This is a genomic window from Methylobacterium sp. J-001 (assembly GCF_022829565.1).
Lineage (GTDB): Bacteria > Pseudomonadota > Alphaproteobacteria > Rhizobiales > Beijerinckiaceae > Methylobacterium.
Window position 1 is genome coordinate 57,672 of the sequence record NZ_JAKSYN010000042.1, and the last position, 55,818, is coordinate 113,489.

The following is a 55,818-nucleotide window of genomic DNA, read 5'->3' on the forward strand; positions in this document are numbered from 1 at the left end:
CACCTTGCCGATCATCACCCTGTCGCCAGCCTGGGAGCAGGCCTTCATGGAATCGATCGTCGGCGAGCGCGAGGAGCGCTACCTGGCGATGCAACCCTCCAAGCTCAGTGAATTCGTTACCGCGGTCCGCGATCGCTTCGAGGCTGCGGCCCGGCAGGGCGAGATGCCGGTGCTGGTGACCTCGGCGCAATCGCGGCCGTTCGTGCGCTCGATCATCGAGCGCTTCCGCCGGGAAACCCCGGTGATGAGCCAGGCCGAGATCCACCCGCGGGCGCGGCTGCGCACGGTGGGATCGATCTGAGGGGGGCGACTGGGCCCCACGCGCTACAACGCGACGGGCAAGGCGCGTAGCCGAAGACAGCGGGCGTTGAGTGGCAGGCGAAGCACTCGGCCGATCATTCCGGGGCGGGTCGGCGAACGCGAGTCCGACCTCCCCGGCTTGGCCAAGACCCATGCCGCGTGCGTTTCTAGATTTCGGGCTCTGCGCGCGGCGCCGGAAGACCACGTTGGCTTGTCCGGCAGCGGTCCCATGGTCGACGAAAGACGCAGACGCGATCCGCCACGCCATGCGGGGCGAGTCGGCCTCCCCGGCTCAGATCGCCTTGTGCTTCAGCTCACGCTCCAACTCGTGCGCATCGAGCCCGGGCACGACCACCGGCGGTTCCGGCACGGTCGGAGACGCCGTGGCGGGCGTCGCGATGGCCGCGGCGAGCCGGGAGCGCTCGAAGAGTACCACGACGATCACCGAAATCAGGGCCGGGATCCAAAAGTAGAAAATTCGAAAGATAATGACCGCCGCGATGATCGCGTCTTTCTGGGCATCGTCCGTGATGTGCATCGCGGTGATGAACACGATCTCGAACACGCCGAGGCCGCCTGGAGCGTGCGAGGCGAGCGCCACTGAGAACGAGGCGAGGAAGATCGCCAGAACCGGGATGAAGCCGGGGTTCATCGCGTCCGGCAGGGCGAAGTAGATGATGCCGGCGGCACCCAGAAGCTCCAACGGCGCCGCCAGCAGCTGGCGAGCCATGATCCCTGGCCGGGGATATTCGAGCTTGAACGAGCGAATGTGAAGCGGGCGCAGGTGCAGGATCGAGCCGAGCACATAGAGCGCCACGAAGCCGAGCATGCCGCAGCCGACGATCAGTGCCGTCTTGGGATCGGTGAGGAAGCCGGGGAGCCTGCCTTCGAGGCGGGTCAGCAGATTCGGGTCCACCACCAGGGTGAAACCGCCGAGCAGGACCGTGCCGAGGAAGAACGTGAAGGAGCATAGGGCCACCAGAACCGCGACCTGGGCGGCCGAGAGGCCCTTGGCCGTGTAGGCCCTGTAGCGGACCAAGGCGCCCGAGAAGACCGAGGCGCCAATGTTGTGCGACAGTGCGTAGGTGGTGAAGGAGCAGAGCGAGACGAACAACAGCGAGATGTGATGCACGCCCAGGTGCAGCAGCGCGATCCGATCGTACCAAGCCAGGGCCGCGTAGGCCACGAGGGTCGAGAGGGCCGCCAGCAGGATGCGGTGGGGCGGGATCGCCAGGATCGCGGACCAGATCGCCGAAAGCGAGGTGGTCTTCAACTCTTGATAGAGAAAGTAGCCCGATACGACGACCGCTGCGAGACCGATCAACGGCCAGATGAACTCGCTGAGCTTCTTCATGTAAACCGACGCCCCGGGGAGTGCCCCTGATGCGCCGCCATGCAACGCGCCGCAAGCGGATCGAGGCCATCGCGATCCCCCTTGTCAGGTGATCGTGACGGTTTCGTGCCGCGTTGCCGGCACATCACACACGGATTGGGCGAAATGGCCCTCCGAGAAGGTGCAACGCGTAGGTGCGTGAGCCCCTATCGAGGCCGTCAGCCGCGGGCGCGATTGAGACCGATGCCATCCATGGCGGCTTGGTCCCGGATCGCGTCGGCGGCACGCTCGGCGGTGCGTTCGCGATCGTTCAGGATCTCGACCTTCTTGAGTTCCTCGAACGCCTCGCCGAGCTCAGCCTTGGCCTCTGCCAGCTGGCCTTCCAGCGCTTGGGCGGACTGGCGCATGTTGTCCCGGCGGCCGGCGGCGGCGCGTGCGTAGGTCGGGTAGGCGAAATGTCCGACATCGGTGATGCCCGCGCGGGCTTCCTCGACGGCGACCTCCCGGTCGAGTTCCACCGCCATGCGCTGGAAGTCGGCCATCATCATTTCGATCTGGGTCACACGCCGCCGCTTCTCATCAACCTGGAAGCGACGCAGCCGGATCAGCGTGTCACGCGATTTCATTGGGACGCTCACTCCACGCAACGCTTGGGGCCGCGTCGAGGACCATGCCCGACCCGTGCCCTAAGCAGGTTCGCAACGGCGAACCTGCCCAGACCCTCGTTTCGCATCACTCAATGCACCCAAGCGGTTACCGCTTCGCTGCACGATGCCTAGGCCCCGCCGACGATCTGGCTGAGCCGTGCGTAACCATCGCCGATGGACGTTGCTTCTTCCTTACCCTGCCCCAGAAAAGCCTCAAGATCCGGCATGAGCGCCACGGCCTCGTCGACCTCCTGGGACGAGCCTGCCCGGTAGGCGCCGAGCCGGATCAACTCCTCCATGTCGGCATAGGTGGAGAGCACCCGGCGGGCCCGGCGGACCACCGGGAGGTAGGCCGGGTCGCAGGAGCGCGGCATGGTCCGGGAGACCGAGCGCAGGACGTTGATCGCCGGATAGCGCCCGCGCTCGGCGATCGCCCGCTCCATGACGATGTGACCGTCGAGGATACCGCGGACCGCATCGGCCACCGGCTCATTGTGATCGTCACCCTCAACCAGCACGGTGAAGAGGGCCGAGATCGTACCGAGGCCGACGCCGGGGCCAGCCCGCTCCAGCAGGCGCGGCAATTCGGAGAAGACGGTCGGCGTATAGCCCTTGGCGGTGGGCGGTTCGCCGGCGGCCAATCCGATATCGCGCTGGGCCATGGCGAAGCGGGTGATCGAATCGATCATGCACAGGACCTTCGCGCCCTGATCGCGGAAATGCTCGGCGACCGAAAGGGTCACGTAGGCGGCGTTGCGGCGCATGAGCGCCGGCTCGTCCGAGGTCGCCACCACCACCACAGAGCGGGCGAGGCCGGCGGCACCGAGATCGTCCTGCAGGAACTCCTGGACCTCGCGGCCGCGCTCGCCGACGAGGCCGATCACCGCCACGTCGGCCGCGGTGTAGCGGGCGAGCATCGACAGCAACACCGACTTGCCGACGCCGGAACCGGCGAAGATCCCCATTCGCTGCCCGGCACACATGGTCAGGAAGGTGTTGATGCACCGGACCCCGAGATCCAGCGGTCCGCCGACGCGGGCGCGGGCATGGGCGGGGGGCGGGTCCGCGCGGAGCGAATAGATGTCCGGGCCCAGCGGCAGCGGCCCGAGCCCGTCGACCGGCCGGCCGAGCGCATCGATCACCCGGCCGAGCCAGGCGTTCGTCGGACGGATCGCCCCCGCCGATTCGTCGCGCACATAGGCCGGGCAGCCCCGGCGGACGCCCTCCAGGGAGCCGAACGGCATGGCCAGCGCCCGGTCGCCCTGGAAGCCGATGATCTCGCACGGCACCAGCCCGAGGCCGTTGGCGCCCTCCACGTCGATCCGGCCACCGAGCCGCATGGCGGCCACGGGACCGGCGACCTCGACCAGCAGGCCGCGGATCGCCACCACACGGCCGAACGTCTCCAGCACTTCGATGCGATCGAGAGCGGCCTGGGCCGCTGCGAGGTTGGTAACGGACCTTGCCGGATCCTGTGTCATCCGCCTACCTCTCAACGCTTCGTTTACCGGCCTCCTTAACACTGCGGTCATCGGGCTCGTAGCGGCTCGGTCCGGGCTCCGGCGGCTTTAAACGCTTCACGAAGTCGTCGGGTTGTGGCCGGAGGGTCACAGCCCGGACCGGGTTGTTACGGGGGAGGCACTTACGCCCAAGCGCGTGGGCGGACCGGTCGTAAACGGAACGGAATCACGGCCCCGGGCGGGGGTGGAGGGACCCTGTTCCTCCCGTCAAGCTCGCCGGCCGGTGCACGAGACGCTTGCGGGTGGGAATCAGGTTTTGTTAACGATTAATCCATAGCGTTCCACGTCAAGAGCGACGGAGCGCCCGTCCACAGGCCGGTGGCGGGTGATCGGTGGGGACGTGTCTGCGCGCTGATGCGGCCGGCGGGGCTGGGGACGGACGATGCGTGTACTTCTGATCGAGGACGATAGCGCGACCGCGCAGAGCATCGAGTTGATGCTCAAGTCCGAGAACTTCAACACCTATACCACCGACCTGGGCGAAGAGGGGATCGACCTCGGCAAGCTCTACGATTACGACATCATCCTCTTGGATCTGAACCTGCCCGACATGTCGGGCTACGAGGTGCTCCGTAACCTGCGCGTGGCGAAGGTGAAGACCCCGATCCTGATCCTCTCCGGCATGGCCGGGATCGAGGACAAGGTGAAAGGCCTCGGCTTCGGCGCCGACGACTACCTCACCAAGCCGTTCCACAAGGACGAGCTGGTCGCCCGCATCCACGCCATCGTGCGCCGGTCGAAGGGCCACGCCCAGTCGGTGATCACCACCGGCGACCTGATCGTGAATCTCGATCAGAAGACCGTCGAGGTTGGCGGCGCTCGCGTCCACTTGACCGGCAAGGAGTACCAGATGCTGGAACTCCTCTCGCTCCGGAAGGGTACGACGCTCACCAAGGAGATGTTCCTGAACCATCTCTACGGCGGCATGGACGAGCCCGAGCTGAAGATCATCGACGTGTTCATCTGCAAGCTGCGCAAGAAGCTCGCCAACGCCAGCCAGGGCAAGAACTACATCGAGACCGTCTGGGGCCGCGGCTACGTGCTGCGCGAGCCGATGGACGCCGAAGAGCGGATGGCGGTCTGATCCGACCGGGTCATCGCCATCTTCGAAAAACCCCGTGCGGCTTCGCCGCGCGGGGTTTTCGCTTTTCAGGCCTCAGCGGACCCCGGTCGCGGAAAAGACCTGGGCCGCCGGCGCGACCACGACGTAGCCACCGCACGGGGCGGTTCGTGTGATCACCGCGCTGGCCACGCCCCAGACATAGGTCCCGCCGCGATCCTGCGCGACGACGGGACCGCCGGAATCCCCGAAGCAGATCCGGGCGCCGTTCGCCCGGGCGATGGTCAGGCCGGTGTTGCTCGCCGCCACTGGGGTCAGGCTCGCGGTGCGCAGGCGCCCGACGCCGCGCCCGGACAGACCGGCTCCGGCGACCCGAAGGCTCTTCGGGACCCGGCGGGGATCGGCCGCGAGCGGAACGGGGCGCCGGTCGCGCACCGGCTCGGTGAGACGCAGAACCGCGAGGTCGAGGGACAGGTCGGCCAGACTCACGTCGGGGGCCGCGTTCGGCAGCATTTCGCCGGGATCGGGACTGTAGCGGGCAGCCACCCGCGCGCCGTAGACAGGCCGCGCCGGCTCGGTGCCGCGGAAAAACACCACCAGCGCGCCGAGCGGATCGCCGTTCACGCAATGCGCCGCCGTGAGTACGAGATCCGGCGCGATCAGGATGCCGGTGCAGCGGGTGAGCTTCAGCGCCTCCTCGGGCTGGGTGATCGTCCCGATGGCGACGGTGGCTTGCGCCAGCGCATCCCGCCCCGCTGGCGCCCCGCCGTCGATGGCAGCGGCCGGCCCGGCCAGACCGAGCCCGATGATCGCTGAGCCTGCAGCGGCGAGCAGTTTCGTTTCGATGGTCCTGCCTGTTGTGGTCACGCGCGAACCTTACTACCCCGAGCCCCACAACCACAGATGCGGCACAGCGCCGACGACGCAAGCGGGCGAGAGGACGCGGTCCGCGGGAGGCTCCTTAGCGCGCCACCGTCCAGGTGCTGGTCCCGTCCTTGTTGTCCTTCACGGACACGCCCATCGCGGCGAGCGCGTCGCGGGCCCGGTCGGAGGCGGCCCAGTCCTTCGCGGCCCGGGCGGCCCTCCGCTCGGCGATCAGCGCCTCGACGGCGGCGACGTCGATCCCGGCTGCGGCGACCTGGTCCTGCTCGCGATCGCTGCGGGTGCGCGCGAGCAGGCCAAACAGGTTCGCGCCGGCCCGCAGGGCGGACGCCGCGTCGGCGAGACCGTGCAGCGCGTTGATCGCCGCCGGCGTATTGAGGTCATCGCAGAGCGCGTCGATCACTGAATCGGGCGCCGCCCCGTCGGCCGGCGCATCCCCGGCGGCGTTGTACCAGCGGTCAAGCACGCGGCTCGATTCCTCGAGCCCGCGCAGGGTCCAGTCGATCGGCTGCCGGTAGTGCGTCTTCAGCATGGTCAGGCGCACGACCTCGCCGGGCCAGTCCTTCAGCACGTCGCGGATGGTGATGAAGTTGCCGAGCGATTTCGACATCTTCTCCCCCTCCACCTGAAGGAAGCCGTTGTGCAGCCAGACATTGGCCATCACCGGCGTCCCGAAGCAGCAGCGCGATTGCGCCACCTCGTTCTCGTGGTGGGGGAAGATCAGGTCGATGCCGCCGGCATGGATGTCGAAGGTTTTTCCGAGGTGCTTGGCCGACATCGCGGAGCACTCGATATGCCAGCCCGGTCGCCCCGGCTCGGCGATGCCAGCGGGGGACGGCCAGGACGGCTCCCCGGGTTTGGAGGGCTTCCACAGCACGAAGTCGAGGGGCGAGCGCTTGTAGGGGGCGACCTCCACCCGGGCGCCGGCCTCCATCTCGTCGAGGGGACGCTTCGAGAGGCGGCCGTAATCGGGCATGGCCGGCACGTCGAACAGGACGTGCCCCTCGGCCACGTAGGCATGCCCGCCGGCGACCAGCGCGTCGATCATCGCACGCATTTCGGCGATGTGATCGGTGGCCCGGGGCTCGATAAAGCGGGGCGGCGCGCCTGGCACATCTACGTCTCCGGGGCTCAGGACGCCCAGATCGCGCAGGTCTCGGTGGAACTGCTCCAGCGTGCCGTCGGTGAGCTCGCGGATGGTGATGCCGCGCTCGGCCGCCCGGGCGTTGATCTTGTCATCGACGTCGGTGACGTTGCGAGCGTAGGTGACGTGCGCCGGTCCATAGAGGTGGCGCAGAAGCCGAAATAGCAGGTCGAAAACGATGATCGGGCGCGCGTTCCCGATATGCGCCGCGTCGTAGACGGTCGGGCCGCAGGCATACATCCGCACCTGGGCGGGATCGATCGGCGCGAACGCCTCCTTGGCGCCGCTGAGCGTGTTGTAGAGCCGCAACATCGGCGCCATGAAACCCATCCCCTTCCGGCACCGCAGCCGCCATTCGGCGCCGCGCCGTCGCCGGAAAACCGGCCCTGCCTTCAACGACCTGCGGGCTCTGCGAAGCGAAGAGCGGCCGAACCGTGGCGGCTCACGCCGTGCCGCGGCGGCCCGCTGTTGCACTGCGGCGACGGTGCCGCCCGCCCGATGGGGCTAACGCAAAAGCGTGAGGAATTCGAGATGGTCCTCGCACGTGCGGGGTAAGCCTTCCTTAACCGCGCCGTCGGACCGTCCGGCCCAAGCTCATCACACGCAAGATACTGTGCCCAAGGATAGTCCATGCGACGCAAGGCTGCCGGTTACTTCGTCATCGCCGCTTTCCTGACCACGGCCTGCCTGGCGCAGGTCGCGTTCGCCGGTAGCGACGGCGAGACGCCCGCGAAGGCCCCGAGCCATGTCGAGAAGACGTTCCTGATCCCGTCGAGCGACGGCTACGGCGTCGGCGATTGCCTGACGACCCCCGGCAGCGAGTGCGGCCAGGTGGTCGCCAATGCCTGGTGCGAGGCTCAGGGCTACGCCACCGCCAACACCTTCGGGATCGCAGCCGCCGACGAGTATACCGGCGCCATCGCGCAACCGATCGCGACCCCGACCGAGCGCCCGATCCGCATCACCTGCCGGGACTGACGCAGAGCGCGTCAGCCCTTGACGAAATCCGAGCATTTCGGTGCCGGCTCGGTGCCCCAGGGCGCCAGCGGCACCGCCGAGGTCGAGTTCTTCGGCGATCCTTGGATGACCTTGTCCGAGTAGACCATGTAAATCAGTGTATTGCGCTGGGCATCACAGCCACGCACGATCTGCATCGACTTGAAGATCAAAGAACGCCGCTCGCTGAAGACAACCTCGCCCTGGCCCAGCTTGCCCTTGAAGGCGATCGGGCCGGTCTGGCGGCAGGCGAGCGAGATATCGGAGACGTCTTCGGCCAAGCCGAGCGTCCCCTTGATGCCCCCCTTCTCAGGCTGTGTGTACCAGCAGGCGACCCCCGACACGGAAGGGTCGTCGATGCCGTAGACGACGAGCTTGTCGTTGGGGGTCAGCGGCCGCCAGACCGTCGATTTGGAAAAGATCCGGTCCGGCTCCTGGGCCGTTGCCGGGCCGGCTGCGGCCAGGCCAAGGGCTAACAGCCCGACACAAGTGAGACTCCGAAACCACATCACGGGTCAATTCCCTGCCCAAGCACGCGACCCCGATGTAGGAGGGCTGTCGCCGCCTTACGAGGGGGCGTACACTTAAGCTGCTTCGGTCCCACCGCACGGGCAGGACGCGCTCGACCAGCGGGATTAGAGTATTTCCGATCAACGCGATGCAGCAGATGCTTGACCGCCCGATCGTCCGTTCGCTCGGCCGCCTCTTCTTGAGTGCAGCGCTGGCGTGCGGTCTGTCCCTAAGCCTCGAAACTGCCTGGGCACAAGATGCTCCGGCCAGTCAGCCCGCTGCCGCCGAGGCGAGGCCCGGCGGCCCGCAGCTGCCGTCGGCCGCCTGCCGGCGCTATCGGGCCGAACTCGCATCTGTCCAGAACGGCGCCAGCACCACCCGGGCGCTCAACGACGAGATCGGACGGCTGGAGGCCTATTTCCGTGGGCTGAACTGCGAGGGCGGCAAGTTCCTGTTCTTCGACACCCGCCCGCCCCAGTGCGGCGCCGTCGAGCAGCGCATCCGGGCGCTGAAGGCCACCTATGGCGGTGCGGTGTTCGACGACAGCGGCGCCCGCAAGCGCGAACTGCAGGGGCTGGTCACGGCCAATTGCCCCACCCGGGAAACCTATGCGGCCACCGGCGAAAGCTACGCCAAGGGCGGCCCGCAGATGGTCTGTGTGCGGACCTGCGATGGCGGCTTCTTTCCGATGCGCAACCTGCCCGAGGGGCGCAGCGGCGCCGACGAGATGTGCCAGGCGCTCTGCCCCGGCACCGAGGCGCAGGCCTATGCGATGCCGTACGGCGACGAGGCGCTGAAGCACGCCGCCTCGGTCAAGGGCAGCCGCGCCTATGTGAGCCTCGCCAACGCCTTCAAGTTCCGCAAGGAATTCGTGCCGAACTGTTCCTGCAAGCCTCAGAACCAGACCTGGGCGCAGTCCCTGGTGAAGGCCGAGAGCATGCTGGTGCGGCACAAGGGCGATATCTTCGTCACGCCGATGCAGGCGGAGGCGCTGTCGCGTCCGAAAGTGCGCCTGACCCTGGTCGGCCGGGCCGACCGCACCGCGGCCGAGCTCGCCGCAGATGCCGCCGGACGTGCCGGGGTCGAGATGACGACGGGCACGGCAGACAAGGCCGGTGAGACCACCGCAGCCGGCGCCAAGCCCGACCATGTCGCAGTGCGGATCATCGCCCCGGACATGATCGCGGTGCCCCAGCGCCTGACACCCTGACGGAGTCTTGAGCGGCCGAGACGGAACCATAGGCCGCACACGGGGTTCGGGTCGGCTCGATCCGATACGAGGCCCCGATGCGGCTGCTGCGACTGATCCTTCTCACCGGCACGGTGCTCCCAGGCTTGGCCCTGGTGCAGCCCGCCGGCTCATCCTCGGACCGGATGGTCCTGGCTCAAGGCGGTCTCGACGAACGCGGTCCGCGCGGGGGCGGCGAGCCGCCCCATGGTGGCCTGCATCCGGAACGTCCGCCGCAGGAGCGCCCCGGACCGCCTCCGGGTCCGCCACCTGCCGCGCGCGAGCGACCGGAGCCACGGCCGGAGCGCGCTCCGCCATCCCGTGAACGTCCCGAGCCGCCGGCCCAGCGGCAACCCCAGGCCGAACCGTCCCAGCGGGAACGTCCCGCCGAGCGCCGGCCGGAGCCGCCAGCGCCGCGCCCGCCCGCTCAAGAGCGTCGCCAGGATCGTCAGCCGGAGAGTCAGGAACGCGCGGCCCCCGAGCGTCCCGCGCCGGAGCAGCGACGCGCCCCCGATCGCCCCGGGACCGAGCGGGGCAATCCCGATCGGCAGCCCGCGCAGCGCGATCCGTCCCCCACCCAGAGGGCGGCGCCTGACAATTCCGCGCAGCCGCAGCGCGGCCCCGATCCCGACCGCCGCGCACCGGATCAGGAGCGGTCGGCGCCCGACGCCTCCACCCAGCCGCCGCGCGGGCCGGATCGGAATCGCCGCGGCCCAGAGCAGGAACGCGCAGCGCCCGGCGGCCCACCGGCCTCACCGGGGCAACGCCGCGATGCCCTTCCCGACCGCGAGCCGGCGACCCCGCGTCCAGGCGGGCCGGGTGCATCGCCGCCGCCCAACGCCGCGCCTGGCGTGCCGGGCCGGCCAGTTCAACGACCGGAGGCGCAGCCGGGCGCGGAGCCCAGCCGCCCCGTTCCACCCAACATGGCACCCGGGGTTCCCGGCCGGCCGGTCCAACGCTTCGACGGTCAACCGGGCGCCCAGCCGCAGCCCGGCGCGGAACCGGTTCGTCCGGTGCCACCCAACATGGCGCCGGGGGTGCCGGGACGTCCCGTTCAGCCGCCGGGGCCGCCGCCCGGCGCCGACGCTCCGCCCCCGCCGCCCGGCGCGCAGCCGGGTCAATCGCCCGCCGGGGGACCGGGCGGGCGCGGCGCGTTCAACACGCCGGGGCAGCCCGGATACGTCCCGGGCGGCTTCCGCGCAGACGACGACGTGCGCGACTACGATCAGGTCCGCCGCGACCGGCGCGAGTTTAGCGAGGGCGGCCGGACCTATTATCGAGAGCCCGGCCGGATCATCGTCCGCGACCGCGACGGTTACCTGATCCGCCACGACGAGAACGAGCGGTTCCGGGACCTCGACCCGCGCGGCTTCCGCTCGGAGCGGCGCGGGGCGGATTACTACAGCTTCATCGACCGGCCGGGCGGCGAGCAGATCGTCACCGTGACGGACGATGACGGCCGGATGCTGCGCCGCTACCGCCGCTTCCGCGACGGCCGCGAGGTGGTGATCATCGACAATAGCTACGCAGGTCCGCCGCGCCCGATCTACGACGACGTGGTCGTCCTGCCGCCGCCCGACATCCGCATCCCCCGCGACCGCTACGTCGTAGAGTACGATCAGGCGGACGAGGGTGCGGTCTACGAAGCACTGACGGCCCCGCCGGTGGTGGCCTTGGACCGCCGCTACACCCTGGATCAGGTCCGCTACAGCCCGGACCTGCGCGCCCGGATGCGCTCGGTCGACATCGACACGATCACCTTCGACACGGGCTCGTTCACGGTGACGCCGGACCAGGCCGCCCGGCTGTCGGTGATCGCAGGCGCGATCAACCGGGCGATCCGCGCCAACTCGCAGGAGGTCTTTCTGATCGAGGGCTACACTGACGCGGTCGGGTCCGACATCGACAACCTGTCCCTGTCGGACCGCCGGGCGCAGTCGGTGGCGACGGTGCTCACCCAGCAGTTCCAGGTCCCGCCGGAGAACCTCACCACCCAGGGCTATGGCGAGCAGTACCTGAAGGTGAACACGCAGAACGCCGCCCGGGAGAACCGCCGCGTCACGGTCCGGCGGATCACGCCGCTGCTTCAGCAGGGGACGGCGCAGGGCGCGCCGCCGCCGCGCTGAACGGGTCCGTCACGCCGTCAGGTCCCGCGCCCGGCGCGGGGCTAGGCTGAGCAGGCCCAGCCCCGCGAGGCCCGCACCGATCCAGAGCGGGGCCGCCAAGCCGTAACCCCGGTCGATCGCGAGGCCGCCGAGCCAGGTGCCGAAGGCGAGACCGGCCGTAATCGCCGAGGCGTGCAGGCTGTTCACCAGCGGGCCGGGATGGGTGACCCGCATCACCCGGGCGACCATGGCCGGGTTGAGGGAGACGCCGGTCAGGCCGATCACCAGGAACGCGGCGATACTGATGGCCGCATCGGTCGGGACAGCTGCGAAGCTCGCCAGGGCCGCGGCGAGGACGACGAGACCGATGGCCAGGACGGGGATCGTGTGGCGGTCCGCCAGCCGGCCGACGATCAGATTGCCGATCACCGTCGCGACGCCGTAGGCGGCGAGCACGATCGGGATCAGCCGCGGCGCCAGCCCGGTCACCGCGGTGAAGATGGCCGTGACGTAGCTGAAGGCCGCGAAGGTCGCCCCGATGATCAGGCCGCTCGTCGCGTAGGCGGCCCAGAGGCGGGTGTTGCGCAGCTCGGCCAGGCCGGACGCCAGATCGACCTGCGTGCTGCGGTTGGGCCTCGGGATCGTCAATCCGACGACGGCGAGGCACAGGGCCGTCAGCCCGACCACGAGCCAGAAGCTGGTGCGCCAGCCAAACAGGTCGTTGATCAGCACCGCAGCGGGCACGCCGACGATCGGGGAGATCGTCAGCCCGGCTAGGACCAGGGAGGCGGCGCGGCCGCGAAGGTCGGCTCGGACCGATTCGGCGCAGAGTGTCAGTCCGATCCCGAAGCAGGCGGCGCTGGTGATGCCCTGGAGGGTGCGGGCGAGCGCCATCACCACGTAGCTCGGCGCCAGGGCGGCCAGGGTGCTTCCGATGAGGAACACGGCCAACAGCCACAGCAGCGCGTGCTTGTTGGGCACGCCGAGCCGCAGCAGCAGGGCGATCACCAGCGGACCGCCGAGGGTCATGCCGAGGGCGAACAGCGCGATCAGGTTGCCGATCTCGCCGACCGAGACCGCGAAGGCCGTGGCCAGCGACGGCATCAGCCCGGCGACCATGAACTCCGCCGTGGTGATCACGAAGATCGTCGCGCTCAGGAGATAGACCCAGGGCGGCACAGTGGCGGCGCCGGGCTCGACCGCGCCAGTCACGTCCCGTGATTCGACTGTTGTCTCCGCTGCCCGCATCGTCGGCCCCCATTTCTGTAAACTCGACTACAGAATGGGTAGGCAAGCTTGCCCCGGACGGTCAAGCCGTTCTATAAATTCCGCTACAGAAAGGTGTGCGATGGCTTCCGCACGAGGACGGCCGCGCGGCTTCGACCGCGACCAGGCCCTGGAGCGCCTGATGCAGGTGTTCTGGTTCAGGGGCTACGAGGGCGCGCAACTCAACGACCTGACGGCCGCGATCGGCGTGAAGCCGCCGAGTTTCTATGCGGCCTTCGGCTCGAAGGAGGACGCGTTCCGCGAGGCGATCGACCTGTACATCGCCACGATCGGCTCGGCGCCGATGCGCGCGCTCGAAGAAGCAGCGACAGTCAGGGACGGCCTTCGCGCGATGCTGGAAGGCAGCGTCGCGGTTGCACTGTCTGCGAAGCCCGGGGGCTGCCTGCTGATCCTCGGCGTCGTCAATTGCCTGCCGGCAAACGAGGCGGTGCGCGCACATCTATTGAACGCCCGACGCAAGACCGTCGAACTGGTCGCGGCCCGGCTCCGGCGCGGCGTCGTAGACGGCGAGTTACCCGTGGACACCGACATTCCCCGTCTGGCCGCCTTCTTTCATGGGATCATGCAGGCGATCTCGTTCCAGGCGCGGGACGGGGCGACTCGGGCCGATCTGTACGCGCTGATCGAGCCGGCGTTGCGCGCCATCGATCCATGCTGATCCGTCGGCAGGGCACAGACGTTCCGCCGACGATTGACGTTCGTTACCGCGCGCCTCACCACCGAACGAGGCCTTCGAGGGCGCTTCATCCCGAAAACCGGCAGCCACCTTTCGGGATGAAGCTTTTGCAACGCGGGACGGTGATGGAGAGCGAAGGCAATGAGCGGCTGATCCGGTCGGGTACGCCGGTCTTCCGTCGGACGGCTCTGGCGCTGGCCGCCGCGGGGTTCTCGACCTTCGCGGTGCTCTACGCCGTGCAGCCCCTGCTGCCGATCTTTTCGGATGAATTCGGTGTCTCGCCGGCCGAGAGCAGCCTTGCGCTGTCCCTGCCCTGCGGGCTGCTGGCCGTAGCCCTGCTGGTGGTGAGCCCGCTCTCGGAGATCTGGGGGCGCAAGCCGGTGATGCTGGCTTCCCTGTTCGCCTCGGCTTTGCTCACGATCGTGGCAGCCTTGATGCCGAGCTGGCACGGCTTCCTGGTGCTACGGGCGCTGTCCGGGTTGACCGCGAGCGGTCTGCCCGCGGTGGCGATGGCCTATCTCGCGGAAGAGATGGACGGGCGGGCGATCGGGTTGTCGATGGGGCTCCTGGTCGGCGGCAACGCGCTGGGGGGCATGTCGGGCCGGTTGATCAGCGGCGTGATGGCCGACCATGTGAATTGGCGGTTCGGTCTCGCCACGATCGGCGCGCTGGCGCTGGTTGCCGCCCTGGCGTTCTGGCGCGGGCTGCCACCCGCACGCAATTTCGTGCCTCGCCGGATGGCCTGGCGGGACGTGCCGGGCAGCTTCGGCCACCACTTCCACGATGCTGGACTGCCCTGGCTCTTCGCCGAAGCATTTCTGCTGATGGGCGGCTTCGTCTGCATCTACAATTATATCGGCTTCCGCCTGCTCGATCCGCCGTTCTCGCTGAGCCAGACGGTGATCGGCCTGATCTTCTCCGTCTACATCGCCGGCATGGTGAGCAGTCCTCTGGCCGGCGAGCTGGCGAGCCGCTTCGGACGGCGACGGATGCTGTGGCTCGCCACGGGGCTCGGGCTCGCCGGGATCCTGATGACGGCGGCCGACAACATCCTTCTGATCGTCGGCGGCGTCGTGGTGGTGACGATCGGCTTCTTCGGGGCGCATTCGGTGGCGAGCAGCTGGGTCGGCCGGCGGGCGCTGCGCGACCGGGCGCAGGCCTCGTCGATCTATCTGTGCCTGTACTATCTCGGCTCCTCCGTGCTCGGCACCGCGGGCGGCTGGTTCTTCGCGCATTCCGGCTGGACCGGCGTGGTGCTGTTCGTGGGCGCCCTCTACGGTCTGGCACTCGCCATCGCGATTCGGCTGTCGCGGCTGGCGCCGCTGACGACCTGAGCCGAGGAAAGACTTATGAGCGCGCGCGACCATTCCGGCCATGTCGTCGACCAGTTCGGCGCGCAGGCGGCAGCCTACGTGACGAGCGTGGTCCACGCCGCCGGTGCCGACCTCGACCGGATCGGGGCGCTGGTCCGCGGGATGCCGGACGCGCGCGTGCTCGATCTCGGCTGCGGCGGCGGGCACGTCGCCTTTGCCGCAGCGGCCGCCGGCGCCGCGGTCACGGCCTACGACCTTTCGGACGAGATGCTGGCGGCGGTGACCGTCGAGGCCGGACGGCGCGGCCTTGACCGGATCGACACACGCCAGGGCGCCGCCGAGGCCCTGCCCTTCCCGGATGCGGCTTTCGACGCGGTGTTGACCCGCTACAGCGCCCACCATTGGCGCGACGTCCCGGCCGCCCTCGCGGAGGCGCGGCGGGTTCTGAAGCCGGGGGGCCTGCTGGTGGTTTGCGATATCGTCGCCCCCGAAGAACCGCTGCTCGACACGCATCTGCAGGCGGTGGAGCTGCTGCGCGACCCCTCCCACGTGCGTGACTACCGCGTCTCGGAATGGCGCCGCATGCTGGAGACGGCCGGTTTCATCCCCGGCGACACTGCCGCGTACCGGCCGCGTATGGAGTTCGCGAGCTGGATCGCCCGGATGCGGACACCGGAGGTCAACACAGCGGCGATCCGCGCCCTCCAGGCCGCGGCGCCGGTCGAGGTGACCGCACATTTCATGATCGAGGCCGATGGCAGCTTTCTGCTCGATTCCGTGCTGATCGAGGCCCGCCCGCTGTGAAGCGCCGTGCCTGAAGCGTCGTCAGAGGTTTGGCCGTCGAATGGTCCAGGCCCGGGCCCCGAGCGGCGTTGCGCGTGATCAGCCAGGAGACCGAGAGCGCGAACGCCGTCACCGGAGACGAGAGGCCGAAGACCGGGGGGACGCGAGATCGCCGGCTGGCGCTTCGAGGTGGTGGATCTCGACGGCCGCCGCGTCGACCAGCTTCCGGCGACGCGGCTCGACGAGGCGGAGCCGTCGCTAGGCCGCCTCACCCGCGAGCCGCCGCGCCGCCCGGTCGCGGCCGATCAGCGGAAGCAGCCCGGCGAGGTCCGGCCCGTGCTCCAGACCGGTGAGCGCGAGGCGCATCGGCATGAACAGGCCCCTGCCCTTGGCGCCGGTGCGGGTGCGGATTTCCGTGGTCCAGGCCTTCCAGGTCTCGGGGCCGAACGGCTCCGGCGGCAGGCATTCTCGGGCCGCAGCGATCACGGACTCCTCGGTGATCACCGGTGTGATCGGACCGGCCACGACCTGCCACCAGTCCCGCGCCTCCGAGACCCGGCCGAGATTGGGCTGCACGGCACGCCAGAACGCTTCCGCATTTTCAGCGGGGATGCCGAGATCGGCCAGACGCGGGGCGACCTCCGGATACGGCATGGCATGGACGAGCCTTGCGTTGAGCCCGTCGAGCTCCGTGGGGTCGAACCGGGCCGGTGCGCGGGAGATCTCACCGAGATCCACAAGGCTCGCCAGGGTGTCGAGATCCCGCACCGCCCGCACCGATTCGGCAGAACCCGTGAGCACTGCCAGCGAGCGCACGGCCGCCGGCTCATAGCCGGCCTCGCGCAGGCCACGCAGCGACAGGTGGCCGAGCCGCTTCGACAGCCCCTCCCCGTCCGCGGTGGTGAGCAGGTTGTGATGGCCGAAGACCGGGACAGTGGCGCTCAGCGCCTCGAAGATCTGCACCTGCACGCCGGTATTGGTGACGTGGTCCTCACCGCGGATCACGTGGGTGATGCCCAGATCGGCATCGTCCACCACCGAGGGCAACGTGTAGAGGTAGCTGCCGTCGGCACGGATCAGCACCGGGTCCGACAGCGACGCGCAATCGACATGGGCTGGCCCGCGCACGAGGTCGTCCCAGCTCACCGTGCGCGCGTCCAGCAGGAAGCGCCAATGCGGCCGGCGGCCTTCGGCTTCGAGGGCGGCGCGCTCCTCGGCGGTGAGCTGCAACGCCGCCCGGTCGTAGATCGGTGGCTGGCCGCGGCCGAGCTGGCGCTTGCGCCGTCGCTCCAGCTCCTCCTGGGTCTCATAGCAGGGATAGAGCCGCCCGGCCGCGCGCAGGCGATCGGCCGCCGCGTCGTGCTGGGCCTTGCGGTCGCTCTGGCGGGCGAACAGGTCCGGCTCGATCCCGAGCCAGGCGAGATCCTCCCGGATCGCCTCGGCGAACGTCTCGGTCGAGCGCTCGGCGTCCGTATCATCCATGCGCAGCAGGAACTGGCCGCCGGTCCGGCGCGCGAACAGCGCGTTGAGCAAAGCCGGCCGGGCATTGCCGATATGCAGGTAGCCGGTGGGCGAGGGAGCGAAGCGGACGAGCGTCATGATCCGCTCTGTAACCGATCTGCGGCGGTTTTTGCGCGTCCCTTCGCGCATGGGTGGCGCGAACCACCGCAACCCATGCGCCAGCGCGCTACCCAGGGCCGGGAAAACCCGTCAGAAGGCCACGCTTGGCGTGGGTCGGCGTGGGTCGGGGTGAGCGGGATGGACGAGAAAGCCGATATCGTGGTGATAGGCGGCGGAATGGTCGGGCTGTCGTGCGCCATCGCGCTCAAGGATCGCGGCCTCGACGTGGTCCTGTGCGATCCCGGCGAGGCCCGTGCCCGGACCTCCTACGGCAATGCGGGTGTCGTCAGCCGCGGCTCGATCCTGCCGATGTCGAGCCCCGCCCTGTGGGGCAAGCTTCCGGCCTACCTGCGCAATGCCGACAGTGGCCTGCGCCTGCGCTACACGCATCTGCCGCGGATCATCCCCTATACGGCGCATTTCCTGGCGAGCGCCCGAGCCTCGCGCTGGCGCCGTGCCGCCGCCGCTCTGCTGCCCCTGACCAGCGCCGCCTACCCGGCCCATGAACGCCTCGCCACCCGGGCCGGCACCAGCGATCGGCTGCAGCGGACCGGCTGGCTCAAGGCCTACCGCACCGACGCCGCCTTCAAGGCCGCCGCCCTGGAGCGGGAGATTCTGTCCGGGCACGGCGTCGTGTTCGACCTTCTCGATACGGCGGGCATCCGCGATCTGGAGCCGGCGCTGGTGCGCCCCTACGCGCGGGCGATGCTGCTCACCGAGACCGGCTCGGTGCGCGAGCCCGGGCGCCTGGTCGAAGCCTGCGAAGCGCTGTTCGCGGGCCTGGGCGGGCGGCGTCTGCGCGGCAGCGTCGAACGGCTGGCGCCGGTGGCGGATAACTGGCACGTCGTCCACGAGACGGGTTCGGTCCAGGCTAGGCAGGTGGTCCTGGCGGCGGGCGCCGCCTCGGGGGCGATCGCCGAGACCCTTGGCTACCGCTTCGCGGTGGCGGCCGAGCGCGGCTATCACCGGCACTATGCCCTGCACCCGGACAGCCCACCCCTGACCCGGCCGGTGCTCGATACCGGCGCCGGCTCGATCCTTTCGCCGATGGGTGACCATCGGGTGCGGGTGCTCTCCGGCGTCGAGCTCAACGCCCGCCACGCCGAACCCGACCACACCCAGATCGAGGCGGCTTCCCGCGAGGCCGCCGAGACCCTGCGGCTGGGTGGGCCCCTCGACAACGAGCCCTGGCTCGGCTCGCGCCCATCCACCCCCGACGGTATGCCGGTGATCGGCTTGGCGCCCCGGCACAAGGGCCTGCTGTTCGCCTTCGGACACGGTCATATCGGCCTGTCGACGGGCCCCATCACCGGTGAGATCGTGGCCGACCTCGCCACCGGTCGAACCCCGGCGGTGCCGGTGGCGGCCTTCGCGCCCGAGCGCCTGCTGCGCTGGCCGCGGTTGATATGACGTTCAGCGCCAGTCGTAGGGGTTGAAGGGCTCCAACGCGACCTCGATCCGCCGCAGGATCGCCGGCTGATGCTGGAGATCGGCCTCGCGGGCGAGCGCCCTGAGAAAGGCCCGGGGGCCGTGTTCGAGGTCTCGGGCCAGGCCGTCGTAGCGTTCGGCTGGCTCGACATGGGGCGGATTGACGGTCACGAGGTAAGCGAGGCCGCAGGTCGGCCGATCGATACCCAGCCGATAGCAGATCTGCACCCGGGCGAAGGGCTCGCCGGGGCGGCGCACGACCCGGTAGCCGCCGCGCGTGAAGGCGCCATCGGTGACGCGCTCGGCATAGGCGAGCGTGCCATCCACCGTGGCGAGGCTGTCCGTATGTCGGCTGCGCACGAGCTCGATCGCGGCCCGCTCGGTGGGCAGGAAGGGCTGTGCGTGCACTCCCGACGTGACCACGGCGGCAACAAGCGCGGGGGCGAGACGTCTCACGGCTTCCTCATGCAGACGGCGACCGGTTTCGCATCCTTGGCGGCCTTGGCGGTCATATCGAGGCAGCCGACCGTGGAGACGCCGTCGGTGACGGTCACGGACGGCACAACCGCCATGCCCTGGCAATAGGCACCGATCAGTTCCTCGTCGCGGTGGCAGGCCACGTCGAGCCGAACCAACGTGTTCATCGCCGGCCCCGTCGGTCCGGCCACGCCCGCCGGACCCCGATCCCCGGCGGGGCCCCGCTCCCCGGTCGCACCGTTGAGGCCCGGCGCCCCCTGCGGACCGGCCGGGCCCTGATCGCCCTTCGGCCCCGGAGGCCCCGCGGGTCCCGGTTTCGGCGCCTCGCAGCCGGCGAGCGCGAGGGCCATGATCAGTCCACACGCAAACGCGGCGGTCCTCGAAATTCGCATACGATTCTCCGGCCGGGATGCCACCGACGAAGTGGCGCCGGGGGGCCGGCCGTCAATGACGCCGCCCCGCCGAAACAAACGAGCACCGCCCCACGCATGCAATCTAAAGTAGAATTAAGCGATCGAGTCCGATCTTGCGGATCCGTTTAAGCTTTTCGAAAACGATTAGCCGCAAATCAGCATCGATGCTTGTCTTCAGACGGCAATTCGAGTCATGGCGCGACCAGTACAAATATTTTTAACAGCGACGCCGACCTCAAGTTGCCTCCTGGCCCGTTTGCGGCGGGATGCGAGTGGGGCGGCCGCGGTGGAATTCGCCCTGGTGGCGCTGCCGTTCCTGGCGCTCGTCGGCGCGGTGTTCCAGATTGCGTTTCAGATCTGGGCCACCCAGAATTTCGATCGCGCCCTTCAGAATGCCGTTCGAACGATCTTCACCGGGCAGTTCCAGCTCGCCAATGCCGGGCAGACCGACGCTGCGACCCTGCTCGCTTCGCTGAAGACGACGATGTGCGGTAGCGGCAACGCCGTCGTTCCCACGATCTTCAATTGCCAAAGCGTCAAGATCGACGTCGCAACCGCCGGGACGTTCGCCGGGGCCAGCGCCTCGACGCCCGTGAATGCCACCACGGGGACTTGGAACACCGATTTCGGAACGAACTACGCCTGCGCCAAGCCGGGCACGATCGTGGTCGTGACTGCTGCGGTCCAGTTCCCGACCCTATTCAACCTGATGGGTCTGAACACGAAAAAATTCACCACAGGCGCCGGGGCCGGCTCCAGCCTGCTCACCTCGACGGCGGTCTTCCGCACCGAGCCCTACCAGAGCGCCGGGGGGAGTCCGTGCTGAGGCGCATCCTCCGCAAAGCGGCGCGTCTGCGGCGGGATCGACGCGCCAGCGCGATCGTCGAATTCGCCGTGATCCTGCCGGTGCTGCTGGCGATCTGGGCCGGCATGACCGAGATCGCCCACGCCATCGACGAGTGGCGCAAACTGACTCTGCTGGCCCGCACCGTGGCCGATCTCACCGCGCAGGGCGACGCCCAAAATCCGATCGACACGACGCTGATGAACGACATCGTCACCTCCGCCGCGAAGGTGATGCGCCCGTTCGACACGACGAACGTGCAGATCGTGGTCAGTGCGATGGGCGTCGACCTGAAGAAAGCGAATCTGTTTCCGCAGGTCTGCTCCAGCGTCGCCAACGCCAACGCCAAGCCCCGGGCCCTCGGCACCGCCACCGACCTTGTCGTCCCTGCGGGCTACCAGACCTCGGGCATGCGCTACGTTCTGGCCGAGGTCAGCATCAGCTACACCCCGATGATCGGCAGTGCGCTGGTGAAGCTGGTCAAGGGCGTCGGCAACCAGATCACCTTCTCCACGGCCGTTCCGTGGCCGACCCGAGGCGGCAGCACCTACGGTTCGAATACCTACACCGAGGTCATTCTGCCGGACACCACCCAGAAGGCATGCGATGCCCCGACGCTCTGATCGCGCCCGCCCGCCCGGGCGGTTCGGCTTTGCGCGGGGACGCGGCGGCAACGTCGCGGTCCTGTTCGCCTTCTTGAGCGTGCCGATGCTGATGCTGACAGGCGCAGCGGTCGATTACGGCTTCGCGACCCGGCTCGAGACCAAGCTGCAGGCCGCGACCGATGCCACGGCGCTGCTCCTGTGCCAAACCCCGCTGACCACCTCGAATGCCGACCTCAACCTGCTGGCGCAAACCGCGATGACCGGTGCCATGGGGGCGGGAAACCTCGTGGTCGACCCGTTGGTCATCACCAACAACCCGCGACAGATCACTCTGAGAGCCCGCAAGCTCTCGACAGCCTTCTTCGGCAAGTTCACGGGAACGACCCGCATCAATCCCGGGTCGGCCGCGCAATGCGCCACGCCCCTGCCCAAGACCTTCGAGATCGCGCTGGTGCTCGACAATACCGGGTCGATGGCGGCGTCGAGCGGCGGTCAGTCCAAGCTCCAGGCGGTGCAGACGGCCGCGACGAACTTCGTCAACTCCGTTTACACCGACGCGGCTTTCTCCAGCGCGACTCGTATCTCGATCGTGCCGTTCGCCGGCGCCGTGGCGGTCGATCCATCGACCTATCGGTATGCAAGCTGGATCGACCAGAATGCCGTGTCGAGCTACCACTGGACCAACGTGCTTCAGGCCGGCGGTTCCGGGTTCAAGAACCGGTTCGACATCTTCAGCAAGCTTCAGGGTGTCTATTCCGGCTGGGGCTGGGGCGGCTGCCTGGAAACGCTGCCTTACCCGCTCAACGTCCAAGACGGAGCACCGGCGCCATCCAACCGGGATTCTTACTTCTTACCGCTTCTCGCCCCAGACGAGCCCGGCGATGCCAGCACGAGCTATTCGGCCTATTCGATAAACCGGAACACGACGTATTACAGCTTCAATAGCTACATCGACGACGACAACGGCAATTGCCCGGCGCTCCCTTACGGGACACCGTTCAACACCGCCGAGGGCCAGGCGTGCAAATATGTCCGGCCGCAGAACGCTGCCCCGACTTCGCAGAATTCCTCAACCGGCATCCCCAACGGGCCGAATTTCGGGTGCACGACCCAGCCGCTTCTGAGGCTGACGAACAACACCAGCGCGCTCAAGACACTGATCGGCAAGATGGCGCCGCTGGGGGCGACCAACATCCATGAGGGCTTCATGTGGGGGTGGCGGACCCTCTCGCCGAAGAGCGTCTTCACCGATACGAACCCGCCCGCGGCCTATGCGTCGAGCGCCGACAGTTCGAACGCGACCACGATCAACAAGATCATCATCTTGATGACCGACGGCACGAACAGCTGGACGCCCAATCCGAACTCCCCGAATGGTTCGCTCTATTTCGCGGCCGGCTACTTCCAGAACGCCAACGGAAGCAACCCGAATCCCCGTCTGCCCAACACCAACCAGAACGTCTCGGACGCCGCCAGCGCCCGTAATGCGCTGGACGCGTTGACCGCGGCCGCCTGCAAGAACGCGAAAGACGTGAACATCTCGATCTACACGATCGGCTTCAGCGTCCCGTCCGACCCGATCGACTCGGCGGGGCAGACGCTGCTGAGGAACTGTGCCACGAATCCGGGACAGTTCTACTTGGCCAACAACTCGGACGACCTGATCAAGGCGTTCAGGCAGATCCAGGCGAGCATTGGCGCATTGCGGTTGACGCAGTAGACGACGCGGCGGGATGTTGCTCCGCCGGGGCACCCGCCACATCTTTCATGGCGAGCGCAGCGAACCAACCTGAGGCTCCGTCACGTTCGGAGATCGCACCTGTCACCGAGCCGCATCGCTCGTGATGACCTGCGCGACGAGTCGCGATCGAGCGAGCCGCTTTGACTGCACCGCGCGTCAATCGTCCCGGTAGACCTTCTCCCGCCGCTCGTGCCGCTCCTGGGCTTCCAGCGACAGGGTCGCGATCGGCCGGGCGTCGAGGCGGCGCAGCGAGATCGGCTCACCGGTCTCCTCGCAGAAGCCGTAGGAGCCGTCCTCGAGGCGGGCCAGGGCCGCATCGATCTTGCCGGTGAGCTTGCGCTGGCGGTCACGGGCACGCAGCTCGATCGCCCGGTCGGTCTCCGAGGAGGCGCGGTCGGCGAGATCGGGATGGTTCTCGTTCTCACTCTGCAACGCGACCAGCGTGTCCTGCGCCTCGCGCAGGATGTCGCTCTTCCAGCTCAGCAGCTTGCGCCGAAAATATTCGCGCTGCCGGTCATTCATGAAGGGCTCGTCGTCGGACGGGACGTAGCCGTCCTCCAGCGTCACCTTCGCCATGCGTCACCCTCGCTGGATCATACCGCCCACCAGGGGATGGCCGGTGCGCGGCGATAACGTGAGGTGCCGTATAGTCGAGGTGCTTAATCGCGACAACGCGCAGCGTTGCAGGGCTTGGATCTTGTTTCGAATGCGTCGGCACGTGCGACAAACAAGCCACGGTCCAGGTCTTATTCGGCAGCCGGCGTCCGTAACCGTACAATCGCGGCGGCGATCTCATCGGTCAACGACCGAGCGAGCGGCAGCCGATAATGGGTCTGGTCAAAAAACAGATCGGGATTGGCCGCCTCCGGGCGTCCGTTCCGTCCCTCGATGATCGTATTCCGCGGATGAACGCCGAGCGCTGCACGCACCTCGGCGCGGCAGGCTGCTTCGGCCACTGCCCGAGGACTGCCAGCCGGCGGCTCGGAACGGGCGTAGACCGGTGGAAACACCAGCACGATGGCGGTCTGGGCCGGGACCAGTGCAAGTTCGGCCCGCAAGCGCTCGCCTACCGGGAACGGGCCGCCGTGATGTGGCTCGGTCTCGGGGCCGACGGGCCGTTCGAGCGCCGCCTTCTTAGCCGGATCGCGGCCGAAACCCTGGCTGAGATAATTCGACTCGTAATCCCACCAGCCGTCGGAGGCAGCCTGCTTGCGGCGCGGGTTCAGGAGCCAGCCGACGCGGTTGATCGTCTCTTGCGCAGCCGTGAAGCGGAGCAGACCCTTGAGATAGGCGGGCCAGTCGCCGACCAGCCAGTACGGAAAGCCGTGTTCGCTGGGGAAGCTCGGGTCGTCCGAGCACCAGAACGCGTCGGCCGACAGCACGATCGCCTCGGGCCGGGCATGGTGCTTCAGATACCAGTCGAGGAGAGCGAATTGTTCGGACGGCCCGGTGGCCGGCACCGAGAGCTGCACGAACGGGATGCCGGTCAGCCGGGTCAGCGCCGCCGGCTCGATCAGCTGAATATGCGAATTGCCGATGACCGCGCCGGCATAGGCCGGGTCGCGGCCGCGCAGTGCCGAGGCGGTGCGCGGGCCCTGGGGGCGCACGGCACCGCGGGACAGCAGGGTCGACCGGCCGGTGTCGTAGGGATCGACCAGGACCGCCAGCGCGAGATAGGCCGCGAACAGCCCGGCCATCGCCAGCAGCACGGTGCGGACGAAAGCGCGCCAGGCCCGGTCCTGTGGGGGGTGAGCGAGCGCCATCCTCAGAACTGGAAGTAGATGAACTCGTAGTTCGCATCGTCCCCGATCTTGAGGAGGACAACGACGAACAGGAGCGCGAAGCCGAAAGCGAGGGCGCGCCGAGGCGGCAGGCGGTGGACCGCCACCCAGGCGGTCGGGCCCACCGTGGCGACCAGAGCCGCGACCGCGATGGTGCGCCACTTGAAGCCCGAACCGTGGGGCGCGAGGCCGAACAGGCCCTTGAAGATCAGCAGCGCCGCGTCGAAGCTGGCAGCCCGGAACAGCACCCAGGTCAGCAGCACGAACAGGCTGGTGAGCACCCAGCCGACGGGCGCCGGGATCGCGATCCGAGCGCGACGCGCCAGGACCCCGGCACCGAGGCCGAGCCCGTGAAGGGCGCCCCAGGCCAGGAAGGTCAGCCCCGCCCCGTGCCAGAGACCGCCGAGCGTCATGGTGGCGGCGAGCGCCCCGACTTGCCGGGGCAAGCCGCGCCGGTTCCCGCCCATGGGGATGTAGAGGTAGTCGCGCAGGAACCGCGACAGGGTCATGTGCCAGCGCCGCCAGAATTCGCGCAGCGACGTGGCGCGATACGGCGCGTCGAAATTCTGCGGCAGGACCAGCCCGAACAGCAGCGCGATGCCGAGCGCCATGTCGGTGTAGCCGGAGAAGTCGAAATAGATCTGGAAGGTGAAGCCGAGCGTCGCCTGCCACGCCTCCGCGACGGTGATGACCTTGCCGGTGGCGGCCGCCTGGAACACCGGGTTCACGTAAGCCGCGAGCGGATCGCCCAGGAACACCTTCTTGGCGAGACCCACCGTGAGCAGCATCAAACCGCGAGCGAAGCGCTCGGCGGCGTCGGGCCGCGCGTAGGGTTGCTCGTCGAACTGGTGCATGATCTCGCTCCAGCGCACGAGCGGGCCGGCGAGAACCTGCGGGAAGAAGGCGATGTAGAGGGCGTACTTGGTCAGCCCGAAGGCCGGCGCCCGGCCGGCCCGCAGGTCGGCGAGATACATGATGTGGTGGAAGGTGAAGAACGAGATGCCAAGCGGCAGGGCCAGCCCGAGCCGCGGCGCCTCCAGCCCCGGGATCAGGTTGGCGAGGTCGGCGAAGAAGTCGAAGTACTTGAACAGCCCGAGCAGGGCGAGGTTGGCGGCGATCGCCCCCGGGATCAGCCAGCGCCCGGGCTGGCGCCGGTAGAGGCGGGCCACGCACCAGTTCGCCAGGATCGAGCCGGCGAGCAGCGGCACGAACCGGACATCCCACCGGCCGTAGAACACGAAGGACAGGACGACGAGCAGCGGCAGCCGCCAGGCCGGGGCTGCGCGCGCCACCAGCGCGTGCAGGATCAGCGCGGCCGGCAGGAAGGCGAGGAGGAAGACGAAGGAGTTGAACAGCATCGGGCGGGGCGGCGCGGAGGGGAAGGATGGGCCGCCGGTCTCTCCGGGCGCGAGGCGCCCGCCTTGTCGGGGATCGCGGCGGGCCCGTCAATCGCGAGGTTTTGGGCCGTGGGCGTGGATTGCAGGTGGATGCCGCGGAGCTCCACTCATGAAGCGGGATCAAGGTGTGGGACCAGAGCCGCTGCGGCACGGTCCGGATTGCCCGTCGTTTCCCTGAGTTCTAACGTATCAACATTGCGGTCGCTCAGGAGGGCCGGCCATGACCGTCACCACCCTGTCCAGTCGCGCGTTCCAGCAGAACGCCAACCAGGCGCAGAAAGCCGCCGAGCACGGCCCCGTCTTCATCACGCGGCGCGGCGAGCCTGTGCAGGTGCTCTTGAGCATCGAGGAGTATCGGCGGCTCACGGGGCAGCGCGGCAGCCTCGTCGAGGCGCTGTCGAAGCCCGGGCTCTCGGAGATAGCGCTGGATATCCCCAAGGCCAGCGACCTGCCGCGGCCGGTGGATCTATCGTGACGTTCCTGCTGGACACGAACGTCGTGTCCGAACTGCGCAAGGTCGGTGACGGCCGGGCGGATCCCAACGTGGTGCGCTGGCTTTCGGCCGAGGATGCGGATCGCTTCTACCTGTCGGCGATCACCGTGATGGAGCTGGACCTCGGCATCCGCTTGGCCGAGCGGCGCGACCCGGCCCAAGGCGCGCATCTGCGCGCCTGGATGAACGAACAGGTCCTGCCGGAATTCTCCGGGCGGATCCTGCCCGTCGACACGGTTGTGGCCCTGCGCTGCGCAGGCCTCCACGTCCCGAAACCGCGCCCCGAACGGGATTCGCTCATCGCCGCCACGGCGCTGGTGCATGCGATGACGGTGGTCACCCGCAACGTCGCGGATTTTGTCCCGACAGGGGTGCGGATCCTCGATCCCTGGACCACCCGACCGCCGGTCTCGGGTGACTGACTGACGCTCACTCCGCCCGCCGCCCCGCCTCGATGGTCAGGCCCAGCCCCACCGACCCGAACGTGTCGCCTTCCACCACCCGGGCCGCGGGCAGGGCGGCGGTGAGCGCGGCGCGCAGGTGCGGCAGGCCGGTGGAGCCGCCGGTGAGGAACATGGCGTCGATCCGCTCCGGCCCGAGCTCGGCCTGGGCGAGGCAGCGGGCGATGCGGGCAGCGACCGACCGGGCGAGGTCGCCGGTCTGCGTCGAGAGGGTGTCGCGGCTCACTTCGGCCGCCAGCCCCGGCTCGATCAGGCCGAGGTCGAGAGCGGTCGCGCCGGCCTCGGAGGCGGCGATCTTGGCGCCCTCGACGGCCCCGGCCAAAGCGTGGCCGCGCTCGCCCTCCACCGCCGCGCGCAGGCGCGCGACGAGGTCGGGCTTAGCGCAATCGCGGATCACCTCGTCGATCTCACGCAGCGTCTTCGCATTGTAGAGGCGGTTGATCGCCGACCAGGTGGCGAGGTCGTGATAATAGGCGTTGGGCACCGCGAGGTCGCCGCGCCGCATCGGGCTGCCGAGGCCGAGCAGCGGCATCACCGTGCCAAGGCTGAGCTGCCGGTCGAAATCGGTGCCGCCGATCCGCACGCCGTCATTGGCCAGGATGTCGCCGGCCCGGTCCGGGCGGCCCCGCCGCTCGGGCGAGAGGCGCACGATGGAAAAGTCCGAGGTGCCGCCGCCGATATCGGCGATCAGCGCGATCTCCTCCGAGCGGACCTGACGCTCGTAATCGAGGGCTGCGGCGATCGGCTCGTACTGGAACGACACCTCCCGAAACCCGACGTCCCGGGCGATGTCCCGGAGCGTGTCCTCCGCCCGCCGGTCGGCCTCCGCGTCGCCATCGACGAAATGCACCGGCCGGCCATGGACCACGGTGTCGAGGGACTGTCCGCAGGCCGCCTCGGCCCGCGCCTTCACGGCCGACAGGTACCGAGCGATCACGTCGCGCAAGCGCAGGCGCTCCCGACCGACCGGTGTCGCCTCGTCCATGAGCGGCGTGCCGAGCACGGATTTGAGGCCGCGCATCAGCCGGCCGGCATGGCCGTCGACATAGGCCGCGGTGGCGGCCCGGCCGATCAGCGGCGCCTCGCCCGGCTCGAAGAAAATCGCGCTCGGGATGGTCCGGTGCGTGCCCTCCAGGGGCAGCAGGGCCGGTCCCGCCGCCGCGAGATGCCCCAGGGTGGTGTTCGACGTGCCGAAATCGAGGCCGCAGGCCGCCATCGTGGTGGGGATCCGGTTTGTTTTCAGGAAGGGGCGGCCCCTACAGGGCGGCGGCCTTCGGGTCCAGCGCGGCCGCGACATTGCAGCCGCGCGGCAGCCTTGCAGGAAGCGTGGACAGCGCATCCGGAGCACGCACGGATCCGGTTTCGGCGTGGTATGGAGCAACCATGCGCTCCGATATCGATCTCGGCCTGACCGGCGGGCAGCCGGCGCTGCTCGACCTCACCGAACTGCTGGCCACCCGGCTCCTGGTCCAGGGCAATTCGGGCTCGGGCAAGTCGCACCTGCTCCGGCGCCTGCTGGAGCAGAGCGCGGGGCTCGTGCAGCAGGCGGTGATCGATCCGGAGGGGGATTTTGCCAGCCTCGCCGACCGCTACGGCCACGTCGTGGTGGAGGCTGACGGTGACGACGTCGCGCTCCAGCGCATCGCAGCGCGGGTGCGCACGCATCGGGTTTCGGTGGTACTGTCGCTAGAGAATCTCGACGCCGAAGGGCAGATGCGCGCCGCCGCGGCGTTCCTCGGCGGCCTATTCGACGCCGACCGGGACCATTGGTACCCGATGCTGGTAGCGGTGGACGAGGCGCAGCTCTTCGCCCCCGCGGCAGCCGGAGAGGTCTCCGACGAGGCCCGTCGCCTGTCCCTCGGCGCCATGACCAACCTGATGTGCCGCGGCCGCAAGCGCGGGCTCGCCGGCGTGATCGCGACGCAGCGTCTCGCCAAGCTTGCCAAAAACGTCGCGGCCGAGGCCTCCAATTTTCTGATGGGCCGGACCTTCCTCGACATCGACATGGCCCGCGCCGCGGACCTGCTCGGTCTGGAACGTCGCCAGGCCGAGACGTTCCGCGACCTGCCGCGCGGACATTTCGTTGCGCTCGGGCCGGCCCTATCGCGGCGGCCCCTGACCATCGCGGTGGGTCCGACCCTGACGGTGAGCCGCAGCTCGTCGCCGGTGCTCGTCCCCCTCCCCGACCCGACCGAGGATGCAAGGGCGCTGATCCTCACGGCGAGCCCAACCGACAGCCTGGCGCCGCCCATGCCGCGCCCGAAGCCGCGGCCGGTGGCGGCCCCGGACGTCCTCGTCCAGCTCGCGAGCTACCGTCCGCCGGCCCCGCCGGAGGAGCCCGAGGAGGAGCCGATGGACCCGGAGGCGCGGGAGGCCGCGCTCGCCGAAGTCCTGGCCTCGGTGCTGGCCGATGCCGACGCCGCGGCCTGTACCCCCGCGACGCTCTATCAGGATTTCACCGTCCGCTGCCGGATCCGCCGCCTGCGCGGCGACACGATGGGATTGCCGGAGTTCAAGCGCCGGCTCGCCGTGGCCCGGGCCGAGGCGGGCGGCGCGGTCGCCGACAATTCCACGTGGGAGCGGGCCCAGGCGATCGCGGCCGGCCTGCCGGATGACCTTGCCGGCCTGTTCCTGGTTGTCGCCCGCGCGGCGATCGAGGCCGCTCCCTGCCCCACCGACACGATGCTGGCCGACGCCTACGGCACCAGCTCGGGCGGCCGCGCCCGGCGGATGCTGGCCTATCTCGAGGAGCGCGGGGCGATCGTGACCCGGAAGGACCTGCGCGGCGCACCGATCATCGCGGTGCCGGATCTCGGGGTCGAGACCGGTCCGGGCGAGCCGCAGATGCTGCCCTCCGGGCCGAAGCGGCGGGCGGGGTAGCGGTCGTAAAGCGATCCGTCATTGCGAGCGCAGCGAAGCAACCTAGGGACACGCTACGTCCTGAGTTCGCGCGCTGCACTGGGTTGCTTCGCTGCGCTCGCAATGACGGCGCTGAATCTATGCGCTGCGGCGGCCTTCCAGCTTGGCCAGTTCCACCGCGGCGCGCAGCTCGATCTCGGCCATGAGCGCGTCGAGCCGCGGATCCCCGGATGATGCCGAACGCTCGGCCAAGCGGCCCGCGATGGCACGCAGGTCCTGCGGGGCGACGCGGCCTCCGAGGAGTGCGGCCTTGAGCCGGTCGAGACCGTCGAGCAGGTCGTGGCCGCGCTGGGCCGTGCGGCGGCGGCGCTCCTGCGAGGTCTCGGCCTCGCCCTGAAGCAGCAGCACCGCGTCGAGCCCGGCCAGGGTCGCCGCAGCCGCCGGCGCGCCGGTGCCCGAGGTGGAAGCCGGAGCCGAATCCAGGCTGAAGCCGCGACCGCCCTCGACCCGGCCCTTGGCCGCGACGCCTCCGGCATTCTGGATCGGCTGGCGAGTCTCGACGCGCATGATCCTGTTCGTGTCGCTCCGGGCGCCCCTGCGCTCCCGGACATTCAAGCCGGCACGGTTAAGCGCGGGTAAACAGGCCGGCAGAACCTGCCGGGTCGGCAGGTTCGGTGCCGGTGGATCCTAATCGGCGACCGCACGCCCATCCGATAATGATATTTTTCTCAACGACTTAATCCAAATGTCAGACTGGCACGGGGCTGGCAGGAGGGGAACAGGTCCGTTCACCCTCGAAAAATCCGGCATGCGCCCGAGCCACCCCATCAGTCTCCTCGGATCGGCCCTTGCCGCCCTCGTCGTCGGCGTCTTGCTGCTGGCGTCGGCCTGCGGCCCGGCGCTCGCCCTGTCGCGGGTGAAGGATCTCGCTTCGATCGAGGGCGTCCGCCAGAACCAACTGGTCGGCTACGGCATCGTGGTCGGCCTGAACGGCACCGGCGATACGCTGAATAATATCCCGTTCACGAAGCAGTCGCTGCAGGCGATGCTGGAGCGGCTCGGGGTCAATACGCGGGGCGCCACGATGCGGACCCAGAACCTCGCCGCCGTGATGGTGACGGCGAGCCTGCCGCCGTTCGCCGCCCAGGGCACGCGCATCGACGTGACCGTTTCGTCGCTCGGCGACGCGAAGTCCCTTCAGGGCGGCACGCTGCTGGTGACGCCGTTGCTCGGCGCCGACGGCGAGGTCTACGCCCTCGCGCAGGGCTCGGTGGCGATCGCCGGCTTTTCCGCCGAGGGCGATGCCGCCAAGATCACCCGCGGCGTGCCGACCAACGGGCGCATCTCCAACGGCGCCAATATCGAGCGCGAGATCGCGTTCAAGCTGAACGACGCCCGCGCCCTGCGCCTATCCTTGCGCAACCCGGATTTCACAACCTCCAAGCGGATCGCTGCGGCGATCAACGACTTCATGGGCGCCGACACCGCCGAGCCGACCGACCCGGCCACCGTGACGATCCAGATTCCCGCCAAGTACAACGGCAACATGATCCGCCTGATCACCGAGGTGGAACAGCTGAAGGTCGAGCCGGATCAGACCGCCCGGGTCGTGGTCGACGAGCGCTCCGGCATCATCGTCATGGGCCGCGACGTGCGCGTCTCCACGGTGGCGATCGCCCAGGGCAACCTCACGGTCACGATCAGCGAGCAGCCGCAGGTCAGCCAGCCGGCGCCGCTCTCGAACGGGCGCACCACCGTCGTGCCGCGCACCAGCGTGAAGGTTGATACCGGCGACGGCAACAAGCTGGCGCTGGTGAAGGAGGGCGTGAGCCTGCGCGAGCTGGTCGACGGGCTCAACGCCCTCGGGGTCGGCCCCCGCGACCTGATCTCGATCCTCCAGGCGATCAAGACCGCCGGGGCGCTCCAGGCCGATATCGAGCTGATGTGATTTTTTTGGGATTGGAGGGCTAAATCATGCTGCCACTCGCCAACATCGCGGCCAACGCCGCCGCCGGCGTCGGGAAGTCCATCGCCACCAGCGTGTCCGACGGCATCCTCAAGACCGGCAACACCGCCAGGGCGCACAAGACGGCCACGGAGTTCGAGTCGATGTTCCTTGAGAACAGCCTCGACCGGATGACCCAGTCGGAGGGAACCGACGGTCCGCTCGGCGAGAACGGCACCGGGGGCGGCGTCTACCGCTCGATGCTGACCAAGGAATACGCGGGACAGATTGTGAAGAGCGGCGGCGTCGGCATCGCCGACTCCGTGTTCCGTGAGATCATGAAGATGCAGGGCGCGTCGAGCGATGGAGCGGTCCATGCAAAGGGCTGAGCCGCTGCACGTCGGCGACCGGGTCACCGCGGAGGCGCTGGTCGGGGGCGTGCTCGCGAACATGGCCGCGCTGGAAGCGGTGCTGGCCGAGGAGGCCGCCCATATTCGGGCCGGACGGCTGCGCGAGGGCCTGGCGGCGGCCGAGCCCAAGACGGCGCTGGCGGCGGCCTATATGCAGGGCCTCGAAGTCGCCAAAGCGAATGCCGTCGCGCTGAAGCGCTTCAACCCGGACGGCGTCGAGACCCTGCGGGCCGCCCATCGCCGCTTCACCGCGGCCGTGGAAGCGAACCAGTCGGTCCTCGACAGCGCGAAATCCGTTTCCGAGGGGCTGATCAAGTCGCTGGCGGAGGAGATCGGCCGGGCGCAGCTGCCGTCGGGCTACGGACGACAGGCGGCAGCCCCGTCGCCCTATGGCCGCGGCGTGCGCAGTGGGCCGCTGGTATTGTCGCGGAATCTTTGAAGGCCGCTTCAGCGGCGGCCGTTGCCGATCCGCACGTAGGTCCGCACCTCGCCGAGATCCGTGTCGGCGCGGTTGTCGATCGCCAGGCGCCCCGTAACGGGGGGCGTGGCCGGCGCGCCGATCCCGTGCCCGCCCCGCAGGTCCGCGCCCGCCGTGACGCGGCCGGAGACGCGGATACAGCTCGCACTGCCCGGCAGGCGCACGAAACCCGCCCCCTTCGACGGGCACGGCATCACTGACGGCGTGATCAGAGTTTTCTCGAGGTCCCGGGCCTCGGCAGGCCCGAAACCGAGCGCCGCAGTGCACAGCGTCAAGGCGATCGGGAGGGTCCAGCCCATCTCACGCGGCCCGACGCGAAAGGTCCCGATACAGGAGGTCGATGTAGCACTCGACTGCGCCGATGAAGCCGTCGAGGTCGGGCTCAAGAAAGCGCAGCCGCGCGAGGTCGCGCAGGAGGATGTCGAGCGCGATGGCGCGGTCGTCCGGGCGGCCATAGCCGTCGAGATAGCTGTCGATTGCCTTCTCGGCCAACGCGAGGGCGTCGATCTGCGCCGCGGTGCCGAGGCGGCGGATCGCGTGGACGGGTTCGGACAGCGCCATGCGAGCCTCTCCTCGATCGCGCGGCAGCGCTGCACGCGACCGCAACCTGCGCTTCACTGCGGGAAAGCGGCGAGACTATGGTGGCGGGACCGAATACCGGATTCAGCTGATGTAATTGACCAGTGAGAGCTTCGAGAGCGAGGCCGTGACCTGGTAGCTGGCCTGGAGCCGGTTCTGCACATCGAGCAGCTTGGCGACGACCTCCTCGGTCGGGGCCTGCTCGATCCCGTCGAGCGTGTTTTGCACCGTGGTCTGGGTGGCGGTGTTGGTGGTCTTGGCGTTCGACAGCCGCGTCGCGGCGATGCTGAGCTGCGTGACGGTGTCCTGGACGCTGGGATTGGTCTGATCAGCCGAGAACAGCAGCGCCCCAGCCTTGTCGACCACGGTCTGATAGGTGGCGCTGGTGTTGGCGTCGCTCGCGGTCGGCAGAGCGAACGCCATGGTCGCCAGACCCGCGAGCACGTTCTGGACCGACTTGTCGTTGGCGCGGGCGCCGGTGCCGACTTGGCCTGTGGCGCTGACTTGGACCGACTGGGTGTCGAAGGCCGATGTGGGCTCAGGCGGGCTCGTCGTCGTGTCGTAGGTGTTCTCGCCCTGGTACCAGAGCACGGTGTTGGCCGGAGTGGCGGCAACGTAGCCGGTCGGGTTCTTGGCCGCATCGTACGTGATGCGCTGGGGCATGATTCCGGCTCCGGATGGGCCGCCCCGGGCCGAGCCGGTGAAGAAGTCCTGCGTCACCGCCGCCGTGGCGTTCACCGCCAGCGTGCCGGTGGCCGCGCCCTTGAGCGCGTTGGTCAGCGTGGCGGACAGGTTCTTCATGGTGTCGGTGACGCTCGCCCCGATGGCGAAACTGGTGGTCGAGCTGGCATCCGCGCTGGTTGCCACGGTCAGCGTTACGGTGGTCGCGGTACCGTCCGGCATCTTGAGCGCGAAGCTGACGCTGTCGCCAGCGGCCGGCTGCGTCGCCAGGCTCACATTGAGCGAGGCCGGGCCGGTGCCGGTGATCGACGCGCTCAGCGCCGTCCCGGTGGTGGTCGGTGTGCCGGTGAGGGTGAAGCCGAACTTGCCCCGCGTCGCGGCGTTCGTTTCATCGGTCACCTGGACGGAGGTGGCGCTCGGCGAGGTCTGCGTCAGCCGGCCGTTGCCGCTCGCGCCCAGCTCCGCGGTGACCCGCTCGTTGATCAGCGCGGTGAGGCCCGCAAGCTTGTTGCCCTGGCTGTCGGTGGTTCCGTTGAGGATCGTGTCGGCGTCGAGCACCGGCTGTGTGGTGGCGTCGCGACCGCCGAACAGGTAGCTGCCGGCCGCGGACTGGTTGAGGGTGTCCAGCGCCGTCTGCAGGTTGGCGAGCGCGATCGAGCGGCCCGCCGTAGTGTTGGCCGCGACGCTCTGCAGACCGTTGTTCAGGGCCGTGCGGGCGTCGGTCCCAAGCTTGGCGACCTGGGTCAGGCTGGTGACGGCAAGGCTGGTCCGGGTCTGGGCCGCCGTGATGCCCGCGCCGTAGCCGTTCAGCGCGCTCAGGGTCGCCTGGGCGGCGAGCGCCGTGGAGCGTCCGGTGCCGAGCCCGCCATAGGTTTGCGAGACCTTGCCGCTGGAGAGCTGGTTCGACAGGTCGTTCAGCTGGTTCTTCAGCGTCAGGAGCTGCGCGGTGTTCCGGTTGGCGACATAAGAGCCGGCCGCGAAGGGAGAGATCGTCGTCATGGTCAGATCTGCAGCAGCTGGTTGAGCATATCGCGGGCGGCGGTGAGCACCCGGGCGTTGGCGCCGTAGGCCGTCTGCAGGGCGATCAGGTTCGACATCTCCTGGTCGATATTGACGCCCGCGCCCGCGGAGAACCGGCTCTGCGCGGTAGAGAGCGCAGTCTGCTGGGTGTCGTTAAGCGCTGTCGCGTTCGAGGCGGCAGAGCCCTGCGAAGCGATCACGTCCTGGGCGAAGCCGACGACGCTCGCCCGGTAGGGCGCAGAGACGCCGCCGATGCCGCTCGAAGACGAGAAAGTCTGTTGAGCGGAAGTCAGGGCGGTGAAAATCGCCTGCGCGCGGCCGCCCGAGGCGCTCGGATCGATGGCGCTCGACGCGGTGAGCGCCGCGGTGTTGCCGGAGACCGCCGGATTGACCGCGATGCGCTGGGCGAAGCCGGTGAGCTGCGAGCCGCTGTCGAGCGAGCCGGTGAAGAGCCGGGTGACGGGTGGCGGCGCAGCGGAGACGTCGGTGAACAGGGCGATCTGCGGGTAGCCCGTGGTCAGATCGTTCGGCGATGTCGGCAGGGTGATGCTGGCGCTGGCCCCTGAAACCTTGTCGGTGCTGGCACCCGCCGGCCCGATCGTGACGGAGGCCCCGGTGCCGGTCGCGGTGAGGTTCGGCACGTTCCTGATGCCGGCAGCCGTCGCACGGGTGCCGAGCGCCGTCAGGGCAGCCGAGATCGCGCTGGCGTAGGTTGCGGGGCCGCCGGAGATGTTGAAGGTCTGAGCGAGCCCACTGGAATCGTCGGTCTGGCTCGGATCGACCCCGGTGGTCGCCTTGTTCGAGGCGACCAGCGTGACGTTGCGGACCGAGCCGTCGGCGGCGGTGACCGGGATCGTAACGCTGTTGCCGGCCTGGATACCCGTAAGATCGATGGTTGCCGAGGAGCCGGTGACGGTGCCGGTCACGGACTTGTCAGTCAGCGCGCTGGCGAGCCCCCCGGCGAGGTCGTCGAGCTGGCGCTGGGCCTGCGGCAGGATCTGGTCGCGCAATTCGATCCCGGCGGCGAGGCTCCCCGACCGGATGGCGCCGGGCGCCCCGAGATCGATTTTGCCGCCGCCCGGAAGCGTCGCCGTGATGGTGCCGACCGTCCGCTTGGTCGGATCGGTCGAGTAGCTCGAATTGGCGCTCAGCGTCCCGTGGCCGTCGAAGCTCAGCACCGCCGCGCTGCTGCGATCGACCAGGGTGACGCCCGACTGGGTCAGCACCGAGACCGTCCCGTCGCGCTGCGCGACGGTCTGCACATCCATGTAGTTGGAGAGCGCGTTGATCACCTGGTCGCGCTGGTCCTGGAGGTCGGCCAGGGACGATGCGTCGGTGGTGTTCTGGATCTTGGCGTTGAGGCTCGCGACGTTGGACAGCAGGGTGCTGGCCGACTTCGTATCGGTGCCGAGCTGCGCCTCGACCCCGGAGCGGAGGTTCTGCACAGAGGCGGCGGCGCCGTTGATCTGGCTGGCGAGCGCCGAGGCGTTGCTCAGCACGGTGGTGCGGGCGGCCGCCGAGGTCGGATTGGCGGACAGCTCCTGCAGCGATTCGGTGAAGGTGTTCAGCGTGCCGTCGAGCGACGATGTGCTGCCGGGAGTCCCGTACAGCGCGTCGAGCTGGGACGCGATGCCGGCCTTGGTGCTGGTATAGGCAGCCCCCGACGTTTCGAGCCGCAGCTGCTTCAGGGCGGCGGCGTCGAAGCTGCGGGTGATCGCCCCGACGGCGACACCGGAATTGTTGGTCCCGGTAGCGACCGTCGAGAGCGTCCGCTTGACGTAACCGGCGGTGCCCGCATTGGCGACATTCTGCGAGACGACGTTGATCGCCGCCTGCGTCGCCGCAAGGCCGGCGGTCGCGGTGGAAAGCGCGTTCAGCGACATCTCACGGCCTCCGCGGTTCGGATCGCATCCTCACTCAGCGGATCACGTTGAGCAGGTCAGACATCATCGTCTGGGCCGTCGACATGACGCGCGTGTTCGCAGAGTAGGCCTGCTGCGTTACGATCATCTTAGAGAACTCGCTCGCAATGTCGGTATTCGACTGCTCATTGCTGGCGCCCGTGATCGTACTTCCGTTCAGCCCGACCAGGGCCGGACCGGACTCGGCGGTCTGGAGGTAGTTGCCGTTCGAATCGGCCTTCAGCCCATCGGGATTGGCGAACTGCGCGATACCCACGGAGGCGAGCGCCAGCACCGACCCGTTCGAGAACGTGCCGTTGATCTTGCCGTCATCACCGATCGCCACGCTGGTCAGCGTGCCGGCGCTGTTGCCGTTCTGGCTCAGCGTGTTGGTGGTCACGGCACCCGATGTGTCGGCGTACTGGGTCAGGCCGGCCGTGCCGACATTCATGGTCATGTTCGCGAAGGTGTAGTCACCCACCGTGACATTGCCGAGCGCGACCGGGCTCGTCGCCGGCGCGGTCAGCTTCCCTGTGGAATCGAAGGTGAAGGCCGTCCCGACATTCTGCCAGGCCGTCGAATTCGCCGAAGCCGAGGGATCCGAGGCGTAATAGAGGTTCCAGACCGCGGGCTGCGCTGGCGTCGTGCTGGCGTCCTGCACCTTCGCCCAGCGCGTGCTCAGGGTCACCGGTGCGCCGGTCTGCGTGTAGGCGGTGATGGACGGGCCGGCGATGCTGTTGTTCACGAAGGTCCCGGCCCCGGTCGAGGGCACCGAGACGCCGGTCACGCCGGTCCCGGTTTTGACCACGGCCGTCGGCAGCTGATCGTAGACGTCGGAGCCTGACGTGACGGACGCGGTGGTGGCCGGCGTCGCCGGGAGGTTGGCGGCGTAGGCGATCGACGTGGTGGGCTGGGCCGGAAGCGACGTGTTGCCGATCTTCAGCAGCCCGGTGCTGGTCGCCTGGCCGGTGACCGGGTCGAGATTCGTACCGGTCAGGTAGCCGCCGGCGCCGTTGACCAGGTAGCCGTCCTTGTCCTGCGCAAAGTCACCCCGGCGTGTGTAGACGTTCGTGCCGCTGAAGGTCGCGGCGCCGTTCGAATCGCCGGTCTTCCGCACCACGGTGAAGAAGCCGTTCCCGTTGATCGCCATGTTGGTCGGGACGCTCGAGGCTACGACGTTGCCGGCGATCGTGTTGGTCAGCTGCGACTGGGCCAGGACCGAGCCGGCGACCTCACGCTTCGGCGTGGTCTCGGACATCATGTCGACGAAGCTGGTGTCGATTCGCTTGAATCCGGTCGTCTGCGAGTTCGCGATGTTCCCGGAGATGTTGCTGATGGCGTAGGACTGTGCCTGCAATCCGGAGACCGAGGTCTGCAGGGCGGTAAAAAGATCCATGGCATGCGATCCCGAGACGCGCCGCATTGGCCCGCAGGGTCCAGCGCGCAACCGCCGTGCCAGAGCCAAGTCCTTGATTTCTAACGAACGGGCCGCCGCCGGCCCGGCAGCCCTGGCCGACCGGAGATGCCGGCCCGGCAGATTCTGCCGGATCGGGGCGGACCGGATCTGTGCGGAGGCCGGCGGACGTTTACGGGGTGTTATCCGGCGCGCGCGAAGATCGTGCACGGGCTCGGCTGGGCGGGGCTCGTCCTGCCCGAACGCGCAGGTGCGGTACGGATTTCGGATCTAGAGGTCATGCGGGCGAAACGGACGAGCCTCGTCCACATCATCTACTTCTCGCGCCTCAATCTGTCCGCGGATCCCACGAAGCGGTCGGAGCAGATCACCGAGATCGGCCGAGTCGCTCAGAAGAAGAACGAGTTCTCGGTGATCACCAGCTTTTTGATCATCGAGGGCAACTTCGCCTGCCAGGTGATCGAGGGCGAGCGCTCATCGGTGCACGAGACCTTCGACCGGGTCAGCGCCGACCAGCGCCACCGGGACGTCCAGATCAACGAGTGGCGCGAGATCGCCAAGCGCGAGTTCGTCCACTCCTTCAAGAGCGCCCAGCGCACCGCTACAAACGAGGGCCTGTTCGCCAAGGCCAACCTGCTGCCGATGCTCCAGCGCGGCACCCCGAAGGCGACAGCGATCCACGGGCTCTGCCTGGCGCTCCAGAACGACGCGATGTCCCGCCAGGGCATCGACCACCTCTTCATCTGAGCGCAACGATGTCCGAGAGCGATACGCCCCCGATCCTCATCGTCGACGACCAGGAGAAGCTCCTGCGTCTCGTGGTGATGCTGCTGACACGGATCGGCTTCCCCGACGTCGAAGGGGTCACCACGGCCGCCGAGGCCCTGGAGCGGCTGCGCACGCGCCGCTACGCCCTGGTGATCTCCGACCTTGCCATGGAGCCGATGGACGGGCTGGCCCTGCTGCGCGAGATCCGCGCCGACGACGCGCTGATGAACACGCCCTTCATGCTTACCGAATCGTCCTTCGACTTCGAGGATATCAACCTCGCCCACCAGGCGGGGGCCGACGCCTTCATCCTGAAGCCGTTCGACATGGCGGTGCTGAAGAGCAAGCTGAAGCAGGTGCTCAACCGCAAGCCGCGCAAGCGCGACGCCCCGATGGCAGCGGAATCGACGCTGACGGCGGATTTCCCGATGCTGGGGAAGTTCTGAGGTATCGCGTCCGGCACTGACACGCGCCCTCCCTCCCCCCACTGCGGGGGAGGGTGGCCCCCGAAGGGGGTCAGGAGAGGGGCAGCGCGACGACGCAGGACGGGGCGATTGTGATCGAAGCGTCCTTCCGGAAACGGCGCTCCCCTCTCCCGACCCCTGCTGACGCAGGGGCCACCCTCCCCCGCAGAGGGGGGGGAGGGAGACGCGCTGGGTGCAAGCTGCGGCCGTCAGCCGGCTAAGTTGGGTAAAACCCCTCTACCCCCCCAAAAAATCACGCCGCCCGCTTCTGGTAATCCTTCACGTCGGTGAAGCGCACCGCGGGGTAGCGCTCCTCCTCGTAGCGGAGCGAGAACGCCGTGGTCGCCATGAAGACCGGCGCGCCGTCGAGGTCTTTCGCCATGGCCGAGCCGTGGCTGTCTACGAACTTGTCGAGCTCGATCTCGGAATCGGACTCGATCCATCGGCAGACCGAGAAGCGCGAGGTCTCGTAATCCACCGGCAGGCCGTACTCTGCCTGAAGCCGCTCCTTCAGCACGTCGAGCTGGAGCGCGCCGACGACGCCGACGATCGCCTGGCTGCCGTCCTGCGGCACGAACACCTGGACGACGCCCTCCTCGCCCATCTGTTGGAGCGCCTCGCGCAGCTTCTTGGCCTTCATAGCGTCGGTAAGCTTGATCCGCCGGAGGATTTCCGGGGCGAAGCTCGGCACGCCGCGGAAGACGATGTCCTCGCCTTCCGTGAGCGTGTCGCCGATCCGCAGGGTGCCGTGGTTCGGGATGCCGACCACGTCACCCGCAAAAGCCTCGTCCGCGATGGCGCGGTCCTGCGCGAAGAAGAATTGCGGTGCCGAGAGCGAGATCGGCTTGCCGGTGCGCACCAGCCGGGCCTTCATGCCCCGGCTGAGCTTGCCTGAGCAGACCCGCATGAACGCGATCCGGTCCCGGTGGTTCGGATCCATGTTCGCCTGGATCTTGAACACGAAGCCGGTCATGCGCGGCTCGCTCGGCTCGACCAGGCGCTTGTCGGCATCCTGGCCCCGCGGCGGCGGCGCCACCTTGGCGAGACCGTCGATCAGGTCGCGCACGCCGAAATTGCGCAGCGCCGATCCGAAGAACACCGGTGTCAGGTGGCCCTCGCGGAACGCGTCAAGGTCGAAGGGCTTCAGCCCGCCCTCGGCCAGCTCCACCTCCTCGCGCCACGCATCGGCTGCACCGTTCTCGGTGAGCAGCTCGTCGAACAGCGGGTCCTGGGGGCCGGACACCGTCACCATGCCGGCATCTTCGGCAGCGTCGAGCCGGCGCACGCGATTGGCGCCGAGCTCGTAGGTCCCGGAGAAGTTGCGGCCGGTGCCGATCGGCCAGGTGACCGGGGCGACGTCGAGCGCAAGCGTTTTCTCGATCTCATCGAGGAGTTCGAACGGGTCGCGGGCCTCGCGATCGAGCTTGTTGACGAAGGTGACGATCGGGATGTCGCGCAGCCGGCACACCTCGAACAGCTTTCGGGTGCGCGCCTCGATGCCCTTGGCGGCGTCGATCACCATCACGGCCGAATCGACCGCGGTGAGCGTCCGGTAGGTGTCTTCGGAGAAGTCCTCGTGGCCCGGCGTGTCGAGCAGGTTGAAGACGCAGTCGCCGTACTCGAAGGTCATCACCGAGGTGACGACCGAGATGCCGCGCTCCTTCTCGATGCCCATCCAGTCAGATCGGGTCGAGACCCGGTTGCGCTTGGCCTTGACCTCGCCGGCGAGCTGGATCGCGCCGCCAAACAGCAGCAGCTTCTCGGTCAGCGTGGTCTTGCCCGCATCCGGGTGCGAGATAATCGCGAAGGTGCGCCGCCGCGCAACCGGATCGGCCGGCTTCGCTTCGGTCTTGGTCTGCATCAGCATGGAGCGAACGCTCTGGGTCGGCCAAACGTGAGGGGCGTCGCCCGGCGCGCGGTCTCGGGTGACGGTCTTGGGATCGTGTAGCGGCACGGCCCGGTATTGGCAAAGAACCCGCCGAGCCGGCTGATCCAAGTCCCGGTTTCAAAAGGTCCTTCGACCGTTTGCGGGTGAAGGGCGGAGCCCTTCGTCTTCATCAGGGCTCGACCCTGATAACCCGCCAAAGGGCCGAGCCCATTGGAAACCCGATCTTATGCCGCCTCGGCCGCCAGCGCCCGCAGGTCGGCGATCAGGGCGTCCACGCGCGCCGTCGCGGCGTCCCAGGCGAACATGAATCGCGCCCCGCCGCCGATGAAGGTGTAGAAGCGCCAGCCCCGGGCCCGCAGCCGCTCCATGGTCGCGGCCGGCATCGCCAGGAAGACCGCGTTGGCCTCCACGGGGAACAGCGCGCGGATCCCCGGCAGGTGCGCAACGGATTCGGCGAAGCGGCGGGCACAGGCATTGCCATGGGCGCCGTTGCGCAGCCAGGCGCCGCTCTCCAGCATGCCGACCCAGGGGGCGGCCAGGAAGCGCATCTTCGAGGCAAGCTGGCCGGCCTGCTTGCAGCGGAAGCCGAAATCCTCGGCGAGCTTCGGATCGAAGAACACAACCGCCTCGCCGGCATGCATGCCGTTCTTGGTGCCTCCGAAGCACAGCACGTCCACCCCGGCCCGCCAGGTCATATCGGCGGGGCTGCACCCAAGGCTGGCGCAGGCATTGGCGAAGCGCGAGCCGTCCATGTGCAGCGCGAGGCCGAGCTCGCGGCAGGTCGCAGACAGCGCCCGCAGCTCGGCCAGCGTGTAGACCTGCCCGGTCTCGGTCGGCTGCGTGATCGTCACCACCCGCGGGCGGGGAAAATGGATGTCGTTGCGGTTGGTGGCGAGCCCCCGGATCGCCTCCGGGGTGAGCTTGCCGCCCTCGGTCCGGACGGTGAGCAGCTTCGAGCCGTTGGAGAAGAATTCCGGCGCGCCGCACTCGTCGGTCTCGACATGGGCCGAATCGGCGCAAATCACGCTGTGATAGGATTGGCACAGCGAGGCCAAAGCAAGGGCATTCGCGGCGGTGCCGTTGAAGGCGAAAAACACCTCACACTCGGTCTCGAACAGATCACGGAACGCGTCGGCTGCCCGTTTCGTCCAGGCATCCTCGCCGTAGGCCGGTGCGTGGCCCCGATTGGCCGCCTCCATGGCGGACCACGCCTCCGGGCAGATGCCGGAGTAATTGTCGCTGGCGAATTGCTGCGAGTCGTCGTGTTGCATGCGCGCAGCGTAGATCCGCGCCCGATCGCGTTGCAATCGGGATCCACCCCAAATCGAAGCCCGGCAGGGCTGCTGCGCGTCGAACCGGTATCCGGCCCGCCGCGGCTTTCGATACGGCCACTGCGAAGATCGCTGCCGCGAAGATGTTGGAACTGGTTCGCGCTTGGTGTAGAAGGCGCGCCAAGGCGTGGGCTCCACGCCGATTCGGAAACCGACGTTCCCGTCCCTCCCGGGTTCTCCCGGGCGAGGGACGTTGCCGGTTTCCAGATCGGCGGCGGGCTGCGCGAGCCCCAAATCCAGGTCCAGAGGATCAAGTCCGTTGCAGGTACTCGTTCGCGATAACAACGTTGATCAGGCGCTCCGCGTCCTCAAGAAGAAGATGCAGCGTGAAGGCATCTTCCGTGAGATGAAGCAGCGCAAGGCGTATGAGAAGCCGTCCGTGCGCAAGGCGCGCGAGAAGGCGGAAGCCGTCCGTCGTGCTCGCAAGCAGGCGCGCAAGACCGCTATCCGCGAGGGCCTGATCGCCGCTCCGAAGCCGAAGCCCCGTTTCCCGGCCGGCAGCCGCCGCCCCGGCTTCCCGTCGCCGACCGCCGCTGGCCCGCAGGGTGGCAACGCCGCCGGCCAGGTTCCGGTGAACCCGACGCCCGTCGCCTAAGACGTTCTTTTCAGAACGGCAGAAGCCCGGACCGCGCAAGCGGCCGGGCTTTTTGCGTTTGATCATCGCTTGGAGCGTGAGGGTTCCGGGCGCGGCCGCAGCTGCGGTCACCCATTAGCCTCCCGTTCGTTGCCAAGCCCCGTCATTGCGAGCGCAGCGAAGCAACCCAGGGCTGCGCGCGCTTCCCGAACGTGGCGTTTCCCTGGGTTGCTTCGCTGCGCTCGCAATGACGGCAGAAGAAGCTGCAACCCACTGCCGGCAACCATCTCGTGCGGCTGAGCAGGATCGCAGCTCGCGCATCTGCGCCCGGACAGAGCCTCCGCGGAGCCCGGATACGCGGCCCCCTCCCCTCACCGGGAGGAGGCGCGCCGCGCCCCGGTTTCAGGCCGCCTTGGCCGCCATCGTGGCATGCTCGGCCTGGACCAGCACGTCGAGCGCCCGCCAGGGCTTCTGCATGTAGACCGTCTGGTCGGGCAGGCGTGCATCGCGGCTCGCACCGGAGGTGACGACCACCCGCACGTCCGGCCAGCGCCGCTCGACCGCCTGGGCGAGCGACACACCGTCCATGGCGCCCGGCAGACGGATGTCCGCGAAGAGAAGGGCGACGGTGACGTCGGACCGTTCCAGCACAGAGAGCGCGGCCTCGGCGCTCTCGCAGGCAATCACGCCGAGATCACTCTCCTCGAGGACCGCCGTCGCGAGGTGACGCACCGCCGCGTCGTCCTCCACGACAAGGGCCACGGGGGCGGAACACTCGGGCTGGGCGCGATCCATGAAAATCTCCTGCTCTCGGTTGCGTGAAGCCCCTCTCCGGGTCGCGGCCTCATTCATGGACCGCTGATTCCCCGATTCGGCCATGCTGGCCTGCCAAGAGCCGGCTCACAAGTGACCTGTTGGTTGAGTGCCGCCTGCCTGCTCTGCAATCAGGCGGCGCCAATTTTGTCCGGAACGCCCGAAAATGGCGCAGCTGGGTTTCGGTTAAGAACCTGTTCACCCGTGTGGACCGACTGTTAATCTCATTCGCCGCCACCCGTTCCGTTCCGACATGACCTCAAGCGGGTCGCGCGAGAACCAAAGAAGGATCGTCGTCCGATATGTGCCGTTTCCTCGCCTATAGCGGTGAGCCGGTCTTTCTCTCGGACCTGGTCTGCGCGCCGACGCATTCGCTGGTGCATCAATCCCTGCACGCCGACGAAGGGAAGACCGAGACCAACGGCGACGGCTTCGGTATCGGCTGGTACGGCGAGCGCCCGGAACCCGGTGTCTATCGCGACATCTCCCCGGCCTGGTCGGACGAGAATCTCGTCAACCTCTGCGGCCAGGTCCGCGCCCGGACCTTCTTCGCCCATGTGCGCGCGTCCACCGGCACCGCCACGGCGCGGGCGAATTGCCACCCGTTCGTCTACGGGCGGCACCTGTTCATGCATAACGGCCAGATCGGCGGCTATCACCGCATCAAGCGGCGGCTCGAGGCCCTGATCCCGGACACGTTCTACGATAACCGGCGCGGGAGCACCGATTCCGAGGCACTCTTCCTGCTGGCGCTGGCCAACGGGCTGGAGCAGGATCCGATCGGTGCCATGGCCCGGACCCTGGAAACGGTCCGCGGCCTGATGAAAGAAGCGGGCGTCTGCGAGCCGCTGCGCTTCACCGCGCTGCTCACCGACGGCGAGACACTCACCGCCTATCGCTGGGCCTGCGACGGCCGGCCCCCGAGCTTGTACTTCCGCGATGGTCCGGGCGGGATCGTCGTCGTGTCCGAGCCGATCGACGGCTGCCGCGAGGGCTGGCAGGTCGTCCCGAAGGGCGGCACCCTTCGCGCCCGGCACGGCAGCGCCACCGTGGTCACCCCCCCTGACACCATCCGCTCCCGCGCCGCCTGAGCGGATCCGGCCTCAGCCATGCCCGGAGCGGGATTGCCGATCCGCGCCACGTTGCCACATGTCGGCGACGGCCGACGATGCGGCCGGGCGGGAATTGACCGATGTATCCGGATACCGAGCTTCATATTGCCGGCCGCTGGCGCGCGGGCGCCGACCGGGAGACCCTGGGCGTTCTGAATCCGGCCACGGGCGAGACGATCGGCCAGTGCGCCGTCGCCACCACGGCGGACCTCGACGAGGCCCTGGACGCGGTCGCCCGCGCCTTCCCGATCTGGCGCAAGGTGTCGCCGTTCGAGCGCGGCAAGCTGATGCGCAAAGCCGCCGACCTGCTGCGCAGCCGCGTCGACGAGATCGCCCGCATCATGACCCAGGAGCAGGGCAAGCCGCTGGCCGAGTCGCGCGTCGAGACCCTGGCCGCCGCCGACATCATCGACTGGTTCGCCGAGGAGGGTAAGCGCGCCTACGGTCGCATCATCCCGGCCCGCGCCGACGGCGTGCTGCAAGCGGTCTTGCGCGAGCCGGTCGGACCCGTGGCCTGCTTCACGCCCTGGAACTTCCCGATCAACCAGGCGGTCCGCAAGATCTCGGCAGCGCTCTGCACCGGCTGTACGGTGATCCTGAAGGGCCCCGAGGATACGCCGGCGAGCTGCGCCGCGCTGGTCCGCGCCTTCCTCGATGCCGGCATTCCGGGGGACGCCCTGTCGCTGCTCTACGGCGACCCGGCGACGATCTCGGCCTACCTGATCCCGCACCCGGTGATCCGCAAGATCTCGTTCACCGGCTCGACGGTGGTCGGCAAGAAGCTCGCGGCGCTGGCCGGAGAGCACATGAAGCGTGCCACCATGGAGCTCGGCGGCCATGCCCCTGTGATCGTGTTCGGCGATGCCGATGTGGAGAAGGCCGTTTCGGTCCTCGCCCCGTCGAAGTTCCGCAATGCCGGCCAGGTCTGCGTTTCGCCGACCCGGTTCCTGGTGCATGATTCGGTGTTCGACCGGTTCGTCGAGGGCTTCACCAGCTACGCCAAGAGCGCGAAGGTGGGCGACGGCCTCGATCCCGATACCAAGATGGGCCCGCTGATCCACGGGCGCCGCCTGGAAGCCATCGAGGCGCTCACCGCCGACGCCGAATCGGCCGGAGCCTCGCTGCGGACCGGCGGCAAGCGTATCGGCAATCGCGGCAACTTCTTCGAGCCGACCGTCTTCACCGAGGTGCCGCTGACCGCCCGGATGATGAACGAGGAGCCGTTCGGCCCGGTGGCGATGATCAACCGCTTCTCGGAGGACGAGGAGGCGCTCACCGAGGCGAACCGCCTGCCCTACGGGCTTGCCGCCTATGCCTATACGCGTTCGGCTGAGCGGGCCGCGCGGGTGTCGAACACGGTGGAGAGCGGGATGATCTCGATCAACCACCACGGCCTTGCGGTGCCGGAGACGCCCTTCGGCGGCGTCAAGGAATCCGGCTACGGCAGCGAGGGCGGCTCGGAAGCGCTCGACGCTTACCTCGTGACCAAGTTCGTCACTCAGGCCAACTTCTGACATCGACTCGGCGCGTCGCAGGGGGCGGCGCGCCGGGGCCCATCAGTAATGCGGCGGCGGCGGTTCGGGCCCGCGCGGCGCAGACCGCGCCGCCGCCTCCTCCACCTGATCGCGCAGGGCATCGACCTGGCGGACCAGCCGGTCGATCACCCGCCACTGCTCCGTCACGGTGCGGTTCAGGTCCTCGATCGTCGAATCCTGCTCGGTGAGGCGCATCTCCAGGCGATCGATGCGGGTGGGCTCGTCCATGGCCGGTCTCCAGTCCGGCCCGCGATAGCGCATCCTCGGCGGATCTCCGACAGCGATCCGCTAGGCGGCGTGTTCGAGATCCGCCACCGCGACCCGGTCGCGGCCTCCATGCTTGGCGACGTAGAGCGCGGCGTCGGCGTGGCGCATCAGCGTCTCGAAGTCGGACCCGTCCCGAGCCAGCGCGATCCCGATGCTGACGCTGACCCGCAGGCTCGGCAATTCCGGCACCGCCAAGCCGGCGAAGGTCCGCCGCAGCTCCTCCGCCCGCGCCAGAGCCTCGGCGGGAGAAGCATCGGGCAGCAGGCAGGCGAATTCCTCGCCGCCGAGCCGGCCGAGCATGGCCTCCCGGGGGAGCAACGATGCGACCATGGCACAGAAACCCATCAGCACCGCGTCACCGACGGCATGGCCGTGGATGTCGTTGACTGCCTTGAACCGGTCGAGGTCGAACAGCAGCAGGGCTGCGTGCCGGTGGCTGGCAAGGGCCGCCTGCGCGGCGCTCGCGAAGGCCCGCCGGTTGGCGACGCCAGTCAGCGGGTCCGTCGAGGCGGCGATGCGCTGCTCGCGCTCGGCCCGCTCTTTAACGAGGGCCATGCAGGTGAAGGCCAGCGCGATCGAGAACAGCAGCGTGACGAAGCACAGGATCGCCACCCAGGGGGAGGTCAGCGGGTTCAGCCTCGGCGGCGGCGGCGCCAGCAGGGTCGAGGGGATCCGCAGGAGGTAGAAGGCGGCGTGCAACCCGAGCGTGGTCACGGCTACCACGCGTGAGGCCAGACGCTCCCGGCGCCCGCGCCAGAACTCCACGGCCGCATCACCGGAATAGACGGCCGCCACCGCGGACGCATAGATGATCCGGGCTTCGATTGATCCGTAGAAGTTCGGCTCCAGGCAGAGCACGCACCAGATCGCCGCTCCCGCGAGAGCCAGGTCGATCCGGATCGGTCGCCCCTCGAACGAGCGGACGCCGCTCCAGATCAGCCCATAGGCCGCCAGAACGACGGCGTTGGACACCGCGATAGACACGAGGTCGGGGATCTGGCCACGCAGGGCGAGGCCGCCGGAGCCGATGGCGCCGAGAATGTGCGCCACACCCCAGAGCGCCAAGGCGCGGGAAGATGGCGCCTGCCGCCACGACAGCATGAACAGCGTGCCGACCAGCAAGGTCATCACGGAACTAACGATCAGCAGGGTGGCTGGATCGAGATGCACGGCTTTCTATCAGTCTCCACCTGAGACGATAGCATGGGTGATCCGGTATTCTCCACTGCACGAGGCATGTCAGCGCGGTTTTAGCAGCAGAGCGACGAAAATGGCGCGTTCACGCTTGTAACGTCGGTTCGTTACGGTCGCGGGTGCGGCCGCAGGCCCCGTTCATGCGGCCGCAACTGCTTTAGCGGCGTGGATCACCGGTACGGCCGGCGCGCCTTCCCATTCCGTGTTGGCGGGGATCGACTCGCCCTTCATCACGATGGTGAGCGGGCGCAGCCGGGCGTAGTCGCCGACCTTGGTGTCGTACAGGACCGTCGCGAACGACCCGACCGACACACCGCGGCCGACCACGACGCGGCCGATCTTCATGATCCGGTCCTCGTACAGGTGGGTCTGCAGCGCCGAGACGCGGTTGATCGTGGCGTAGTCGCCGATCGACACGCAGTCGAACTCGGTGATGTCGGTGGTGAGCATGCACACGCCCTGGCCGACCTTCACGCCGAACAGGCGCAGTGCCCAGGGCAGGAACGGTGTGCCCTGGAGGTGCTCCAGAAGCACCTTGCCGGCCAGGCCCCAATAGGCCACCGCAATCGCCTCGGTGCGCATCGCCCACCAGGACCACATCGGCTGCATGCCGGGCTTGTAGACGCCCATCAGCAGCCACTTCATCGCGATGACCGCACTGGACTGGATCAGCGCGATGCAGACGCTGGCGGTGACGAAGCTGACGGCCAGCCCCGTCCAGTCCTTCTCCAGGATCGCCGGATAAAAGTACCAGTCGATCGCCGTGATCGCGAGGGTGATGTAGAGCATCGGCGAGAACGAGGTCGCGAAGGCTTCGAACACGCCGCGCCGGACCTTGGGCCACATCCCGGGCTCGTAGGTCTGCGCGTTGGAGCCGAGATCGACCTTCTGGCGGGCGGGCAGCCGGATCGGCGGCGAGCCGAACCAGGTCTCTCCGGGGCTCATGGCGTCATTGGCCGGGGGCTTCGACTTGATGCCGATGAGCACGTCGTCCGGGATGTCGGCCCCCGGCGGAACGACCGCATCGTTGCCGACGAAGACCCGCGCACCGGTCCGCGCCACTTCGAGATGCATCCAGCCACGCCGGATCTCCTCCTCGCCGAAGACGACCTCGTCGGCGACGAAGTTCTTCGCACCGACTTCAGCCAGGTCGTAGCGGCTGCCGAGATTGGTCGAGATTTCGGCGCCGTGGCCCATATGGGCGCCCATGAGCCGGTACCAGGCCCGCATGTAGACGGTGGCAAACAGCGACGAGAGCGTCTCCAGCGTCACCTCGACAGCGAGGGCCAGAGACCACTTGCGCAGGTAGAACAGCGAGTGGACCGAGTGGGTGCCCGAGCGGGCGCGGGGCAGCACGATCCAGCGGATGCCGGCGATCAGCAGCACCGTGCCGGCGGTCATCAGCATGGCGGTCGGCCAAGTGAGGATCGGCAGGTACCAGTGGTAGTCGATGTCGGTGATGTCGGAGAGCGAATCCGAGATCTGGTCGAAGATGAAGAAGGCCGGGAAGATCGGCAGCAGCCCGACCGCCGGGATCGCCCCGAGCAGCACGGTATAGGCCACCCCGAAGGCGGCGCGGCGGGACCACGAGGCCTCGGCGGGCGCCGGCAGCTCCGACGGATCGGCCATGCCGACCTTTCGGCCGGGCGAGCCGTCCCAGATCTCGGCCGGCCCGACCCGGGTGCCGGTCGGGATCGTGGTCAGGTCGGCGATCTCGGCCTGGGCGCCGATCACCGTATCGTGGCTGATGACGCAGGAGGTGCCAATGGCCGCATCCGCCCCGATCTCGACCGCGCCGATCACCAACTCGTTGCCGACGATCTCGGCATTGGCGATGACCAGGCGGCCGCCGAGCGACGCGCCGTCGCCGATGGTGAGCAGATCGGGGGCGCCGATCTCGATATCGGAGATCAGCGCGTCGGTCCCGACCTTGGCGCCCATCAGGCGGAGATAGACCGAGATCGCCGGCGAGCCCTGGAGCCACTTCACATGGACCAGGGGCGCCAGGCGCTGCGCCAGCCACCAGCGGTAGTAGTAGAAGCCCCAGAGCGGGTAGCGGCCGGGCTTGGTCCTGCCCAGGATCAGCCACTTGCCCGCCACCGCGATCACAGCAGTCACGCCGTTAATCGCAATGTAGACGAGCAGCAGCACGCCCAGCTCGGCGAAGAAGCTGAGGCCGCCGCCGGTGAGCAGCAGGTAGGTGACGAAGATCCCGAGCCATTGGGCGGTGGAGAGGGTGATGACGATCGGCAGCGCGACGGCCTGAGCCAAGCCGCACAGGGCGCGGCGCAGCAACGGCGGCGGCTCGAAGCTCAGGTCGCGCACGGAGGCCGCCGCGCCCATGCCGCCGGTGCGGGCGATCAACGCGTCGGCCATCGCCCGCATGGTGCGCAGGGCGTAGACGTCCGGCAGGGTGATGCCGGCGAGCGCGGGCGCCTCGCGCACCGCCGAGACGAAGCGGGCGGCCAGCAGCGAATGGCCGCCGAGATCGGCGAAGAAATCGCCCTCCAGCGGGATCGGCTGGTTGCCGAAGACCTGCTTGGCTGCGGCGACCAGAGCCGCCTCGGTCTCGTTGGCGGGGGGCTCCTGCTCGCCGTCGGCGGAGACGACCGTGAGCGGGGCGATCTTGAGGGCCTTGCGGTCGACCTTGCCGGAGGTCAGCCGCGGCAGGGTCTCGGCCAGCTCGAAATGGCCGGGCACCATGTAGGGCGGCATCTGGCCGGCGAGCGTCCGGCGCAAAGCAGCGGTGTCGACGGACCGGCCGCGCTCGGGGATCAGGAAGGCCACCAGCCGGTCGACGCCGTCATCCTGGCGCAGCACCACCGCCGCCTGGTTGATGTCCGGCACGCTGCGGATCCGCGCCTCGATCTCGCCGAGTTCGACCCGGAAGCCGCGGATCTTCACCTGGTCGTCGATGCGGCCGTGGAACACGATCCGGCCGGCGGCATCCAGTGAGACCGCGTCGCCCGAGCGGTAGAGGATCGGGTCGGTCCCGTCCGAGGCGAACGGGTTGGCGATGAACTTTTCCGCGGTCAGCTCGGGCCGCGCCAGGTAGCCCCGGGCGACGCCGGGACCACCGATCAGCAGCTCACCCTGCTGGTCGCGGCCGAGCAGGCTCAGATCCTCGCCGGCGACGTAGACCGAATAGTTCGGGATCGGGCCGCCGATGGTGACGGGCTCACCGGGCCGCATCTCGGCCGCGGTGGCGACCACGGTCGCCTCGGTGGGCCCATAGGTGTTGAACAGCTGGCGGGTGCCGCTGGCCCAGCGGACGACCAGCGGCTCGGGCAGGGCCTCGCCGCCGAGCAGGACCAGGCGCACGGTCGGCAGGTCGCCGGAGATCATTGCCAGCAGGGTCGGCACGGTGTCGAGCACCGTGATCCGCTCGGCCTCCAGGATACCCGGCAGGGATTCGACGTCGCCCATCATGGCCGGGCTCGCCACGAACAGGGTCGCGCCGACGAGATATGGGACCCAGATCTCCTCCATCGACAGGTCGAAGGCGACCGACGCGCCCTGGAACACGATGTCGTCGGCACGCATGCCGTAGAGCGCGTTTCCCGAACGGAGGAAGTGGCAGATGTTGGCGTGGCTGATGACGATGCCCTTGGGCACGCCGGTCGAACCCGAAGTGTAGATCAGGTAGGCGGGGTGCTCCGGCGTCAAGCCGGCGGCCCGGGGATCCGGCACCGGCGAATCCGCAGGTGTCGCCGCGTCGAGATCGGCCGGGGTCAGGGCGGGCGCCGCATCGGGCGCGGCGGCGGCCAGCGCCGGTGAGACCAGCAGCGCCTTGGCGGCGGAATCGGTCAGGCAGACCCCGACCCGGTCGGCCGGCGCCTCGGCGTCGAAGGGCAGCCAGGCTGCACCCGACAGGGTGATGCCGATCTGAGTGACCAATAGATCCGGGCCGCGGGCCATCCACAGACCGACCACGTCCCCGGGGCCGATGCCGCGATGGGCGAGCCCGGCTGCGATCCGCCCGGCGCGGGCGGCGACCTCGGCATAGGTCAGGCTCGGGTGGACACCCCCGGCAACCACGCGGGCGCCATCGACGAGGCAGGGATGCTCAGGCCGGGCGTGCGCCGAGGCCAGAAAGATGTCGGCCAGCACCTCGTCGCGGATCAGGTCGGGGCGGTGCGCGCCACGCAGCACGGCCGCCCCATCCGCCGGACGCTCACGCGCATCGGCGGCCGGTCCGGACCGGGTCTTCTCGGCGACGTCGCTCATCCGCTGCTCCGCTAACCGACCGAACAGGGCGGCGCATACCGTGGCGGCCGCCCTATAGCCAGCCGATCATGCCGTTATCGAGGCGGCTTTGAACCGTGGGTGAAGGGCAGCGCAGCGTGTCTATCAAAACGCACGGCGACCGGGATGTCTCCTGCCGCACGCGAAGGTGCGGCGCGGCTCCTGCGAGGGATGCTCAAGCCCAGCGCCAGCCGGTCGGCTCCAGGACCAGCACCTCGCCCTGGCGGATGCCGAGGCGGGGCGCGGCGTAGACGTCGAGGAGGCCCAGGGCGACCAGGGCCGCGCGTGCCACACCACCATGGGCGACCACCACGGCGTCCCCCTGCAGATCGGCCAGGACCGGGCCGACCCGCTCGACCAAGGTGGCGTAGCTCTCCCCGCCGAGCCCGGGAGGACGGTGGTTCCAGCGTTCGCGGTCGCGCGCCGAGGCGCGCCCGGGATCGCGGCGCCGGATCTCGGCCCAGGTCGAGCCCTCCCAGGTTCCGAAACCGATCTCCCGCAGCCGCGGATCTGTGCGGTATTCCCCCGGCGGCAGCCCCAAGCTGGTCCGCAGGATCTCCATGGTCCGCCGCGTACGCTTGAGCGGGCTCGCGAGGAACTCTGCCTGCGCCAGGCGCGGACCCGCCACGGCGGCCAGGCGCTCGGCCACAGCGACGGCCTGCGCCTCCCCCTGCGGGTTGAGGTCGATGTCGCGACTGCCCTGCAGGCGGCCCTCGGCATTCCAGGCGGTCTGGCCGTGGCGGATGAAATAGATCGTGGCCAACCGTGTCAAAGTCCTGTCGCTGCGCAGGTGCCCGGAACGGCCGGGCTCGCCAACCGTTCTGGGCGTTCGTCGGCAATGCCCCGGAACAGGTCCTGCCCATGTCCAAGAAGCACGGCAAGCATCTTCCCGGCCAGTCGAACGAGGACGCCGTGACAGACGGCCCCGATCGGCACCTATCTGCCCGGGCTCGAGCACCCTCCACCGCCCTCTGGGCCGGTGCGGCCGATGCGATCGCCGGGACGGTCCCGGCGGCTCTGGGGGGCCACAGCGGGGTGAAGATCTTGGCAGCCCCGGGCATCGTGACCGTCGAGCCCGGGACGCGCGTCGATCTCGCAGCGATCGATACCGACGCCGATGGCGGCCTCGATAAGGCCTGGGCGAAGGAGGCTCTTGCCGGGGAACGTGACCGGATCAGCGCGTTGCAGGAGCGGCTCTATGCCGAGCGCGCGCGCAGTCTGCTGCTGGTTTTCCAGGCGATCGATACCGGCGGCAAGGACGGGACGATTCGTGCGGTGCTCAAGGGGGTGAACCCGCAGGGCTGCACGGTGACCTCGTTCAAGGTGCCGTCGAGCGACGAGCTTGATCACGACTTCCTGTGGCGCTACCACGCCAAGACGCCGGGGCGCGGCATGATCGGGGTGTTCAACCGCAGCCATTACGAAGACGTCCTCGTAGTGCGGGTGAAGAATCTCGTGCCGGACGCCGTCTGGCAGGGCCGCTACCGACTCATCAATGATTTCGAGCGGTTGCTCGCCGAATCCGGCACGGTGGTGATCAAGTTCTTCCTGCACATTTCCAAGGGCGAGCAGAAGAAGCGGCTTGAGGCCCGGATCGCCGACCCGGAGAAGCACTGGAAGTTCGACCCGGCCGACCTCGTCGAGCGGAAATCCTGGGATGCCTATCAGCAGGCCTTCGCGGACGCGCTCTCACGATGCGCGACGCCGTACGCCCCGTGGCTGGTGGTGCCGGCCAACCACAAGTGGTTCCGTAACTACGTGATTGCCCGCACGATCGCCGATACGCTGGAGGCGATGGACCCGCGATTCCCCCGAGCGAAGACGGGCATCGCCGACCTGAAGGTCCCGGATTGATCCAAGGGGTGCCAAATGCTGGTGGTTCGGGAAATCGCGGTCTCGGGTTACCGGTCGCTGCGTCGGATCGGTTTCCCGGTGGACGACCTGTCGGTGTTCGTGGGCGGCAACGGCACCGGCAAGACCAACCTCTATCGCGGCCTCGAATTGCTGCAGGCCGCCGCCCGTGGGACGCTCACCCGGGACCTCGCCGCGGAGGGCGGCATGGATTCGGCGCTCTGGGCCGGACGTCGGCGGCACGGTGAGGCGGCCCGGATCCGGCTGTCCGCCACCCTGCACGATGACGTAACCGGGCAGGGCTTCATCTACGCGGTCGAGATCGGGCTGGTGCCGCAGGTTGCCGGTGTTCCCATCGGCGCAGCCTTCGCCCAGGAGCCGCAGGTGAAGGCCGAGCGCCTATCGGTGCGCGCCGGCCCCCGAAAGGCGGTGATCCTCGACCGCGACGGCCGGACCGGCTTCGTTCGCGACGAGGACGGGCGCAAGCGCTCGCTCGGCATCGATCTGCTGCCCACCGAGACGGCGCTCGGCACCTTCCTGGACGCCACGCTGCACCCGGAGATCGCCCTGGTGCGCCTCGCCATGATGGCATGGCGCTTCCATCACGCGTTCCGCACGGACGCCGACGCGCCCCTGCGCCGTCCTTGCCTCGCCGTAACCACGCCGACGCTCGCATCCGACGGGTCGGACCTTGCCGCCGTGTTCGCCACCCTGGCGCATATCCGGCAGGACACGGCCAACCTCGACGAAGCCCTCGACGAGGCGTTTCCGGGCGCCCGGCTGGTGATGCCGGTGCCCGGACGCGAGGCAAGCTTCGGGATGACGATGCCGGACTTTCCGAACCGGGTCTTCGGCCCGGCGGAGCTGTCGGACGGGACGCTGCGCTACCTCGCCCTCATGGGCGCCCTGCTGGGCTACCGCTTGCCGCCGTTCATCGCGCTGAACGAGCCGGAGACCAGCCTCCATCCTGACCTGATGGAGCCGCTGGCCCGGCTGATCGCCCGGGCGGCCCAGCGCACCCAGGTCTGGCTGGTCACGCATTCCGAGCGACTGGCGGACGGGATCGCCACCCATGGCGGCGCCCGGCCGCGGGTCGTGGTCAAGCGCGAGGGCGAGACCTGGATCGAGGGGCTGAAGCTCTCCGGTGAGTTCGCCGAAGCGGACCGCGACGACGACGATTAATCCTTGTCGAGGGTCAGGTCCGGCGCCTCGGGGTTCTTCATGCCGACGACGTGGTAGCCCGCATCGACGTGCAGGATCTCGCCGGTCATGCCGGCCGACATGTCGGAGATCAGATAGGCGGCGGTCTCGCCGACCTCACCGATGGTCACCGTCCGGCGCAGGGGCGCGTTGTACTCGTTCCACTTCAGGATGTAGCGGAAGTCGCCGATGCCCGAGGCCGCCAGGGTCTTGATCGGACCGGCCGAGATCGCGTTGACCCGGAT

Annotated in this window: 53 protein-coding genes (2 of these 53 running past the window's edge); 25 read left to right on the forward strand and 28 right to left on the reverse strand. The window is 68.7% G+C overall.

The genetic code is table 11. From position 1 onward, the window contains the following. Positions 1-301, forward strand: partial view of a flagellar biosynthesis protein FlhA gene (gene flhA, locus MKK65_RS04120; protein ID WP_243955576.1) — the end only. 1,862 nt of this gene lie to the left of the window's left edge; only the last 301 of its 2,163 coding nucleotides appear in the window; its start codon lies beyond the left edge, outside the window; its stop codon occupies positions 299-301. Positions 302-592: 291 nt separating this feature from the next. Here the strand turns inward: flhA and MKK65_RS04125 are convergent, their stop codons facing one another. From MKK65_RS04125 to fliI, 3 genes are all read right to left on the reverse strand, one after another. Beyond that, positions 593-1,654: a lysylphosphatidylglycerol synthase domain-containing protein gene (locus tag MKK65_RS04125; protein ID WP_243955578.1), complete on the reverse strand. Its 1,062-nt coding sequence runs from the start codon at positions 1,652-1,654 to the stop codon at positions 593-595. Between the two features lie 197 nt (positions 1,655-1,851). After that, the gene (gene fliJ, locus MKK65_RS04130) at positions 1,852-2,259 is read right to left on the reverse strand and encodes a flagellar export protein FliJ (protein ID WP_092042766.1); all 408 of its coding nucleotides are present in this window, start codon (positions 2,257-2,259) and stop codon (positions 1,852-1,854) included. A gap of 149 nt (positions 2,260-2,408) precedes the next feature. Continuing rightward, entirely contained in the window at positions 2,409-3,761 is a 1,353-nt protein-coding gene (gene fliI, locus MKK65_RS04135; protein ID WP_243955586.1) for a flagellar protein export ATPase FliI, read from the reverse strand. A gap of 421 nt (positions 3,762-4,182) precedes the next feature. On the opposite strand from fliI, the gene ctrA reads away from it, so the two are divergent. Then, positions 4,183-4,884 (forward strand): response regulator transcription factor CtrA, encoded by a 702-nt coding sequence (ctrA, locus tag MKK65_RS04140; protein WP_007566477.1) that lies wholly within the window; start codon positions 4,183-4,185, stop codon positions 4,882-4,884. Positions 4,885-4,956: 72 nt separating this feature from the next. Here the strand turns inward: ctrA and MKK65_RS04145 are convergent, their stop codons facing one another. Next, positions 4,957-5,727 carry a trypsin-like serine protease gene (locus MKK65_RS04145; protein WP_243955588.1) on the reverse strand — a complete coding sequence of 257 codons (771 nt, stop codon included), beginning with the start codon at positions 5,725-5,727 and terminating at the stop codon, positions 4,957-4,959. A 94-nt stretch (positions 5,728-5,821) separates the two neighbouring features. After that, complete coding sequence (cysS, locus tag MKK65_RS04150) at positions 5,822-7,207, reverse strand: cysteine--tRNA ligase (protein ID WP_243955590.1); 1,386 nt, start codon at positions 7,205-7,207, stop codon at positions 5,822-5,824. Positions 7,208-7,516: 309 nt separating this feature from the next. Here cysS and MKK65_RS04155 point away from each other — a divergent pair, with 309 nt between their 5' ends. Next, complete coding sequence (locus tag MKK65_RS04155) at positions 7,517-7,864, forward strand: hypothetical protein (RefSeq protein WP_243955591.1); 348 nt, start codon at positions 7,517-7,519, stop codon at positions 7,862-7,864. Between the two features lie 11 nt (positions 7,865-7,875). Here the strand turns inward: MKK65_RS04155 and MKK65_RS04160 are convergent, their stop codons facing one another. Beyond that, positions 7,876-8,391: a CreA family protein gene (locus MKK65_RS04160; RefSeq protein WP_243955593.1), complete on the reverse strand. Its 516-nt coding sequence runs from the start codon at positions 8,389-8,391 to the stop codon at positions 7,876-7,878. A gap of 158 nt (positions 8,392-8,549) precedes the next feature. On the opposite strand from MKK65_RS04160, the gene MKK65_RS04165 reads away from it, so the two are divergent. Both MKK65_RS04165 and MKK65_RS04170 read left to right on the forward strand, forming a co-directional pair. Then, the gene (locus tag MKK65_RS04165; RefSeq protein WP_243955699.1) at positions 8,550-9,602 is read left to right on the forward strand and encodes a DUF2865 domain-containing protein; all 1,053 of its coding nucleotides are present in this window, start codon (positions 8,550-8,552) and stop codon (positions 9,600-9,602) included. A 233-nt stretch (positions 9,603-9,835) separates the two neighbouring features. Further along, a complete protein-coding gene (locus tag MKK65_RS04170) occupies positions 9,836-11,746 on the forward strand; it encodes an OmpA family protein (RefSeq protein ID WP_409565365.1) in 1,911 nt (636 codons plus the stop codon). 9 nt (positions 11,747-11,755) lie between these two features. On the opposite strand, the gene MKK65_RS04175 is transcribed toward MKK65_RS04170, so the two are convergent. After that, a complete protein-coding gene (locus MKK65_RS04175; protein WP_243955598.1) occupies positions 11,756-12,937 on the reverse strand; it encodes an MFS transporter in 1,182 nt (393 codons plus the stop codon). 136 nt (positions 12,938-13,073) lie between these two features. Between MKK65_RS04175 and MKK65_RS04180 the strand changes: the two genes are divergently transcribed. The 3 genes from MKK65_RS04180 (at position 13,074) to MKK65_RS04190 (ending at position 15,805) form a co-directional block, all read left to right on the forward strand. Further along, on the forward strand, positions 13,074-13,670 hold the full coding sequence (locus MKK65_RS04180) for a TetR/AcrR family transcriptional regulator (RefSeq protein WP_243955599.1): 597 nt from the start codon (positions 13,074-13,076) through the stop codon (positions 13,668-13,670). A gap of 116 nt (positions 13,671-13,786) precedes the next feature. Continuing rightward, positions 13,787-15,022 carry an MFS transporter gene (locus MKK65_RS04185; RefSeq protein ID WP_409565362.1) on the forward strand — a complete coding sequence of 412 codons (1,236 nt, stop codon included), beginning with the start codon at positions 13,787-13,789 and terminating at the stop codon, positions 15,020-15,022. A gap of 15 nt (positions 15,023-15,037) precedes the next feature. Beyond that, positions 15,038-15,805, forward strand: a complete 768-nt coding sequence (locus MKK65_RS04190) for a class I SAM-dependent methyltransferase (RefSeq protein ID WP_243955601.1) — start codon at positions 15,038-15,040, stop codon at positions 15,803-15,805. 237 nt (positions 15,806-16,042) lie between these two features. Here the strand turns inward: MKK65_RS04190 and gltX are convergent, their stop codons facing one another. Continuing rightward, positions 16,043-17,383, reverse strand: coding sequence for a glutamate--tRNA ligase (gene gltX, locus MKK65_RS04195; protein ID WP_243955603.1), 1,341 nt, complete (start codon positions 17,381-17,383; stop codon positions 16,043-16,045). A 159-nt stretch (positions 17,384-17,542) separates the two neighbouring features. Between gltX and MKK65_RS04200 the strand changes: the two genes are divergently transcribed. Then, positions 17,543-18,814 (forward strand): NAD(P)/FAD-dependent oxidoreductase, encoded by a 1,272-nt coding sequence (locus MKK65_RS04200; RefSeq protein ID WP_243955605.1) that lies wholly within the window; start codon positions 17,543-17,545, stop codon positions 18,812-18,814. 3 nt (positions 18,815-18,817) lie between these two features. On the opposite strand, the gene MKK65_RS04205 is transcribed toward MKK65_RS04200, so the two are convergent. Beyond that, positions 18,818-19,288: a hypothetical protein gene (locus MKK65_RS04205; protein WP_243955607.1), complete on the reverse strand. Its 471-nt coding sequence runs from the start codon at positions 19,286-19,288 to the stop codon at positions 18,818-18,820. Further along, entirely contained in the window at positions 19,285-19,659 is a 375-nt protein-coding gene (locus tag MKK65_RS04210; RefSeq protein WP_243955705.1) for a collagen-like protein, read from the reverse strand. Before MKK65_RS04210 ends, MKK65_RS04205 begins: the two co-directional genes overlap by 4 nt. A 349-nt stretch (positions 19,660-20,008) precedes the next feature. Here MKK65_RS04210 and MKK65_RS04215 point away from each other — a divergent pair, with 349 nt between their 5' ends. The 3 genes from MKK65_RS04215 to MKK65_RS04225 are packed head-to-tail and all read left to right on the forward strand — an operon-like array spanning position 20,009 to position 22,891. Next, positions 20,009-20,548, forward strand: a complete 540-nt coding sequence (locus MKK65_RS04215) for a TadE/TadG family type IV pilus assembly protein (protein ID WP_058193450.1) — start codon at positions 20,009-20,011, stop codon at positions 20,546-20,548. Next, the gene (locus MKK65_RS04220; protein ID WP_058193451.1) at positions 20,542-21,189 is read left to right on the forward strand and encodes a TadE/TadG family type IV pilus assembly protein; all 648 of its coding nucleotides are present in this window, start codon (positions 20,542-20,544) and stop codon (positions 21,187-21,189) included. Before MKK65_RS04215 ends, MKK65_RS04220 begins: the two co-directional genes overlap by 7 nt. Further along, the gene (locus tag MKK65_RS04225) at positions 21,173-22,891 is read left to right on the forward strand and encodes a pilus assembly protein (RefSeq protein ID WP_243955609.1); all 1,719 of its coding nucleotides are present in this window, start codon (positions 21,173-21,175) and stop codon (positions 22,889-22,891) included. Before MKK65_RS04220 ends, MKK65_RS04225 begins: the two co-directional genes overlap by 17 nt. 177 nt (positions 22,892-23,068) lie before the next feature. On the opposite strand, the gene dksA is transcribed toward MKK65_RS04225, so the two are convergent. From dksA to MKK65_RS04240, 3 genes are all read right to left on the reverse strand, one after another. After that, a complete protein-coding gene (dksA, locus tag MKK65_RS04230; RefSeq protein WP_050733124.1) occupies positions 23,069-23,488 on the reverse strand; it encodes an RNA polymerase-binding protein DksA in 420 nt (139 codons plus the stop codon). Between the two features lie 170 nt (positions 23,489-23,658). Beyond that, positions 23,659-24,675 carry a hypothetical protein gene (locus MKK65_RS04235; protein WP_243955610.1) on the reverse strand — a complete coding sequence of 339 codons (1,017 nt, stop codon included), beginning with the start codon at positions 24,673-24,675 and terminating at the stop codon, positions 23,659-23,661. Between the two features lie 2 nt (positions 24,676-24,677). Continuing rightward, a complete protein-coding gene (locus MKK65_RS04240) occupies positions 24,678-26,051 on the reverse strand; it encodes an MBOAT family O-acyltransferase (protein ID WP_243955612.1) in 1,374 nt (457 codons plus the stop codon). A gap of 259 nt (positions 26,052-26,310) precedes the next feature. Here MKK65_RS04240 and MKK65_RS04245 point away from each other — a divergent pair, with 259 nt between their 5' ends. Together MKK65_RS04245 and MKK65_RS04250 are read left to right on the forward strand one after the other, a co-directional pair. After that, the gene (locus tag MKK65_RS04245; RefSeq protein WP_243955614.1) at positions 26,311-26,565 is read left to right on the forward strand and encodes a type II toxin-antitoxin system Phd/YefM family antitoxin; all 255 of its coding nucleotides are present in this window, start codon (positions 26,311-26,313) and stop codon (positions 26,563-26,565) included. Next, a complete protein-coding gene (locus MKK65_RS04250) occupies positions 26,562-27,005 on the forward strand; it encodes a type II toxin-antitoxin system VapC family toxin (protein WP_243955616.1) in 444 nt (147 codons plus the stop codon). Before MKK65_RS04245 ends, MKK65_RS04250 begins: the two co-directional genes overlap by 4 nt. Before the next feature lie 7 nt (positions 27,006-27,012). On the opposite strand, the gene MKK65_RS04255 is transcribed toward MKK65_RS04250, so the two are convergent. Then, entirely contained in the window at positions 27,013-28,260 is a 1,248-nt protein-coding gene (locus MKK65_RS04255) for an Hsp70 family protein (protein WP_243955618.1), read from the reverse strand. Between the two features lie 167 nt (positions 28,261-28,427). Between MKK65_RS04255 and MKK65_RS04260 the strand changes: the two genes are divergently transcribed. Beyond that, positions 28,428-29,924 carry an ATP-binding protein gene (locus tag MKK65_RS04260; RefSeq protein ID WP_243955620.1) on the forward strand — a complete coding sequence of 499 codons (1,497 nt, stop codon included), beginning with the start codon at positions 28,428-28,430 and terminating at the stop codon, positions 29,922-29,924. A gap of 117 nt (positions 29,925-30,041) precedes the next feature. Here MKK65_RS04260 and MKK65_RS04265 read toward each other — a convergent pair whose 3' ends face one another. Next, positions 30,042-30,470 carry a flagellar assembly protein FliX gene (locus MKK65_RS04265; RefSeq protein ID WP_243955629.1) on the reverse strand — a complete coding sequence of 143 codons (429 nt, stop codon included), beginning with the start codon at positions 30,468-30,470 and terminating at the stop codon, positions 30,042-30,044. Between the two features lie 241 nt (positions 30,471-30,711). Between MKK65_RS04265 and MKK65_RS04270 the strand changes: the two genes are divergently transcribed. From MKK65_RS04270 to MKK65_RS04280, 3 genes are read left to right on the forward strand one after another with little or no spacing between them, the layout of a single operon-like run. Beyond that, positions 30,712-31,851, forward strand: coding sequence for a flagellar basal body P-ring protein FlgI (locus MKK65_RS04270; protein ID WP_243955631.1), 1,140 nt, complete (start codon positions 30,712-30,714; stop codon positions 31,849-31,851). Positions 31,852-31,877: 26 nt separating this feature from the next. Continuing rightward, positions 31,878-32,237 (forward strand): rod-binding protein, encoded by a 360-nt coding sequence (locus MKK65_RS04275; protein ID WP_243955632.1) that lies wholly within the window; start codon positions 31,878-31,880, stop codon positions 32,235-32,237. Beyond that, positions 32,224-32,697 carry a hypothetical protein gene (locus MKK65_RS04280; protein ID WP_243955633.1) on the forward strand — a complete coding sequence of 158 codons (474 nt, stop codon included), beginning with the start codon at positions 32,224-32,226 and terminating at the stop codon, positions 32,695-32,697. Before MKK65_RS04275 ends, MKK65_RS04280 begins: the two co-directional genes overlap by 14 nt. Positions 32,698-32,705: 8 nt before the next feature. On the opposite strand, the gene MKK65_RS04285 is transcribed toward MKK65_RS04280, so the two are convergent. The 5 genes from MKK65_RS04285 to MKK65_RS04305 form a co-directional block, all read right to left on the reverse strand. Then, positions 32,706-33,035 carry a porin gene (locus tag MKK65_RS04285; RefSeq protein ID WP_243955635.1) on the reverse strand — a complete coding sequence of 110 codons (330 nt, stop codon included), beginning with the start codon at positions 33,033-33,035 and terminating at the stop codon, positions 32,706-32,708. A gap of 1 nt (position 33,036) precedes the next feature. Beyond that, positions 33,037-33,297: a hypothetical protein gene (locus MKK65_RS04290; protein ID WP_243955637.1), complete on the reverse strand. Its 261-nt coding sequence runs from the start codon at positions 33,295-33,297 to the stop codon at positions 33,037-33,039. 102 nt (positions 33,298-33,399) lie between these two features. Further along, a complete protein-coding gene (locus tag MKK65_RS04295; RefSeq protein ID WP_243955639.1) occupies positions 33,400-34,995 on the reverse strand; it encodes a flagellin in 1,596 nt (531 codons plus the stop codon). 2 nt (positions 34,996-34,997) lie between these two features. Further along, complete coding sequence (flgK, locus tag MKK65_RS04300; protein WP_243955647.1) at positions 34,998-36,899, reverse strand: flagellar hook-associated protein FlgK; 1,902 nt, start codon at positions 36,897-36,899, stop codon at positions 34,998-35,000. A 34-nt stretch (positions 36,900-36,933) separates the two neighbouring features. Continuing rightward, complete coding sequence (locus MKK65_RS04305) at positions 36,934-38,313, reverse strand: flagellar hook protein FlgE (RefSeq protein WP_243955656.1); 1,380 nt, start codon at positions 38,311-38,313, stop codon at positions 36,934-36,936. A gap of 297 nt (positions 38,314-38,610) precedes the next feature. On the opposite strand from MKK65_RS04305, the gene MKK65_RS04310 reads away from it, so the two are divergent. Both MKK65_RS04310 and MKK65_RS04315 read left to right on the forward strand, forming a co-directional pair. Next, complete coding sequence (locus MKK65_RS04310) at positions 38,611-39,078, forward strand: BLUF domain-containing protein (RefSeq protein ID WP_058193502.1); 468 nt, start codon at positions 38,611-38,613, stop codon at positions 39,076-39,078. 8 nt (positions 39,079-39,086) lie between these two features. Then, positions 39,087-39,545: a response regulator gene (locus tag MKK65_RS04315; RefSeq protein WP_058193466.1), complete on the forward strand. Its 459-nt coding sequence runs from the start codon at positions 39,087-39,089 to the stop codon at positions 39,543-39,545. 271 nt (positions 39,546-39,816) lie between these two features. On the opposite strand, the gene MKK65_RS04320 is transcribed toward MKK65_RS04315, so the two are convergent. Beyond that, positions 39,817-41,430 carry a peptide chain release factor 3 gene (locus MKK65_RS04320; RefSeq protein ID WP_058193467.1) on the reverse strand — a complete coding sequence of 538 codons (1,614 nt, stop codon included), beginning with the start codon at positions 41,428-41,430 and terminating at the stop codon, positions 39,817-39,819. 245 nt (positions 41,431-41,675) lie between these two features. After that, positions 41,676-42,722 (reverse strand): threonine aldolase family protein, encoded by a 1,047-nt coding sequence (locus tag MKK65_RS04325; RefSeq protein ID WP_058193503.1) that lies wholly within the window; start codon positions 42,720-42,722, stop codon positions 41,676-41,678. 319 nt (positions 42,723-43,041) lie between these two features. Between MKK65_RS04325 and rpsU the strand changes: the two genes are divergently transcribed. Further along, the gene (gene rpsU, locus MKK65_RS04330) at positions 43,042-43,377 is read left to right on the forward strand and encodes a 30S ribosomal protein S21 (protein WP_243955659.1); all 336 of its coding nucleotides are present in this window, start codon (positions 43,042-43,044) and stop codon (positions 43,375-43,377) included. 381 nt (positions 43,378-43,758) lie between these two features. Here the strand turns inward: rpsU and MKK65_RS04335 are convergent, their stop codons facing one another. Beyond that, positions 43,759-44,151, reverse strand: a complete 393-nt coding sequence (locus MKK65_RS04335) for a response regulator (protein WP_058193469.1) — start codon at positions 44,149-44,151, stop codon at positions 43,759-43,761. 320 nt (positions 44,152-44,471) lie between these two features. Here MKK65_RS04335 and MKK65_RS04340 point away from each other — a divergent pair, with 320 nt between their 5' ends. Together MKK65_RS04340 and MKK65_RS04345 are read left to right on the forward strand one after the other, a co-directional pair. Continuing rightward, the gene (locus tag MKK65_RS04340; protein WP_058193470.1) at positions 44,472-45,260 is read left to right on the forward strand and encodes a class II glutamine amidotransferase; all 789 of its coding nucleotides are present in this window, start codon (positions 44,472-44,474) and stop codon (positions 45,258-45,260) included. A 101-nt stretch (positions 45,261-45,361) separates the two neighbouring features. Then, complete coding sequence (locus MKK65_RS04345) at positions 45,362-46,795, forward strand: NAD-dependent succinate-semialdehyde dehydrogenase (RefSeq protein ID WP_243955661.1); 1,434 nt, start codon at positions 45,362-45,364, stop codon at positions 46,793-46,795. Positions 46,796-46,837: 42 nt separating this feature from the next. Here MKK65_RS04345 and MKK65_RS04350 read toward each other — a convergent pair whose 3' ends face one another. The 4 genes from MKK65_RS04350 to MKK65_RS04365 all read right to left on the reverse strand — a co-directional run bounded on the left by MKK65_RS04350 (position 46,838) and on the right by MKK65_RS04365 (position 53,285). Next, positions 46,838-47,044, reverse strand: a complete 207-nt coding sequence (locus tag MKK65_RS04350) for a SlyX family protein (protein WP_243944638.1) — start codon at positions 47,042-47,044, stop codon at positions 46,838-46,840. Between the two features lie 60 nt (positions 47,045-47,104). Next, on the reverse strand, positions 47,105-48,253 hold the full coding sequence (locus tag MKK65_RS04355) for a sensor domain-containing diguanylate cyclase (RefSeq protein WP_243955664.1): 1,149 nt from the start codon (positions 48,251-48,253) through the stop codon (positions 47,105-47,107). 162 nt (positions 48,254-48,415) lie between these two features. Beyond that, positions 48,416-52,504, reverse strand: a complete 4,089-nt coding sequence (locus tag MKK65_RS04360) for a Pls/PosA family non-ribosomal peptide synthetase (protein ID WP_243955666.1) — start codon at positions 52,502-52,504, stop codon at positions 48,416-48,418. 193 nt (positions 52,505-52,697) lie between these two features. Continuing rightward, positions 52,698-53,285 (reverse strand): histidine phosphatase family protein, encoded by a 588-nt coding sequence (locus MKK65_RS04365; RefSeq protein ID WP_243955668.1) that lies wholly within the window; start codon positions 53,283-53,285, stop codon positions 52,698-52,700. 98 nt (positions 53,286-53,383) lie between these two features. Here MKK65_RS04365 and MKK65_RS04370 point away from each other — a divergent pair, with 98 nt between their 5' ends. After that, positions 53,384-54,376, forward strand: a complete 993-nt coding sequence (locus MKK65_RS04370; protein WP_243955670.1) for a polyphosphate kinase 2 family protein — start codon at positions 53,384-53,386, stop codon at positions 54,374-54,376. Between the two features lie 15 nt (positions 54,377-54,391). Beyond that, positions 54,392-55,555, forward strand: coding sequence for an AAA family ATPase (locus MKK65_RS04375; RefSeq protein WP_243955672.1), 1,164 nt, complete (start codon positions 54,392-54,394; stop codon positions 55,553-55,555). Here the strand turns inward: MKK65_RS04375 and fabI are convergent. Then, positions 55,552-55,818 carry the 3' portion of an enoyl-ACP reductase FabI gene (fabI, locus tag MKK65_RS04380; RefSeq protein ID WP_243955674.1) on the reverse strand. The gene runs 558 nt beyond the window's last position, so only the last 267 of its 825 coding nucleotides appear in the window; the start codon falls outside the window, past its right edge; its stop codon occupies positions 55,552-55,554. The genes MKK65_RS04375 and fabI overlap by 4 nt on opposite strands.

Bases quoted from the DNA above. Each gene is read 5' to 3' on its own strand.
- MKK65_RS04320 (WP_058193467.1), bottom strand. From the start codon at position 41,430: ATGCTGATGCAGACCAAGACCGAAGCGAAGCCGGCCGATCCGGTTGCG.
- MKK65_RS04340 (WP_058193470.1), top strand. From the start codon at position 44,472: ATGTGCCGTTTCCTCGCCTATAGCGGTGAGCCGGTCTTTCTCTCGGAC.
- cysS (WP_243955590.1), bottom strand. From the start codon at position 7,207: ATGGCGCCGATGTTGCGGCTCTACAACACGCTCAGCGGCGCCAAGGAG.
- fliI (WP_243955586.1), bottom strand. From the start codon at position 3,761: ATGACACAGGATCCGGCAAGGTCCGTTACCAACCTCGCAGCGGCCCAG.
- MKK65_RS04240 (WP_243955612.1), bottom strand. From the start codon at position 26,051: ATGCTGTTCAACTCCTTCGTCTTCCTCCTCGCCTTCCTGCCGGCCGCG.
- MKK65_RS04265 (WP_243955629.1), bottom strand. From the start codon at position 30,470: ATGCGCGTCGAGACTCGCCAGCCGATCCAGAATGCCGGAGGCGTCGCG.
- MKK65_RS04165 (WP_243955699.1), top strand. From the start codon at position 8,550: ATGCTTGACCGCCCGATCGTCCGTTCGCTCGGCCGCCTCTTCTTGAGT.
- MKK65_RS04185 (WP_409565362.1), top strand. From the start codon at position 13,787: ATGAAGCTTTTGCAACGCGGGACGGTGATGGAGAGCGAAGGCAATGAG.
- MKK65_RS04255 (WP_243955618.1), bottom strand. From the start codon at position 28,260: ATGGCGGCCTGCGGCCTCGATTTCGGCACGTCGAACACCACCCTGGGG.
- MKK65_RS04160 (WP_243955593.1), bottom strand. From the start codon at position 8,391: ATGTGGTTTCGGAGTCTCACTTGTGTCGGGCTGTTAGCCCTTGGCCTG.
- MKK65_RS04245 (WP_243955614.1), top strand. From the start codon at position 26,311: ATGACCGTCACCACCCTGTCCAGTCGCGCGTTCCAGCAGAACGCCAAC.
- MKK65_RS04360 (WP_243955666.1), bottom strand. From the start codon at position 52,504: ATGAGCGACGTCGCCGAGAAGACCCGGTCCGGACCGGCCGCCGATGCG.
- MKK65_RS04275 (WP_243955632.1), top strand. From the start codon at position 31,878: ATGCTGCCACTCGCCAACATCGCGGCCAACGCCGCCGCCGGCGTCGGG.
- MKK65_RS04290 (WP_243955637.1), bottom strand. From the start codon at position 33,297: ATGGCGCTGTCCGAACCCGTCCACGCGATCCGCCGCCTCGGCACCGCG.
- MKK65_RS04295 (WP_243955639.1), bottom strand. From the start codon at position 34,995: ATGACGACGATCTCTCCCTTCGCGGCCGGCTCTTATGTCGCCAACCGG.
- MKK65_RS04200 (WP_243955605.1), top strand. From the start codon at position 17,543: ATGGACGAGAAAGCCGATATCGTGGTGATAGGCGGCGGAATGGTCGGG.
- MKK65_RS04305 (WP_243955656.1), bottom strand. From the start codon at position 38,313: ATGGATCTTTTTACCGCCCTGCAGACCTCGGTCTCCGGATTGCAGGCA.
- flgK (WP_243955647.1), bottom strand. From the start codon at position 36,899: ATGTCGCTGAACGCGCTTTCCACCGCGACCGCCGGCCTTGCGGCGACG.
- MKK65_RS04270 (WP_243955631.1), top strand. From the start codon at position 30,712: ATGCGCCCGAGCCACCCCATCAGTCTCCTCGGATCGGCCCTTGCCGCC.
- MKK65_RS04190 (WP_243955601.1), top strand. From the start codon at position 15,038: ATGAGCGCGCGCGACCATTCCGGCCATGTCGTCGACCAGTTCGGCGCG.
- MKK65_RS04210 (WP_243955705.1), bottom strand. From the start codon at position 19,659: ATGGCCCTCGCGCTCGCCGGCTGCGAGGCGCCGAAACCGGGACCCGCG.
- MKK65_RS04235 (WP_243955610.1), bottom strand. From the start codon at position 24,675: ATGGCGCTCGCTCACCCCCCACAGGACCGGGCCTGGCGCGCTTTCGTC.
- MKK65_RS04375 (WP_243955672.1), top strand. From the start codon at position 54,392: ATGCTGGTGGTTCGGGAAATCGCGGTCTCGGGTTACCGGTCGCTGCGT.
- MKK65_RS04350 (WP_243944638.1), bottom strand. From the start codon at position 47,044: ATGGACGAGCCCACCCGCATCGATCGCCTGGAGATGCGCCTCACCGAG.
- MKK65_RS04315 (WP_058193466.1), top strand. From the start codon at position 39,087: ATGTCCGAGAGCGATACGCCCCCGATCCTCATCGTCGACGACCAGGAG.
- MKK65_RS04225 (WP_243955609.1), top strand. From the start codon at position 21,173: ATGCCCCGACGCTCTGATCGCGCCCGCCCGCCCGGGCGGTTCGGCTTT.
- gltX (WP_243955603.1), bottom strand. From the start codon at position 17,383: ATGACGCTCGTCCGCTTCGCTCCCTCGCCCACCGGCTACCTGCATATC.
- MKK65_RS04125 (WP_243955578.1), bottom strand. From the start codon at position 1,654: ATGAAGAAGCTCAGCGAGTTCATCTGGCCGTTGATCGGTCTCGCAGCG.
- MKK65_RS04180 (WP_243955599.1), top strand. From the start codon at position 13,074: ATGGCTTCCGCACGAGGACGGCCGCGCGGCTTCGACCGCGACCAGGCC.
- MKK65_RS04335 (WP_058193469.1), bottom strand. From the start codon at position 44,151: ATGGATCGCGCCCAGCCCGAGTGTTCCGCCCCCGTGGCCCTTGTCGTG.
- MKK65_RS04310 (WP_058193502.1), top strand. From the start codon at position 38,611: ATGCGGGCGAAACGGACGAGCCTCGTCCACATCATCTACTTCTCGCGC.
- MKK65_RS04325 (WP_058193503.1), bottom strand. From the start codon at position 42,722: ATGCAACACGACGACTCGCAGCAATTCGCCAGCGACAATTACTCCGGC.
- MKK65_RS04285 (WP_243955635.1), bottom strand. From the start codon at position 33,035: ATGGGCTGGACCCTCCCGATCGCCTTGACGCTGTGCACTGCGGCGCTC.
- MKK65_RS04155 (WP_243955591.1), top strand. From the start codon at position 7,517: ATGCGACGCAAGGCTGCCGGTTACTTCGTCATCGCCGCTTTCCTGACC.
- MKK65_RS04280 (WP_243955633.1), top strand. From the start codon at position 32,224: ATGCAAAGGGCTGAGCCGCTGCACGTCGGCGACCGGGTCACCGCGGAG.
- fliJ (WP_092042766.1), bottom strand. From the start codon at position 2,259: ATGAAATCGCGTGACACGCTGATCCGGCTGCGTCGCTTCCAGGTTGAT.
- MKK65_RS04370 (WP_243955670.1), top strand. From the start codon at position 53,384: ATGTCCAAGAAGCACGGCAAGCATCTTCCCGGCCAGTCGAACGAGGAC.
- MKK65_RS04345 (WP_243955661.1), top strand. From the start codon at position 45,362: ATGTATCCGGATACCGAGCTTCATATTGCCGGCCGCTGGCGCGCGGGC.
- ctrA (WP_007566477.1), top strand. From the start codon at position 4,183: ATGCGTGTACTTCTGATCGAGGACGATAGCGCGACCGCGCAGAGCATC.
- dksA (WP_050733124.1), bottom strand. From the start codon at position 23,488: ATGGCGAAGGTGACGCTGGAGGACGGCTACGTCCCGTCCGACGACGAG.
- MKK65_RS04260 (WP_243955620.1), top strand. From the start codon at position 28,428: ATGCGCTCCGATATCGATCTCGGCCTGACCGGCGGGCAGCCGGCGCTG.